Here is a 53,877-nt window from a genome sequence, read left to right as displayed (position 1 = left end):
CGTTTCGGGAATCGCCTCGAATATGCCCTTGGCTTCTTCGCGCAGGGCGCTGCTGTCGATGGCTGCGACCTGTGCCGAGGCGGCAAGCGCCGACAGGGCAAGGCTCGTTGCGGTCAGCAGGGGGACGAATTTCACGTTATGCCTCCTCAGGACATGAGTTGGGTCGCGCGCCAAGGCTATTGTGCCTCATGGTCCGGACGGGCGCCTTGATCTGTATCAGACCGCCACGCGGTTCCGCCTTGCCGGTGGCGCGCGCAGGGGCTAATTCCACCTCATGCTGCCGCAGGACCGCCTTAACCAGATCGTCGAGCGTTTCGAGTATCTCGAAGCGCGGCTGAACGCCGGGCCCGCCCCGGACGAGATTGCGGCGATCAGCCGCGAATATGCCGAGCTAAAGCCCGTCGTCGCCCAGATCGGTGAATGGCGTGCAGCACAGGACGGCATCCGCGAAGCCCAGGCAATGCTTGCCGATCCCGAGATGCGCGAACTGGCCGAGGATGAGCTGTCGCGTCTGCGCAGTCTGCTGCCGGATCTGGAGCACGCGCTGCGCATTGCGCTTTTGCCCCGCGACGCTGCTGATGCCCGCCCCGCGATCCTTGAGATCCGCCCCGGAACCGGCGGCGAAGAGGCCGCGCTGTTTGCGGCGGATCTGCTCAACATGTATCGCCGCTTTGCCGAATCGCAGGGCTGGCAGTTCCAGCTGCTTGAGCTTGCCGAATCCGATCTGGGTGGCGTACGCGAGGCCGTAGCGCGGATCGAGGGCGAAGGCGTCTTTGCCCGGCTGAAATACGAATCCGGCGTTCATCGCGTTCAGCGTGTTCCCGAAACAGAATCGGGCGGGCGTATTCATACCAGTGCTGCGACCGTCGCGGTGCTGCCCGAAGCGCAAGAGGTCGATATCGAGATTCCAGCCAATGACATTCGCATCGACACCATGAGGGCCAGCGGTGCGGGCGGCCAGCACGTCAACACGACCGATTCGGCGGTGCGCATCACCCACCTGCCGACCGGTATCGTCGTGACCAGTTCGGAAAAGTCCCAGCACCAGAACCGCGCCAACGCCATGGCCGTGCTGCGCGCCCGGCTTTACGATCTGGAACGCTCGCGCGCTGATGCTGAGCGTGCAGCTGATCGCAAGTCTCAGGTCGGATCTGGCGACCGTTCCGAACGCATCCGCACCTATAACTTTCCGCAAGGGCGGATGACCGATCATCGCATTGGCCTGACCCTTTATTCGCTGGACCGCATCATTCAGGGTGATCTGGGCGAGGTCGTCGATGCGCTGACCACCCACGATCAGGCCGCGCGCCTGGCTGCTGCGGAAGGGGTCTAAGCGCATGACCGGGGCCGAGGCACTGCGCCAAGGCGCCAGGCGCCTTGCTGCCGCTGGTGTTCCCGGCGCGGCGGATGACGCGCGCCTGCTGCTTGCCCATATTCTGGATGTGCCGCGCCATAGGTTGACCGGGGCACTGGCCGCTCCGCTGCCCTCGGAGATGTTGCGGCGTTTTGACGCAGTCATTGCCGCGCGGGCCGAGCGCCAGCCGGTCAGTCAGATCCTTGGCCGCCGCGCATTTTGGAAGCATGAGTTCCGCGTCACCCGCGATACGCTTGACCCGCGGCCCGAAACCGAAACGCTGGTCGAGGCGGCGCTGGCCGAGCCTTTCTCATCCGTTCTTGATCTTGGTACCGGGACGGGCGCCATTCTGATCTCGCTTCTGGCCGAGCGGCCGGGTGTGCGCGGGACAGGCACCGATATTTCCGCAAAGGCACTGGAAGTTGCGAAAGAAAATGCATATAAAATGAATGTTTCTGCAAATTTCCTCGAATCTGACTGGTTTATGGCGATCACGGAAACCTTTGATTTGATCGTCTCGAATCCGCCCTATATCGCGCTGGATGAAATGGGCGATCTTGTCCCCGAAGTGCAGAAATGGGAGCCGCGTCAGGCCCTGACGGATGAGGCTGACGGGCTTACCGCCTATCGCGCCATTGCCGCCGGAGCGCCCGCACACCTGTCGCCCGGCGGCCGCCTGATGGTTGAAATCGGCCCGACGCAAGGCGCTGCCGTCGCGGGGCTGATGCGTGCTGCCGGGCTGATTGATGTGCGTATCCTGCCTGATCTTGATGGTCGTGACCGGGTTGTTTGCGCTCGTAATGCGCCCTGAGCCGGCAATGATCCGCGCTTTTCATGCCAGGAGATGAAAATTTCGCTTGTAAGCCGCGGCGCGGCATGTTTATTCGCAATTGTGACGGGGGCGAGCAGCCCACGCACGGGTCAGTTATACTCAGATAACCCAGCCTACACTGGTGACGCGGGAACCAGGCCAAGCGCCGCTCCCGCGCTGGCACTCGCCTTAGAGATGACCCTAACCTCAGCCGGCTTTTGCCGGGCATAAACTGACAACAAGCTGATGAGATCATCCAAATCCCGTTCGCGTAACAAGTCGAACCGACAGCGTTCGCTGGGCAATATCGTTAACCGTGTCTTTGATTCTTCGGGACCCGAGGGCAAGGTGCGCGGCACGCCCCAGCAGATCATCGAAAAATACCTTACGCTTGCCCGTGATGCCCAGCTCTCCAATGACCGGGTGGCTGAGCAGAATTTTCTTCAGCACGCAGAGCATTACACCCGTCTTCTGGGTGAGGCACAGCGTGAGCAGGCCGAACGCCAGCAGCAACACCATCAGTCCCGTGACGATGATTACGAGGGCAATGGGAATGCCAATGGCAATGGTAACGGCCATGGTCATTCGGGGCCGTCAGAAAACGGCAACGGCCAGAACGGCCATCGCCATGAACGGCATGAGCCGCGCCATGAACGTCAGGACCGGCAAGAGCGTCAGGAACGCCATGATCGTCGTGATGACCGGCGTGACGAGCGTCGCGATGACCGGCGTGAGGATCGCCGCGCCAGCCGCGCAGAGGAATGCCCGCAGGAGGCCGTGGCAGAGCCCACTCTTCCCGGTCTGCCTCTGGCGATTGCCCCCGAAGAGCGTCGAAGCGGCCCGGTCGAAACCCCGGAAAGCGAAGCCCCTGCGGTAGCTCCGGCTCCGGCCGGAACTGCCCCTGAGGCGAGCGCCGAGCCAGAAGCCCCCGCAGCCACGCCCGGGCCGGCTGCCGAAGAGGCCGAGCCGCGCCGTCGTGGCCGTCCCGCTGGCACCGCTACGCGCAGCCGCAAGAAGGCCGTGGAAGAGGATGAAAAGGCTCCGGCCGCTAAAACCTCGACCCGTGCGCAGGGTGGCCGGTCGCGTGCCCCCAAAGTGCAGCCTGAGGATGCCTCGGGCGAGTAACGCGATCAGCGCGGCGCGGCGGCAAGACCCCGCGCCAGCGCGCAAAACCGCTCCAGCCCGATTTCTTCAGCCCGTGCTGTAGGCGAGATTCCGGCGGCGACCAGCAAGGCCTCAATATCGGGGTGCAAACCTTTCAGGGCGGCGCGCAGCATCTTGCGCCGCTGATTAAAGCCTGCTGCGACAACACGGCTGAGGACCGCCGGGTCGGCTGGATAGCGCGGCTCGGGCAGGGCGGTCAGATGCACCACTGCCGAGTGAACCTTGGGCGCGGGTACGAAAGCTTCGGGCGGCAGGGTCATGACGATCCGCGCCTCGGTTCGCCATTGCGCCAGCACCGCCAGCCGGCCATATGCCTTGCCGCCCGGCTGGGCGACGATCCGCTCGGCCACCTCTTTCTGAAACATCAGCGTCAACGATTGCCAGAAGGGCGGCCATGCCGCAGGCGTCAGCCAGCGGATCAGAAGCTCGGTCCCGACGTTATAGGGCAGGTTGGCGACAATGCGGATTGGCGGCGTCAGATGCGCCAGCGGATCGATTTCAAGCGCATCGCCATGGATCACGGTCAACCGTCCGGGATAGGCCGAGGCGATCTCGGCCAGAGCGGGCAGGGCACGTGCATCCTTTTCGATCGCGAGCACATGCCTTGCGCCCTCGGCCAGCAAGCCACGCGTCAGTCCGCCCGGACCGGGGCCGACCTCGATCACGTCGCAGCCCGCCAGATCCCCCGCAGCACGGGCGATCTTGGCGGTCAGGTTCAGGTCGAGCAGAAAGTTTTGCCCAAGCTGTTTTTTCGCCCTCAGGTCGTGGCGCGCGATCACATCGCGCAAGGGCGGCAGCCCGTCGATGGTGCTCATTTCCTGCGCCCCGCCATATCCCAGGCCATGCGCAGCGCAGCGATGACGCTGGCTGCATCGGCGATGCCCTGGCCTGCAATATCAAAGGCCGTACCATGGTCGGGCGATGTCCGCACGAAGGGCAGTCCCAGCGTCACATTGACCCCGCCCGCGAAATCCAGCGTCTTGATCGGGATCAGCGCCTGATCGTGATAGGCGCAAAGCGCCGCATCATAACGTGCGCGTGCCGAGGGATGAAACATTGTGTCGGCGGGCAGCGGGCCTCGCAGGTCCAGACCTTCTTCGCGCCGGAGCTGCTCGATCAGGGGGGCGATCCAACGCATTTCCTCGTCGCCCATAACGCCGTTTTCCCCGGCATGAGGGTTCAGCCCGGCGATTGCCAACCGTGGCTGCTTAATCCCGAAATCGCGGCGCATCGCAGCATCAGTGATGCGAATCGCCTGGGTAAGGCTTTTGGGCGTCAGGGCGGCGGGCACCTCGGAGAGGGCGATGTGGATGGTTACCGGCACCACCCGGCAGGGCGGTTCGACCGTGGTCGAGGCGAGCATCATCACCACCGGCACGTCTCCGGCCAGATGGGCCAGATACTCGGTATGGCCCGGGAAGGCAAAACCGGCGCCACGCTTCAGCGCCTCCTTGTTGATCGGCAGGGTGCAGATTCCGCCTGCCGCGCCGGACATTGCCAGACCGACGGCACGGGCGATGACTTCGATCACGGCCGGGGCATTGGCGGGGTCTGGTATTCCGGGCCGGGCCGGGGCTGGAAAATCGTGACGAAGTACGGGCAGAACCCCGGGCGGGACCTTGTCGCCAAGGTCCGAAACCTCAGACCAGTCTGTACCTTCGGGCAGATGGCGCGGGTCGCCAAGAAAGACAAAGGGCACATCCGCAGCCAACGCCTTAGGCGCGAGTTCGGGCCCTATGCCCGCCGGTTCGCCGCAGGTCAGAAGAATGGGGCGGGCTTCAGTCATATTTCAGTGTCCCAGATGCCCTTGCGGGGCCGGGGGTAAAGTGCCCCCGGCATTATGGCCGCGCTCAGGGGCGCCGGATAACGGCATTGGCGCGCAGTTCGGCCAGATAGTTCTCTGCGGCCATATTGATCTTGCGGTTGAAAACCTGGTTTCGGACCTCTTCGCGGTCAGGCAGCGCGTCGGGATCGGGCATCGCGGCATCTTCCCCTCCGGCGGCGGCGGTGGCGACCGGGGCTGGCTGCGCGCCCCCGGCAATTAGGGCCGACTGGCGCTTACAAAGCATCAGGATCTCGGCCGCGCCATCCTGACCCGAAACGACCGCTTCATTGTCGTCAAGCACTGCAAGGCGCAGCGCCTCGGTGGTCGGGATCTGGCCTTGCGACAGCGTCTGACGCTGGATCTGTTCGGGTGGCAGGCCGCGTGCATGGATGAACAGTTCTTCGCAACTATTTGAAACGGCTGCAATGCGCTGCGCATCAGCGATGCTTGCAAGGCGGAAGCGGACGTAGTCCAGCACCTGCTCTTTCGCACCGGGGCGCAAGGTGCCACGCGTATCGCGCAGATAAAACAGCACCACGGCACCCTGAACGCTGAGCGGCTGGCTGATCTGGCCCGGCTTCATCGACAGGACTATCGGTTGCAGCGAAGGGGGCAGGTTCGCCAGCGGCGTCCAGGGCAACCGCCCGCCCTGAGGCGCCGAAGGCGTCGCCGAATAGCGGCGCGCGGCCGCAGCAAAGTCAGCCTCTGAACGGACGTTTTGCACCAGCGATTCCGCAAGATCCATCGCCTGCTCTTCTTGTCCGGGCGGTGCAGGGATGATCAGCTCGGACAGAGCGATATGGGTGACGCGCGGGGTTTCGATTACGCGCTGCAGCTCTTGGTCAACCTCGGCGTCCGAGATCCTGACCTGAGGCATGACGCGTTGGCGGACCACTTCGCGCCAGACAACACCAGCGGCGACGAAGTCACGGAAAGCCTGTCTTTCGACCCCTGCCGATCCAAGGGCCTGAATAAAATCCTCGACCCCCATATTGGCGCGGCCGGCAAATTCAGCGAGCCCGGCGTCGATCTGTTCATCACTTGCAGTGATGCCCAGCTGGCGCGCGGCAAACACCCGCAGCCGGTCGTCGATCAGCGCCTGTTCGGCCGCCGCGCGATCTGCCTCGGGCGCGCGCAGCAGCTGCATAAAGCGGATGCGCTGATCAACCTCGTACCGGGTGATGGCCGAGTCGTTGATATAAATCAGCGGCTGGAATGGATTGCCCTGCGCAAATGCCGGGGAAACCCCGCTTCCTGCCAGCATCGCGGCCATGGCCGCCCCCAGAAGTATTCGCCGCATCAGCTCCCTCGCCGCATGGTTTTGCCGGACATTAGCGCAGGCAGGCGCGACGCGCCACCGTTCCCGGACCGGGCTTTTGCCGACCAAAGCCGCCAAGCCGGATGCCAAGGTCGAAACGGGTGTCGGGCCGCAACTCTTCGGATGAGGTGAAACGCCGCTCGACCGACATCTCGACTGTCATGCATTCATTGCGGAATTCCAGCCCCAACTGCGCTTTCTGGGCCCGGTCCGCAGTAAAGTCATAGCGCGTCTCGGTCGTCGCCCACCAGCCGTCGGCGATCTGCCAGCCACCGGCCATGGTAAGTTCGGACACATCATCGGGCCGGCTTTCGCTTTCATCCGAATCAAACCAGAGATACCCGGCCGAGACCTGAAGCCCGGGCCGGAACCAGCCCAGACGCAGCTCATTGCGGCTGATCGAGAAACTGTCATCGAAAAGTGCGCGGTTCGAGATGGCAAGCCCGTTCGCCCCCGAATAATGCGCCGCAAGCAGCCAGTCCGAGCGGTGGCCGCCCAAGAGCCCGCTATTTTCAAAGGCCGGATCGGCATCTGAGCGGAAAACCCGTCCCGCCGTCATCCCGACCGACCAGCCTGCCGGATCGATTCGCGTCCAGCTAAGGCCAAGGTTCGCGCGCCAGCCCGATTCGCGTGCGTCCCGGCCCGGGAAGCGGTTCAGCGAAAAGAGGTTGCCTTCGTCGAATTCGATCAGCCGGCTGTCCTCATTCGGGACATCGTCGTCGTCATCCCTGTCAGGGGACCAGATAAGCTGGGCGACGGGTTCGATCATATGGGTAACGCCGCCAGAATGGCGGGCAAGGGGCCAGCGCAGCTCGGCCGCCAGAACCGGGTCGGCGCGCATCACCCAGTCCTCATAGGCACTGTCCTGATTGATGCGGTAGAAATCGACATTGGCCTGGGTCTGGACTGTGCCGACCAGCCCGCCGGGCAGGATGGCGCTGCGCAGCCAGCCAAGCGAGACCGAACCACGGGCCATGTCGCGCCCGCTTTCGCCGTCTTCGCTGGATGACCGACGATGAGCGTGCAGGGACCATTCCAGATTTGCGATCCCGCCGATCCGCTCCGGCGTCCAGCGCCGTTTCCACAGCGCATCGGCTACCATGGTGGGGGTCGCGGCCTCGGGTTCGTCATCGCGCAGCGATTCGTAATTGCCGATCCGGGCCATGACCATCCGGTCGCGGCGGACGCGGTCAAGGGTAAGGCCGCTCCACAGCCGGTCAGCTTCGGAAATGTCGTAATCCAGCAGATAGGCGCGGTTGCTCGCCATCTGGATCTGCAGGCCCAGCATATAGCCGCGTGGCAGTTCGAACCGGGCGCCGCCAAACAGATAGCCGCGGGTGTGACCCTGTTCGATATCATCGCGCGAGATTGCGCCGTTCCATTCCATCGCGCCATTCGAGAAGGCCTGGCGATAGCGCAGTTCCAGCGTCGAGGTGCGGCTGGCCGCGATATAGGGGGTCAGCGTAATATCCGCATGATCGCCAAGCGTGATGAAATAAGGCAGCTTGATCCCGAAGCCCAACCCCGAGGTGGTGCGGAACTGCGGTCGCAGGAATCCGGTCATGCGCTCGACGCTGGGGTCGGGGGCGGTCAGCCAGGGCAGGGTCGCGACCGGCAGGCCAAGTGCGCGCAGTTGCGGGCGTTCAAAATGCAGCTTGCGGGTGCGGCGGTCATGGGTGATCGAACGGGCCCGGATCTCCCACAGCGGGATCGGGTCCTCGGCGCAGATCTGGCAACTTGAGGCGACGACATTGTCAAGCCGGGTGACATTGCCGTTTTCGCTGCGGCGCATCTCACGCGCGGCCATCTGCATTTCGCGGGCAAGAACCAGCCGTGCGCCGCGCAGAATGCCATCCTGAAGGTTGGGGTCCAGTTGCGCGCTGTCAGCGATCAGGATGGTCTCATCAGGCGTGCCAGAGCGGGCAGGCTCGGTCAGATGGATAGGCCCCTCGATCACTGCCGCGCCGGTAGCATTGTCATAGACCACGCGTGAGGCGACCAGCCGCGCGCCGCGGTACCAGATCACCACCCCGCCCGAAGCGGTCAGCTTGTTATCGGCGCTAAGCATCACCTCATCGGCGAGCAGCGTTGCCGGATCGGCCGCGGTCTCTTCGCCGCTGCCGGTGATACGGACAGAACCCGGTCTGACAGACACGACCGGGGTGTGCGATGCCTCGGTTCCATCTGCAAAGCGCCTGGCCTGATCGGGTGATTCGGTCGGGGCCAGTGCGGGTCCGGCAGGGGTTTTCTGTACCTCTTCGGTCTGACCATAGACCGGCAGAGTCTGACCATCGGGCGTCAGGCTTTGTCCCAGCGCCGCGCCGGGCAGCAGGGCCGCCAGCAAGGCCGCGCGTGCCGACGGTCTGCCACGATGTCGCTTATGCCTGCCCGCCATCAACCATCCTCCAGCCGCAAAAGCGCCCCATAGGCAAAAAGCAGCGCCGCTATGGGGGGTGCCCAGCCAGCCAAAGCCGGAGGAATGCCGCCATTGTCACCCAGAACCTGCGCGAGGTTGCGCAGGAAAAACAGGCCGATGCCGCAACCAAAGGCGCCAAGCACCAAAAGTCCCATCTTGCGCCCGCGCATATGCCGCATGGTGAACACCGCCGCAATGGCGACCATCGCCGCCATCAGCAGCGGGCGGGCCAGTTCCATTTGCAGCCATACCTTATGGCGTTGGGCTGAAAATCCTGCACGTTCAAGCCCGCGGATAAAGGCGGGCAACTGCCACACCGGAATTGCCTCGGGCCGGCCGAAACTGTCGCGGATACGGGCGGCGGTCAGATCGGTCGGCAGTTCAAGCAGGGGTGCCTTGCGGGCGATCGCCTCGGGGTTGGGCTGGGTCAGTGGCCATTCCTTGGTGTCGGTCAGCTCCCACGCGCCGCGGGTCAGCCGGGCGGTGGCGGCGTCGATACGGCGCGTCGGCCCGGATTCGGGCGAAAATACCATGAAGGTCGCGTCATAAAGGGTTGTCGCATCAGGGCTTGCGCGGCTGGCGCGGATGACGACCTGCCCCTCGGTCTCGCCGCCGTTTTCGCCATTCTGGACGGGCAGGGCCTGACGCAGCCAGACTGCGTTATCGCCGACGCTGACCGTCTGGCCGCCTCCGCTGCGCATCCGCTCGACCGCATCGTCGTAGCGTTTCGTGGTTGCTGCCACCACCGGGTTCAGAACGGCGACGGCCAGCATCCCGGCCAGAATCGCCGTGACTGCCGGGGCACAAAGCACCCGGATCGCCGACCGGCCCGAGGCGCGGATCGCCACAAGCTCTGAGCTGCGCGAAAGGCTCAGAAACAGCGCGATGCCCGCCAGCACCGTGATCAGCGGCAGGATCGAATAAAAGCTTGCGGTGATATTCAGCAGCGACAGTCCGGCCGCCCCGGACAGGCCGATGTTTTCATCCGAAAAGCGTCGGATCTGCTCGACAATGTCGATCAGAAACAGGATCGCGCCAAAGATCAATGCAATCATCACCAGCATGCGCAGAAAGCGCCGTGCGACATAGGTAGACAGGATCATGCCGCACTCTCCTTCGTCTCGCTGGTTTGTGCCGGGCTGCGCAGCCGCCTTGGGCGCGCGGCAAGCCACAGCACCACGACGCAGATCAGCGCCCCCAGCAGTGGCGAGACATAGATCAGCGGCCAGCGTGCCGCATTGCCCGCAACCTGATTCTCGGCCGCCGTGGCGAGGAACTGTACTGCAATCAATGCGATCACAGCCCAGATCACCTGCCGCCAGACGCCAAAGCGGCTGAACCCGCCCAATAGCAGCATGGCAAATCCCAGCAGCGCGGCGACGGGGGCCTGAAAGGGTTTCGACAGCCGCTCATGCGCCTCGGCCAGCGCCTTGTCGGGGGTGGCACCGGTCGCGGCCAGCAACTCTGGGTCGGGATCAAGCAACCGCAGCGTCGAATAGGCGCGCAGGTCGCGCCGACGGCTGCCTCCGGTGTCGATCAGCGTCCCGAGGTCATAGGCCAGTTCGGAAAAACGCGTCACCGACAGGCTTTGCCGCCCGTCCGAACGACGCAGGTTCTGGACCATGCCCCGCATCATGACCAGCCGTGGCCCGGCGTCGGTCCTGACCAGCAGCGCCTCGGTCGCGGTATAGGTGGCCTGGTTGTTGGGGTCGCGCGCGTCCTCAAGGAAAAAATCCATGAGCCGCCCGTCCGCGGCAATGTCGCGGATATATAGCGTGACCCCTTTGACCGGATATTGAAACGCGCCTGCGCGCAGGAATTGCGCGGTGACATTCTGTGCGATTTCGGCCTGCCGGTCGGCCAGCCGTCCGCGTGCCATCGGCACCACGGCATGAACCAGCAGCGCCACCATCAGCCCGACAAGCACACCAAAAACCAGGACCGGCCGTGCCAGCCGCCAGGGAGACATGCCGGTTGCCTGCATCGCCACAAGCTCTGATTCCGATGCCAGCCTGTTGGTGCCATAGGCGCTGGCGGCAAAGGCCGCGATGGGCAGCACAACCGATATGACAAGGGGCAGGGTCAGGGCGGTGAATTCCAGCACGACCAGAGCAGTCTGCCCATCCGAGATCAGCTGCTCGAACAAGGACACGGCCCGGTTGATCCAATAGACCGAAACCAGCACCAGCGCAAAGAACCCGAACAGGGTCATGAATTGCGACAGGATATAGCGGTCAATGCGCGGCATGGTGGCTTTCACGAGGCTCGGATTTCGACTGATTAGCCGCTGCGCCAGCATTGGGAAAGCCCTGGCTCTGGTCAAGGCGCATGTGCGTGACTAGTTTCCGCCCATAGGAACAATGCAAAGGGCAGGGCTATGACGCATCCCGTCGAAATTTCTTTCACGGCAATGAATGTCGCGGGGCTGGCAGAGCGGTCCGGCCGCATCGCTATTCTTGTGTCCGGGGCCGGGCGGCTGCCCACGGGCCTGCCGCGCCCGACGCGCGAGGCGCTGATGCGGGCATTTGCATCGGACGCGTGGAAGGCGGTCAAGCCCGGCAAGGCGCTTGAACTCGCCTTTCCCGCCGGGTTGAAGGCTGATGCGCTGCAAATCGTCCTGTTGCCGAAGGATGCCGATGTGCCGGCCGCGCGTGCGGCAGGCGCCAGCATCGGTGCGAAACTGGGCAAGGATGAGACGCTGGTTCTGGCCGACAATCACCCGGGCGCGGCCGAGGTGGCGCTGGGGCTGGCGCTGCGCGCCTATGAATTCACGGCCTATAAGTCAAAGAAATCGGGTGACGGCGCAGAGGGTGAGGACGGGGCGACCGGAACCGCGCGCGGCCGGGTGACCTTTATGCACAAGGACCCCGAAGTCCTCGCCCGCGCCTCGGCTGACGGAGCGGCGCTGGCCGAAGGGGTGTTCTTCACCCGCGATCTCGTCAATGAGCCGGCCAATGTGCTGACCACCAGCGACTTTGCCGACCGCCTGCTTGCAATGCGTGAACTGGGGCTTGAGGTCGAAGTGCTGGACGAGGACGAGCTTGAGCGGCTGGGCATGCGTGCGCTGCTGGCCGTGGGGCAGGGTTCTGAAAGCCCCTCAAAGGTCGTGGTGATGCGCTGGAATGGTGGTGGGGAAGAGCCGCCGCTGGCTTTGGTCGGCAAGGGTGTCGTCTTTGACACCGGCGGCATCTCGATCAAGCCCGCCGGCGGCATGGAGGAGATGACCATGGATATGGGCGGCGCGGGTGTTGTTGCGGGGGTCATGCGGGTGCTGGCCCTGCGCCGGGCCAGGGCGAATGTGGTCGGCCTGGTCGGTCTGGTCGAGAATATGCCCGATGGCCGCGCCCAGCGTCCAGGCGATATCGTCCGCTCGATGAAGGGCGATACGATCGAGGTCATCAACACCGATGCCGAAGGCCGCCTCGTGCTGGCGGATGTGCTTTGGTATGCGCAGGAACGCTTTCAGCCTGCGGCCATTGTCGATCTGGCGACGCTGACCGGGGCTGTCATCATCGCGCTGGGGCATGAGAATGCGGGGCTGTTCTCGAACGACGATGCTTTCGCCGCCGCCCTGCTTGTCGCCGCCAGAGCCGAGGGCGAGGGGCTGTGGCGTCTGCCGCTGGGCGATGCTTATGACAAGCAGATCGATTCCCGTCTGGCCGATATCAAGAACACCGGCGGCAGGCCTGCTGGCTCGATCACCGCGGCGCAGTTCCTTAATCGCTTTGTGCGGAAGGAAACGCCTTGGGCGCATCTTGATATTGCCGGGGTGGCTTTGCCGCCTTCGGGTACGGCGCTTGCGCCCAAGGGCGCGTCCGGCTGGGGCGTGATGACGCTGGACCGGCTGGTCCGTGATCGCTTCGAGAAGCAGGGCTGATGGGATCGGCCCTGTTCTATCATCTGACCCGCTCGGGCCCGGTGCAGCTTTTGCCGATGCTGATCGGCAAAAGCCTGCAGGCCGGATGGCGGGTCGAGCTGCGGGGCAGGGACCGCGCCCGGCAGGTGATGCTTGATGAGGCGCTGTGGCTGGGCGAGGGCTTTTTGCCCCATGGCCTTGCCGGAGGTCCGCACGACGCGCGCCAACCGGTGCTGCTGACGGTCGAAGGTCAAACGGCGGCCAACGAGGTGCGTTGCCTGATCGCGGTTGACGGGGCCGAAGTGACAAGCGCCGAATGTCAGGAGCTTGAGCGTGCCTGCATCGTCTTTGACGGTAACGACCCCGGGGCACTTGAACGCGCAAGGGCACAATGGCGTGTGCTCAAGGCCGAAGGCGTGACCGCGGAATACTGGTCCGAGGCCGGCGGCCGCTGGGAACGCAAGCAGTAAACCGGGCGGTCAGCGCTCCAGAACGAGCCGGCCGCCCTCGATGCTGACCCGGGCGAATTTGGACAGATAGGACATGCCCATCAGCGATTGCTCCAGCTCGGATCGCAGCACCACCGCCGGAACCCGGCTGTCACGGATATCGCCGATGGCGACCGAATCAAGCAGCACGGTCGCCGTCTCGACAAGGCCATTCGCCGTGCGGGCCTGACCAGCATAGGCAAGGCTTTCGGTATCGATGCCAACCCGTGCCGCGTCGCGTGGCCCAAGTGCTATCGTGCTTGCCCCGGTATCAATGACAAAGCGAATGGGAGTCCCGTTTACCTCGGCCTGCAGGTGGTAATGGCCATCGTTGCCGACGGGAACCTCGATACGGTTGCCCTCCAGCATCCGCGCCTGAGGCGAGATGGCGTTGCGGATATCGTCCCACAACCCGGCAATCGCTATCACCCCCAGAAAAATCAGTCCCCATGCCACGGCCTGCCGGGTGGCCTGTCCGGGGCGGCTGCGCAATTCGGTCACCAGATAGCCGCCGACCACGACGAGCAGCAGCGCCAGATAGGCAAAACGTCCGAAATCATCACTCATTACACCAGTCCTGACCCCTTGAGGCCGTCGATCACGAACTGGATCGACAAGGCGGCAAGTAACATGCCGAAAAGTCGCGTGACCACCATGGTTCCCGTCCGGCCCAGCACCTTACCGATCGGCCCGGCCATCGAGAAAAGGATTGCCGCGATGCCCAGAACTGCAAGCATGACCAGATGGATCATCAGCGTATGGGCCGGGCTCGGGTTCTGTCCGACCAGCAGCACCATGCTCGCCAGCGCCCCCGGTCCGGCAAGCAGCGGTGTGGCCAGGGGAAAGACCGAGGGGTCGTCGTCATCATCACGCGCCTGACCCTCGCGCCGTTCGGTGCGCCGCTCAAACAGCATGTCGAGCGCGGTCAGGAACAGCAAAAGCCCGCCCGCGATGCGGAACGCGGATAACGAGATGCCGATGCCGGCCAGGATCGCCTCGCCCGCAAGGCCAAAAAGCGTCAGCAGAATGGCGGCGATCACAAGTGCCCTTCGGCCGATTCGGCGCCGCCTCTGGGACGACATGCCGCGGGTCAGGGCGATGAACAGGGGCGCAAGGCCCACCGGGTCAATCACGACAAAAAGCGTGACGAAGGCGCTGATGATCTGGGTAATTTCCATGAAAGTCAGTATTGCGCAGAAGCGCGGATGGGGGAAGCGGGCACAGGCACCCGACCGGCTTTGCACCGCGCAATCACGCGTTTGGGGCTTTCGATCAAGGCGATCCCGCCCTATATCGGGACAGATAGATGCACCGCAAGGTCCATAGGGGCCTGCCACGGAGGTAAATAGATGCACGCACCTTCACCCATGGCGCTATTGCTCATCGCAATCGTCGTTCTGGTTCTTTTCGGGCGCGGCAAGGTCTCGTCACTGATGGGCGAGGTCGGCAAGGGGATCACCGCCTTTAAGAAAGGCGTCAAGGAAGGCGCTGAGGATATCGACGCGGCTGCCCGCGGCGAAACCAAAGAGCTTGAGCAGGTCAACACCGCCGACGATATCGAGCGCGCCCGCGCCGAACTGGCCGCCGAACGCGCCAAACTGGAAGCCGAGCGCGCCCGCATTGCTGCTGACAGCACGCTGCGCGATGTGACGCCAAACGATACGAACAAGCTCTGATCTTCCGGCTCAAAGGTCATGTTCGATATCGGCTGGAGCGAGCTTTTGCTGATCGGCGTTGTGGCGCTGATCGTCATCGGCCCTGAGGATCTGCCCAAGCTGTTTCATACGCTGGGCAGGCTGACCGCGCGTGCCCGTTCGATGGCGCGCGAGTTCAGCAGCGCGATGGAGGATGCGGCCAAATCCTCTGGCCTTGATGATGCTGCAAAGACCTTGAAAGAGGTCAAGGGGCTTGGATCTAAGCGCGCCCTTGGGCTTGATGCGCTGGAGCGCGCGACCGAGCGGTTCGAGAAATGGGACCCGCTGACCCCCACCAGGGCAGATGCCGCGCAGAAAGGGCCAACGCCCGATCCCGCCGCGCCCCGGCCGCCCGATCCCGCTGTCGAAGGAAATGACGCTTTGCCGCCCGCGCCGGGCGTCTCGGCCCCGTTGCCCACAGAGGCGACAGACAGTGATTCCGCCACCAGTGGCCGCCGCCTGCATGCCGTGCGCCGTTCGGATCGGGCCTGACCAGACTGACAACAGGAGAGCCGTTCCGTGGCGATGAAATCTGCCAAGTCAGAAGATATCGACGATACCTCCGCCCCGCTGATCGAGCATCTGGCCGAACTGCGCACCCGGCTGATCTGGTCGGTGCTGGCCTTTGTCGTGGCGATGGTGCTGTGCTATTTCGTCTGGAACCCGATCTTTGATTTCCTGACCCAGCCGATCTGTTACGCCCTTGAAAAGCGCAGCCAGACTTGTGGCCTGATCCTGCTGAAACTGCAGGAAGGCTTTTTTGTCGCCATGCGCATCGCCTTTTTTGGCGGCTTTGTGCTGGCCTTCCCGGTGGTGGGCTACCAGCTTTGGCGCTTTGTCGCTCCGGGCCTGTACCGCAGCGAAAAGAATGCTCTGCTGCCGTTTCTGGTCGCTTCGCCGATCATGTTCATCTGTGGCGCGGCCTTTGCCTATTACATCATCCTGCCTTGGGCCTTTGACTTCTTCCTGGGCTTCCAGCAGGGGCCGTTGGCCCTGCCGGATGACCCTGCCGGGGCGGCGGGTGCTGCGGCCCAGGCCACGGCCTCGGCCGAGCAGCCCTGGGCTGGTATTGTCTTCCAAGGTTCGGTCGAGGAATATCTGACCCTGACCACCAAGTTCATTCTTGCCTTTGGTCTGTCTTTCCAGCTGCCTGTGGCACTGACGCTGATGGGTAAGGCGGGGCTCGTGTCCTCGGAAGGGCTGGCGAGCGTAAGGCGTTATGCCATCGTGGTGATTCTGGTGTTGGCCGCCATGGTCACGCCTCCCGATGTCATCAGCCAGATCGTGCTCTTTTCGGTGATCTACGGGCTTTACGAGATTTCGATCTTCCTTGTTCGCCGGATCGAGCGCAAACGTGAACTTGAAGAGTAGGAAGTCAATGTCTGACGAAATCATGCTGCGCATCGCCGAGGCGCTGGAACGCGTCTCGCCGCCGCCGGCCCCCGAGCCCAGCTTTGCCGAAGCGACCGCCTATGTCTGGCATCCCGACCCTGACCGGCTTGAGCCGGTCGAAGAAGTGAGCCGAGTCGAACTCGTACAGCTGATCGGCATTGACCGGGCGCGCGACGTGCTGCTGGCCAATACGCTGCAATTTGCCCGCGGGCATGCCGCGAACAACGCGCTGCTCTGGGGATCGCGCGGGATGGGGAAAAGCTCGCTCGTCAAAGCGGTCCATGCCGAGGCGGTGCGTCAGGGCCTGCCGCTGGTGCTGGTCGAGATCGCACGTGAGGATCTGGGGTCTGTCGGGCGGCTGCTGGCGATTCTGGGCCGTGCCAAGCACCGGCGCTTTGTTCTGTTCTCGGACGATCTGTCCTTTAGTCACGACGATACGCAGTACAAATCGCTTAAGGCGGTGCTGGACGGCGGCATCTCGGGGCGCCCGACGAACGTGATTCTTTACGCGACTTCGAACCGGCGGCACCTGATGCCGCGCGATATGATCGACAATGAACGCTCGACGGCCATCCACCCCGGCGAGGCGGTCGAAGAAAAGGTCTCTCTATCAGATCGTTTCGGGTTGTGGCTGGGCTTTCACCCCTGTTCGCAGGACGAATATCTTGCCATGGTTCGCGGTTATTGCGACGCCTATGGGCTGCAGATTGCAGAAGAGCAGCTGCGTGCCGAGGCTATCGAATGGCAGGCGACGCGTGGCGGGCGTTCTGGCCGCGTGGCCTGGCAGTTCTTTACCGACCTTGCTGGTCGCCACGGCATCTCGCTGTAAGGGCAAAACGTTTAATTCCAGCAACAATCCCGACGTCCCACTCCGGCTGGGGGTAGGGGCGTCGATTGTTTTTGTACCTTTGGACCGGGCAGATTTCGACGAGCCGGACCCGCTTTCCCATCGCGTGACAGATCGCGGCAAAAACTTCCAAAAACCTGCTTTCGGCCCCTTGACGCCCCCCGCTAGGCACCGTAAATCGCACGCACCCGTGGCGGAGTAGCTCAGCTGGTTAGAGCAGAGGAATCATAATCCTTGTGTCGGGGGTTCAAATCCCTCCTCCGCTACCAAAATCCCTCATCTGATTGATAAGATTGATCAAAGACGATCTGCCCACATTGCAGTGAGGCGGATTTCCACTCTGTTCTGATCGCCTTGCCTTAGCCGATAAGAGCGGCCTCTGAGGCCCGCCTTCAATGTGCTCTGCGTTCTGGTGTCATGGTTGATCCAGTTGCCAAAGCTGGGCAGAATAGCGCCACAGCAGAAGAGCAGGACATGAAACAGAGCCATTCTTTTGGCGCCGTCATGTTTTTTGTCGTGATGATGTTGGTTGGCGCCTATTTCATTCATGCAGCCATTTACGGCCCCTCGGGGGTCCTGCAGCGTATGCAGATCATGGCCGAAACGCGTGAGCTTGTTGCCGAGCGGGACAGGTTGCAAGCTGAGGTGGACCGGCTGCGTAACCTGACCAGAAGGTTATCGGATCATTACCTCGACCTGGACCTGCTTGATGAGCGGGCCAGGGCCATGCTGGGCGTTCTGAGGCCGGATGAGGTGGTGATCAGATAGGCGGTGTGCGGTCAAGCCTACGAGGCGGCGAGGTCACCCCCGCCGCCCTTTGGTTACCTGCTGAGCGCGTCGTATTGCTGTTCCCAGCTTGGCCGGGCTACGGGAACGCTGTCCTGGTCTGTCAGGCTGACTGCGCCCCGATCATCAAATATATCTGCAGCCGCCTTGAGCGCCCGTCGCTCGTCAAAGATGGCTTGTTTTACTTCGCTGTTGCTTGGTTTGCGGATCATCTGAGGTCCTCCAAACAGACTGCGCAGGATTGCGCCGTGACTCGAGGTTAACACGATCAGGCGAATTTTTCACGATAAAATCGCTAGATATTATAGAAAGAAAAATTTCTGATATTTCAGACGGTTTCCGGCATCCTCTGGAAGCGCCCCCCAGAGAATGGCCGGATTCCGGAGTAGAGGGCTGTTTGCTTTGGACCAACGGATAGCAGCAGAAGCTTGGCGGCCGCGCGAATGGATGGCGTCGTGCCGATGCGCTTGGTGTACTGGTACATCAAGCCGATTTCATCCGGCGTCAGTGTTCGATCTCGCGGCTCGAACTTGGCGATGGTCGAGGGGCGCACCAGATCGGCTGGGTTCTCAACCTTCTGGCCGCGTTCCATAGCCCAACGGAAGACCTGCATCACAATTTCGCGGCAAAGCGCGGCCGTTGCCGGTGCCCCGCGTTCCACAATCGCATCAGTCAGCGCCCGTAAATCTTCATGGATGATTTCTGTGAGCTTCTGGCTACCGAACTTCGGCTTAAGCCCGCGCTCGAAGGTAGCTCGACACATATCGCGGGTAACGTCAGCCATTTGATAGCCGCGTGTCCACTTTTCGCCTCACGCACCAAAGTTTTCAGCGTCCTTAACGCGGGCTTTGTCCGGCGCCTTCTCTTTGGCTGGAGATTTCTCTGCGGCGATCAGCTTCTTGGCCTCGCCCAGTCCGTTCGTGTGCTTCCGCTAGCGTGATGCCTCCCACACCATAGCGCCCGAAGGTGATTGTCTCCTGCCTGCCGTGGATCGGGTAGTTGTAGCGGAAGGAGATCGAACTCGCAGGGGTGACCGCCACATAGAGGCCGTCACGGTCATTCACTTTGTAGAGCTTGTCCTTTGGCTTGAGGTTGCGCAGTTTGGTATCAGCCAGCATGGCCGGATTGGGTTTCCTCTCAAAAGTACCATGCTCAAAAAGCCGCGCATTTTCCATAAAAATCATTATATAACAATTTGTTATATGAATTCAATACCATGATCACCCCATGAGGAGCAGCATGGGATCGAGGGCTGAGCATGGGGCATCAGGTTCAAATCGTACCATCTGTCATGCCATGGAAACCGGGTGCTTGGCGATGCAAAAACTTGCCAGACAGTGCCAGGCCAAGAACGAAAAAAGCCCGCAGCTACGCGGGCTTAGAGGTGTTTTAGTGTATCTTTGATGCCGGACTATGCCGGATGCGGGATCATTCCCACTCAATCGTTCCCGGCGGTTTCGAGGTGATGTCATAGGTGCAGCGGTTGATGCCCTTGACCTCGTTGATGATCCGCGTGGCGGTCTCACCCAGGAACTCGTGGGTGAAGGGATAATAATCCGCCGTCATGCCATCAACCGAGGTCACCGCGCGCAGCGCGCAGGCATAATCATAGGTCCGCCCGTCGCCCATCACCCCCACGGTCCGCACCGGCAGGATCGCAACGAATGCTTGCCAGATCTCGTCATAGAGCCCGTGCTTGCGGATCTGGTCGATAAAAACCGCGTCGGCTTTACGCAGGATCTCAAGCTTTTCGCGCGTGATCTCGCCTGGGCAGCGAATGGCAAGCCCGGGGCCGGGGAAGGGGTGGCGGCCGATGAACTGATCAGGCAGGCCAAGTTCGCGGCCAAGGGCTCGAACCTCATCCTTGAAAAGCTCGCGCAGGGGTTCGACCAGTTTCAGGCCCATCTTTTCGGGAAGGCCGCCGACGTTGTGGTGGCTCTTGATCGTGACCGAAGGTCCGCCCGAGAAGCTGACCGATTCGATCACATCGGGATAGAGCGTGCCCTGAGCCAGAAACTCGGCGCCCTCGATCTGGCGCGCGTATTTCTGGAACACGTCGATAAAGAGCTTGCCGATGGTCTTGCGCTTGACCTCGGGGTCACTGACACCTTCAAGCGCAGACAGGAACAGTTCGCTCTCATCGGCATGGATCAGCGGGATGTTGTAATTGTCGCGGAACATTTTCACGACTTCTTCGGCCTCGTTCAGCCGCAAAAGCCCGTGATCGACAAAGACGCAGGTCAGCTGGTCGCCGATCGCCTCATGGATCAGCACCGCTGCGACTGAACTGTCGACGCCGCCGGAAAGGCCGCAGATGACCTTGCGGTCGCCGACCTGCTCGCGGATCTTGCGGATCGCTTCTTGCCGGTACGAGGCCATCGTCCAGTCGCCGGTAAAGCCCGCCATGCGGACAAAGTTTTCCAGCATCTGCCGCCCGTTCGGGGTGTGGTGCACTTCGGGGTGGAACTGGACGGCAAAGAATTTGCGCGATTGATCCGCAATCATCGCGTAAGGCGCGTTGGGCGAGGTGCCTATCACCTCAAAGCCAGGCGCGATCTGCGTCACGCGGTCACCGTGGCTCATCCAGACCTCTTCACGGCCCGAAGAGAACAGGCCCGCAAAGATCCCGTCGTCGCGATGCCCTTCGGCCGGGGTGATAAAGGCGCGGCCGTATTCGGCGTGGTGGCCCGATTCGACGCGCCCGCCAAGCTGCTCCATCATCACCTGCTGGCCGTAGCAGATGCCAAAGACGGGCACGCCCGTATCGAACAGGCTTTGCGGTGCACGGGGTGAATTGGCCTCGGTGACCGAGGAGGGGCCGCCCGACAGGATTACCGCCTGCGGGGCGAAATTTTTCAGGAAGGCGTCATCGACCGCGTTGAACGGGTGAATTTCGCAATAGATGTTCAGCTCGCGCAAGCGGCGCGCAATCAGCTGCGTGACCTGGGAGCCGAAATCGATGATGAGAAGGCGCTGATGCTGGGTCATGGCCAGCCTTTAGGCCGCGTCATGGCGCTGCGCAAGAGGCAGGCTTGACCGCAAGCGGGTCAGAGCCCGCCATGCCCCCTCAGCGCCAGAGATTGCCCAGCGTTTCGACCGGGTCCGGCTGCGACCAGATCTCGGCCCCAAGCGCGATGAAATCGGTGACGGGGGCAAGCTGGCCGATCAGCGCAGGGGTCAGCGCGCCCTCGGCAACAACCGGGATCTCGATCATCTCGGACCACCATTGAAAGAGGTCCAGCGGCGCCAGTTCCCCATGTCCAAGCGCGGTGGCGCCGCAGGGGCCAAAGCTGACATAATCCGCGCCCGCCTCGGCCGCGTTCATGCCGTCATGGCGCGACGCCCCGCAAAAGGTGCCGACGATTGCGTCCTGACCAAGCTCTTTGCGGGCGTGACGAACACCACGCGCACCATTGGTCAGATGCACACCGTCAAGGCCGTGGCGCTGCGCAAGCAGGACGTGATCTTCGATCACCACGGCGACATCGCGGGCATGGGCAATCTCGCGGGCAAGATCGGCGATGCGGCCCAGCTCTTCTTCGGTGCCCGCGCCGGGGATGCGCAGGCAGGCGACCGGAAAGCGGTCCATGACCTCGGCCAGCAGCGGCCCCAGCGTCGAGGCGGCCGCGCCGACCGGGGTGATCAGGTAGAGTTGCGGCGTATTGGGCTGGTCTGTCATGGCGCTGTCATCCCTCAGTTTCGACAGCAGATAGCGCAGCCCTGCGCGCCTTGCCAGTAGTTGCGCAGAAGGTTATGGCCGCGACCATGGAACCGGTGATCATTCTCGTGCGCCCGCAGATGGGCGAAAACATCGGCGCAGCAGCGCGCGCCATGCTGAATTTCGGCCTGACGGACATGCGCCTTGTCGCGCCACGCGACGGCTGGCCGAACCCGCGTGCCGTGGCCATGGCCTCGGGCGCGGCGGGGCGGGTGCTTGACCGCGCACGGGTCTTTGCGACGCTGGCCGAGGCGATGGAGGATGTGGATTACGCCTATGCCACCACCGCACGCGGGCGCGAACTGACCAAGCCCGTGCTGACGCCGGCAGATGCAATGGCCGATGCCCGCAGTCGCGTGGGGCAGGGCGGCCGGGTCGCGGTGATCTTTGGCCCGGAACGTGCGGGGCTGGAAAATGAGGATGTGGCGCGGGCCAATGCCATCATCACCGTGCCGGTGAACCCCGAGTTCGCCTCGCTCAATCTTGCGCAGGCGGTGCTGCTGACCGGCTATGAATGGGGGCGCGACAGCCTGCCGCCTGAACCAGCGCCCCATGGCCGGCGGCCGGATGGCGAGGTTTCCGCGACGCGGCTTGAGATCGAGAAGCTGGCGGACCACTGGGAGGAACGTCTGGGTGACGCCGGTTTCTTCTTTCCGCCCGAAAAGGCACCAGCGATGAAGCTGACATTGCGCAACATGTGGTCGCGCCTGCCGCTGACCCGTGCCGACACCCGTATCTTTCACGGTATGCTGCGGCAATTGATCCGCCGCGGCTGATTGATTTCCGGGCGCGCGCGGGTCAAGGTCGCGCCCGATCGAGAAGGAAGCTGACATGGCAAGACGTCCCGTCTTTCAGGAAGTCACCGAGACGACCCCGCGCAGCACGCCGCCGGCGGGCGGTATGATCGACGCCGGCCCCCGGGGCGCGCGCGGTGCGATCCGCGCCTGGCTGATCGTGCTTTTCATACTGGTCGCGGCAATGATCGCGCTGGGGGGGGCGACGCGGCTGACAGGTTCGGGTCTGTCGATCACCGAATGGAAGCCGGTGACGGGTGCGCTGCCACCCATGGATCAGGCCGCATGGCAGGCCGAGTTCGACAAATATCAGCAGATCCCCCAGTTCCGGATCGAAAACCCCGATATGGATCTGGCGGGATTCAAACACATTTATTGGTGGGAATGGTCGCACCGGTTGTTGGGGCGGCTGGTGGGCCTGATCTGGGCGACCGGTTTTCTGATCTTTCTGGCGACGCAGCGCATTCCGGCGGGCTGGACACCGCGCCTGCTGTTGCTTGGTGTTCTGGGGGGCGCGCAAGGTGCGATCGGCTGGTGGATGGTGCATTCGGGCCTGTCGGGCAACGTGGTGCGCGTCGCGTCATACCGGCTGGCGGTGCATCTGGGCCTGGCCTTTGCCATCCTTGGCCTGATCGCTTGGCTGGTGCTGTCCCTTTCGCGCAGCGAGGCCGCGTTGCTCAGGGCTCGCCGTGCGGGCGAGGCCAAGCTTTTTTCCATGACCACCGGGCTGATGCATCTGGCTTTTGTCCAGATCCTTCTGGGTGCTCTGGTTGCCGGTATCGATGCGGGCCGCATGTACACCGGCTGGCCGACCATGGGTGGCGAATGGATCCCCGCCGAGATCTGGAATCCGACGCTTGGCTGGCGCAACTTTTTTGAAAATCCGGCGCTGGTGCAATTCATCCACCGTATGGTCGCCTATCTGCTGACGGTGTTTGCCGTGGTGGTGTTCCTGCGGGCCCGCCGTTCGCCCCATCCGACAACCCGCGGCGCCTACGGGGTGATGATCGTCGCGCTGGCGGTACAGGTGCTTCTGGGCATCATGAATGTCATGCATGCCTCGCCCCTGCCTTTGGCGCTGGCGCATCAGATCGGTGCCGTGGCACTGTTCACGCTGATCCTGCGCGCGCGCCACCATGCGCGCTATCCTTATGAAACTTCGGTCCGGGGGACTGTCCGATGAGCGCTTTTGACGATCTTCTCGCATTTCAGCGCCAGATTGAGGCGCTGTCCTCGGTCGCCGAGCGCCTTGGCTGGGACCAGGAAACAGTCATGCCTCGCGGCGCGGTCGAGCAGCGCGCCGAGGAAATGGCGGCGATGGAGGCCGTTCTGCACGAGCGCCGCACCGACCCGCGCATCGGCGAATGGCTGGATCGGGCCGAGGCTGAGGACGATGAGGATGCCCGCATCCTTGAACTGATCGGACGCGACTATCGCCGCGCCTCGCGCATTCCGTCACGTCTGGCGACCGAGCTGGCGCGGCAGACTTCGCTTGCGCAGGGGATCTGGGCCGACGCCCGGGCCAAGGACGCGCCAGAAGATTTCCTGCCGGTTCTGAACGACATCCTGATGCTCAAGCGCGAAGAGGCGGCTGCGCTTGCCGATGGCGGTGATCTGTATGATGCGCTGCTGGACGATTACGAACCCGGCACCACACAGGCCGAGATCGCGGCGCTTTTCGACGCCATGCGCCCGCGTCTTGTCGCGCTGCGCGAGGATGTGCTGGGCGCGGCCCATCAGCCCGAACCGCTGACCGGGCACTTTCCGCTTAAGACCCAGATGAGGCTGGCGCGGACCTGTGCAACTGCCTTTGGTTATGATTGGACCTGCGGGCGGCTGGATATCGCCGTGCATCCTTTTAGCTCGGGGCGCTGGCAGGACAGCCGTATTACGACACGCGTCGTTGAATCCGACCCGTTCAACTGTCTGTATTCGACCATCCACGAGGTCGGCCATTCCAGTTATGAGCTGGGCATTGACAGCGATCACGCCTTTACCCCGCTGGGGCGCGGCGTCTCGATGGGCGTGCATGAAAGCCAAAGCCGGATCTATGAGAACCAGCTGGGCCGCAGCCGTGCGTTTGCCGGCTGGCTCTATCAGCGCATGTCGGATGCCTTTGGCGGGTTGTCGGTGTCCGACGCCGATGCCTTTTATGAGACCGCGAACCGCGTCACCCCCGGTTTTATCCGGACCGAGGCAGATGAGATCCAGTACAACCTGCACATCATGCTGCGCTTTGATCTTGAGCGTGACCTGATTTCGGGCCGGCTGGATGTCGAAGATCTGGTCGAGGCCTGGAACGCCCGTTTCCTTAATGATTTCGGGGTGGCGGTGGACCGTCCTGCAAACGGCGTCTTGCAGGACGTGCATTGGGCTGTCGGGCTGTTCGGCTATTTCCCGACCTATGCGTTGGGCAACGTCTATGCCGGGTGCCTGCATGCCGCGCTGCGTGCGGCGGTACCGGATCTGGACGAGGCCTTGGCGCGCGGCGAGGCCGACCCCGCCGTCGAGTGGCTGCGCGAGAACTTGCAGCGCCATGGCGGCCTTTATCCGCCGCGCGAGCTGCTGCAGCGCGCCACCGGTGCCGAGATCAGCGAAAAGCCGTTGCTGGACTATCTTGAGGACAAGTTCTCGGCGATCTACCGGCTTTGATCGCAGATGCGGGGGCGAGGGGGCTTCAGGCCTGTTTCGCCGTCCTCTCTTTTGCCTCTCGTGGCGTCAGGCGGATGTGGATGCCGTTTTTACCCCGCAGGGTCAGGCGCATGATCGGGACCGGCCGCTCTTGCCCCGGCTCCAGCCGATAGGCGCGTAACAGTGCCGACAGGATCAACGGCCCTTCGATCATGGCAAAACCTGCGCCGGGACAGGCGCGTGGCCCGGCCGAAAAGGGGATAAAGGCGTCACGCAGACAGGTCTTGCCGTTCTCGGTCTCCCAGCGTGCGGGGTTGAAACCGTCCGGGTCGTCCCACAACCGTTCATGGCGATGCAGGTGCCAGGGCGACAGCACCAGCTGCGCCCCTTTCGGAGCTTTGCGGTCGCGCAGCGTCTCGGGCCGGCGGCATTGGCGCACTGTCATGGCGACCGGGGGATAAAGCCGCAGCGTCTCGCGAAATACGGCGCGGGCAAGCGGCAGACTACGGATGGCAGAGAAATCGGGGGCAAGGTTCTGGCGCGCTTCTTCGGCCAGACGCTCTTGCCAGTCCGGGTGCTCGGCCAGAAGGTAAAGCGCCCAGGCCAGAGCCGAGGCGCTGGTTTCATGCCCGGCCAGGAAAAAGGTTGCGACCTCGTCGATCATTTCGGCCTGCGAAAAGATGCGGCCGGTCTGCGAATCGGGCGTGGTCATGATCTTGGTCGCCAGATCATCCGGGGCAGTGCCTGCGTCGATCTGTTCCGCGCGGGCCGAGACAAGCTGACGGATCAGGCCACGGATGCGACGCGCCGTTTCGCGCACCTGACGGCTGTGGAACCGTGCCCAACGGGGCAGGGCGATCAGCCCGCCCAGATTGACCATGGGCTGAGCATCCTGATGTTCGCGAAAGGCCTGGAAAACCTGCGCTGCGATCTGATCTTCGATCGGGATCGAAAACAGCGTGCGAAAGATCACATCGGCGGCGATATGGCTGGTCTGGGGCTCGATGTCGATATCTGCCCCGTCGGCCAGGGGGGCAAGGCGTGCGACGCCGGCCTGGGTCGCGTCCCACATCGCCGGGAATGTCTCGCGCAGGCGGCCGCCCTCAAAGGCAGGGTCGATGATGCGGCGCTGGTGCAGCCATGTCTCGCCATTCGAAATGAAGGTCGAATTGCCAAGCAGCGGTTGCAGACCAGCGGCCATACGCGGAGATTTCGGAAAATCCATCGGCCGCTTGCGTAGGATCAGGTCGATCAGCGCGGGGTCGTTGCAGGTAAAGCTGTGGATGAAGGGACCGCGGAACTCGGCCATCCATCCGCGATAAAGACGGTCAGATTGCGCGGACAGGATGTCGCGGCGAAAATCCCGGATAAAGCGCCAGACCGAGCCTCGGCCTTGTCGCCCCTTTGGTTTTGGTGGAATCATGTCTTGGTCCAGCGATTGACGGCGCGCGCGATGCGGCCGGGCGAATGCCCGCGCCCGGCAAATCGCTGTGCAAGCGTCAGCGGCCCCGCGGTGATGGCAAAATAGTCGTAATCTCCGGGCCGGTCGAAGGAGCAGAGATACTGAAAGTGCAGCCGGAACCAGCGACCGCGCAGCTCGCGCCGCTTTTCCGGCGACAGGGTCTGGGCAAAGGCTGCGGAAAGGATCAGCGGGTGGCGGCGGTCGGCCGGCTCGACCCCCGAGACCGAAACCGGATCGCAAAGCCCGAAGGAACAGGCATCGCCCGGAGCGGTCACGTCGATCCAGTCCAGCTCATCCCGTGCCGAAAGATAGCGCAGATCGGCGCGCAACCGGTTCGCACGCGGCAGGAACGAAGCCATGGGCACGACATGGCCAAGCGACAGATAAGAAAGCTGCGGCCCCCCCTTTGGCACCCGGCCCGAGCGGATCAGGTCCGCCAGAACCGAGATGCCAAGATAGGCCCCCGAGCTATGGCCGATGACCAGAACTTCGTCCCAGTCATCGGCCAGAACCTCGGCGATGCGGTCGGCGAACCGGGCAATGCGCTTTTCCAGTGCCGGGGGGTAAGCCCCCTGATTTTGCGCTGTAAACGCATAGTCATGCATCAGATACCAGGCAAAGATCTTGCCATCAAAGCGCCGCCATAGATGCAGGCCGCCCCAGGTCAGCGCCAGCGCCACCGGCAGACCCAGCCACCAGCCAAGGGTCGTCAGGTGCCCAAGCCCCCAACCGACCAGCACCCCGGCAAGGACCGAAACCAGCAGTTGCACGAGCAGCACCACAACCGGATAAAGCGCGGCGATGACCGGCCCGCGCCGCAGCCGCATCAGCCTGAATAGCGCGCCCGAGCCGATATAGGCCCAGGCGGTGCGGAGAAGCTGGCCATAAGTGGTCAGGATGCCCTGACCCATCGAGCCCTGCACGATATCAGCCCAGACAAGGACCTCGAATTCGGTTTCGATCCGCTGGTCACCGAACTGGCCGGTGACGCCCCAGCCAAAATTCTTACGGTCGCGGCGTGCGCCGAAACCAAGCTCATAACCTGAAATGCGCGCCTGTTCCGTGCCTTCGCGCTTGTACAGCTCGCGATAGCGGCGGGGCGGGATCGGGTCATAGCCCGGGATGTAAAGCACGCGACGGCGCAAGGGTCGGGTCATGAACTAAACTTTTGCTTGTGTTCGCAGAATATCCCATTCCCTACGGGCGGCAAGTCAACTGACGCCCCAGCGCGCCTCAAGTTTTTCTATGGCGGCGATGCGCGCCTCGGTCGGCGGATGGGACAACAGCCATGCGGGCGCGGTGCCAGTATCGGTCCCGGTCAGCCTGCGCAGCTTGCGAAACAGGTTCTTTTGCGGCTCGGTGCCGAGGCCAGCCTTGACCATCAGGGCGCTGGCAAAGGCATCGGCCTCGAACTCGTCTTTGCGCGACAGGCGGGCGACAATGGCACTGGTAACAAGGTTGGCGATCCAGACCCCGATGATGGGCACGATCCGACCCAGAATACCGGCCAGCATCATTCGCACCACGTTCTGACCGGCAAAATCAATCATGCGTCGCCGGGTGTGGCCGTGGGCGACATGGCCCAGTTCATGCGCGACGACCGAGGCAAGCTCTGCCTCGGTGACCTCTCCGCGATCCAGTCGGTCCAGAAAACCGCGGGTCAGAAAGATGCGCCCGTCTGGTGCGGCCAAACCGTTGACGATGCTGACTTCATAGACATGGGCCTGAATGCGGGGCAGATCCATCGCCCGCCCAAGCCGCTCAAGCAAAGGCAACAGCCGGGGATCGGTCAGCGGGGTGGACTGGGCGTTCAGCATCGCCCTTAGCCGCCATGTGGAAAAGAACCACATCGCAAGGGCGTACAGCAGAATCAGCAGGATCGGCAAAAACTTCAGCATGGCACCAGTATGAAGCGCCCTGCCGGATCAGCCAAGAAGGCGCATCGCCTCAGTCAGCCCCTCAAGGGTCAGGGGTTGCATGCGGTCCTCAAATATCTCGCGGATCATGGTGATCGAGCGGGTATAGTCCCAATCCGCCCGCTTCACCGGGTTCAGCCAGACATGATCGGGCCAGGTTTCACGCAGCCGTTTCAGCCAGACTTCGCCCGATTCGGGGTTCCAGTGCTCATTCGCGCCGCCTGGGATGGCGATTTCATAGGGCGACATCGAGGCATCACCGACGAAAATCACCTTATAATCGCGACCAAAGCGGTTGATGACCTCCCATGTCGGGGTGGTCTCGGTCCAGCGTCGGCGATTATCCTTCCACAGTGCCTCATAGATGCAGTTGTGAAAGTAGAAATGTTCAAGATGCTTGAACTCGGCCCGGGCGGCCGAGAACAGCTCATCGACAAGCCGCGTGTGATCATCCATTGAGCCGCCGACATCCAGAAACAGCAGTACCTTGACAGCATTGTGACGTTCGGGCCGGGTCTGGACGTCGATATAGCCGTGCTCGGCGCTGGCACGGATGGTGCCGGGCAAGTCCAGCTCTTCGGTGGCGCCGTGGCGGGCCCATTGCCGCAGCCGTTTCAACGCCACCTTGATGTTACGGGTGCCAAGCTCGACCGAATCGTCAAAGTCGCGAAACTCGCGCTTATCCCAAACCTTGACCGCGCGGCGGTGGCGGCTTTCGTGCTGGCCGATACGCACCCCTTCGGGGTTGTAGCCATAGGCGCCAAAGGGTGAGGTTCCGGCGGTACCGATCCATTTACTACCGCCTTGATGGCGCTCGCGCTGTTCGGCCAGGCGTTCGCGCAGGCGCTTCATCAACTCTTCAAAGGAACCGGCACCTTCGACGGCGGCGCGCTCTTCGGGGGTCAGCAGCTTTTCGGCCAGCTTTTCCAGCCATTCATGGGGGATCGAGACCTCATTCACCAGCGCCTCGACCGGGATTTCCTCAAGACCCGAGAAGGCCTCGGAAAAGGCGCGGTCGAATCGGTCAATATGCGCCTCGTTCTTGACGAGCGTGGCGCGGGCAAGGTGATAGAATCCTTCGGGCGACCAGTCCGACAGCCCTGCCTGCAACCCGGCCAGCAGGTCCAGGTATTCCCGCAGGCTGGCTGGCACCCCGTGCCTGCGCAGACTGTCGAGAAAGGGCCGAAACATCACGTCATCCGGGAAATCAGCACGGTCAGGAACACACCCAGCACGGTCAGTGCCAGGGCGTGGGCGGCGGCATATTGCAGCTTGTCGGCGCGGCTGCCACCGGCTTTCACGGCGCGCATCCAGCCGATCGCTGCGCCAATAATGAATGCGGCGATCACGATCATGGATCAGGGCATAGCCCGCGCCAGCGACACTGTCGAGAGGCACGCCCCCTTGAACGCCTGCCGGGGGCAGGTTACTTTTGGTTCAACTTGATATCGGAGGGCGTGACCATGACGCCCAGGCGTCCTGCGGGTGCGGACGCGTTCCCGAGAAAAACGGTCGAGCCTTTCGCCACCCGCCCGGCCGAGGACGGGCCGCTTTATGCGGCTTTGGATCTTGGCACGAACAGCTGCCGGATGCTGATTGCCCGCCCTGCGGGCAGTCAGTTTCAGGTGGTTGACAGCTTCTCGAAGCCGGTCCAGCTGGGCCAGGGCCTCGAGGCGTCAGGCAGGCTGTCGCGCTCATCCATGGCGCGGACGGTTCATGCCTTGCAGGTGTGCCGGCGCAAGCTTGAGGCGCATAAGGTCACGCGCATGCGTCTTGTCGCGACCGAGGCCTGTCGAAGGGCCCGCAACAGCCGCGATTTTCTACGCATGATCCGGCGTGAAACCGGGTTGCCGGTCGAGATCATTGATGCCGAGGAAGAGGCGAGGCTTGCGGTGATTTCATGCGCGCCGCTTGTCTGTCTGCGGACCGAACAATTGCTGGTCGTCGATATCGGGGGCGGCTCGACTGAACTGGTCTGGATCGACCTTGAGGATGTCGAGCCGAAAGAGCGGCCCCGTGCGATCATGCAGCTGGGCAACGGGTTTCGGGACTCGCGGCCCGGGGGCGCGCGGGTTGTTGACTGGATCAGCGTGCCCCTTGGCGTGGCGACGCTGCGTGACCAGTTCGAGGATGTCGAGGATGATCAGGGTCGTTTCGCGCTGATGTCCTGGCATTTCGAAGAGATGCTGGCGGATTTCGCGCCCTATTCGCTGGCCTCGACCATGGAGGACGGCTTCCAGATCATCGGCACTTCGGGCACGGTCACTACGGTTGCTGCCAGCCATCTGGGCTTGCGTCGCTATGACCGGACCAAGGTGGATGGGCTGATCATGACCTCGGCACAGATCGACAGGGTGATCCGGGACTATCTGTCCCTGGGGCCGGACGGCCGCCGCGCCGATCCCCGAATCGGGCGCGAGCGGCATGCGCTGATCATGTCCGGGGCGGCGATCTTGCAGACGCTGATGCGGGTCTGGCCAACGACGCGTTTGTCGGTCGCTGATCGCGGCCTGCGCGAAGGATTGCTATACGCGCAGATGGTCAAGGATGGGGTGCTGGCCCCGGATGGTTTGAACGGGGTAGCATAAGATGGCACAGGACAAAAAACCGGGGGAAGGGCGCAAAAGCTCGGGCCGCGGGCAGCGTGAATTGCGGGTGCGGGTGAAATCCGCCAAGGGGCGCAAGCTTTCCAGCACGCTTTGGCTTGAGCGGCAGCTGAACGACCCTTATGTCGCCCGCGCCAAGCGCGAGGGCTATCGTGGCCGCGCTGCCTATAAGATCATCGAGCTTGACGACAAGTTCGGCTTTCTTGTCCCCGGCGCGCGGGTGGTCGATCTGGGCTGTGCGCCCGGAGGCTGGTGTCAGGTCGCGGTTTCACGGGTGAACGCCCTTGGCGACCGGTCCGGCAAAAAGGTGGGCCGGGTGCTTGGAGTCGATCTGCAAGAGGTCGATCCCATCCCGGGCGCCGAGATTCACCAACTGGACTTTCTGTCGGATGGCGCGGACGATCTGGTCAAGGCTTGGCTGGGCGGTCGGGCCGATGTGGTGATGTCGGACATGGCGGCTGCCTCATCGGGACACAAGGCGACCGATCACCTGCGCATCGTTGCGCTGGTAGAGGCGGCAGCGCAGTTGGCTTTTGACGTGCTCGAACCCGGTGGCACCTTTGTCGCCAAAGTTCTGGCTGGCGGGGCCGAGGCTGAAATGCAGGTCATGCTCAAGCGTAATTTCAGCAAGGTCGCGAATGTAAAGCCGCCTGCAAGCCGTTCGGATTCCTCGGAAAAATTTGTTGTTGCGCAAGGTTTCCGTGGGCGGGACGAAACCGAGCGTGCCAATGACGAGGATGAGGGCGATGCGCTGAGCGATCAGGGCTGAGCCGTATGCGGCGATCGCCAGAGGACAGCGCATAGGCTGACGGTGGGCTGGTCTCTCTGCATTTCCTTGGAAAACAAGGCGACGACCGTATGTGGCGGCGCCTGATTTCCACGCTTGGCTCATCTTGTGCGCTGACGGTTGCGCTGGAAACCGTGACCGGTGTTTCTTCAGCGCGCTTTTGGTGCATCATCTCACGATAGTTTTCGAACCTGCATCCGATGGCAGCGGTCAAGCTGCGGATGAAATGTCCCAACCCGCTATAGCCGTGCCGGATAGCGATTTCGACGCCACGCTTGCCGCAAGCAGCTGCTGCCAAGCTCTGTCAGAGCGCAGTCTGGTTGCCCCGGAATTTCAGATATCGCCTGATCGGGATGCATCCCTGAGCGGGAGAGATGCTTCTCGGCCGGCACGTGCGCGCTGGCTGTCCCGGTGATAGTGGCTTTGCGATGGGTCAGGCTCGCATCGGGTCGTAATAGTGTCGTAGTGATTGGTTCCGACCAAGATGAGGCCGTGATATCCCCCGAATCGTTGCTCGCGCCCAGAGCAATTAGCGCCTTCGTCAAGAGCTCTGGTGTAAGCATACAGCAGTTGAAAATGGCCGGTAGCGTCAGGTCCCGGCAATAACCGGGTGGAATCGGTGTACCGTGCCCTCAACATCGGCTGACGGTCTGGCGGTAAAGACGGTGTCGGTGGGGATGAGGGCGGTACGGCCGGGCAGCAGCACACGATCATGGCGCGGAAAGATCAAAGCCCGCCGGTGAGGCAGGCTGGACAAGCTGCTGTATGACGGTTAAGTGGCTGGCATGAAAAAATTTATTCTCCTTGTCCTTGCGACTGTCGTCCTGTCATCCTGTAACAGCCATGGCTGCAGCAGGTGGTACAGTTGGTGCATGATTCAGTGAGTAGTTTCCGGGAATAAGGAGGCCCCGCGGCCGCCCCTGGTCCCGAGCCCCCTGATCGGGTGCAACGTACGATAGTCGCCACGCATACTTGGATTAGGCGGCGCGCTGTGTACCCGTGTCGGGCCGCCCCAATGCAGACCAGCAAGAGGAATAAGGCGCAAGCTATCCCTGGCGCATGCGGGCAGCAGAGAGAGAGTGGGCCGGTTCGCCAAGCCCACCCGCCTGAGGCGTGATCCGGCGGGTGCGGATGGTTCGGTGGTGGCGGTCGGTCCTACCGTGACTGGGGGTCAGGTGGCTGCCCGGCGAGCGGAGGGAGGCGCGGATCGTGTTCCCCCGGGTCCATGATCGTTCCTAGGTTGATGCCGGCGGCGTGCAGCCTTGCCACGACCGGATCGTGCGGTTCAGTGAAACGCCAAGCTGGCTTGCCATGAGCAACCTGCAACAATTTCATCCAGAGATCCCGTTTCTGTCACGCGTGTCGTTGTGCGAACGATATTTCTGAAAAGTTGCGAAAAGGTTAATAAATATCGCAAAGGTTGAAATGGCACTGCTCAGATATTGCTTTCGATCCGGCGCCAGTCCCGCATCCGTCCCCGGAAAAAGCTGCGCTGCGACTTGGCATATTGACGGGTGGCGATAATGGCGAGCCGAGTTGCCTCTTCGAGGCTGAGCTGGCCTTGCAGGTGGGCGACAAGCTCGGGCGCGCCGATGGCTTTGGCCCAGAGCGCGCCGGGATTCCAGTCGGGCAGGACCGCACGGACCTCATCAAGCACACCTTGCGCGATCATCTGATGAAAGCGTCGGGCAATACGTTCGGCCAGCCGGTCGCGGTCTGCCTGCAGGACCAAAAGATGCGCTGCCTCGGGCGAGATCAGCGGCGGTGGCGTCTCGGCCTGCCACAAGGCAATGCCGCGACCTGTCGCCTGCAAGACCTCCCATGCGCGCTGGACCCGCACCGGGTTTTGCAGGTCGATCCGGGCGCGGGTCGCCGGATCAAGCTCACTGACCAACTGCGCCAGCCCGCCTGGTTCGCGCAGGATCTGGTCGGCCTGAGCGCGGATCCGGGGCGGGGTCGGGGGAATCGCGGCCAGACCCCGGGTCAGTGTGCTGAGATAAAGTCCGGTACCCCCGACGATGATCAGCCGGGTCTGACGGGCTTTGATCAGCTCTGCGACCTCGGCCAGCCATTCTCCGACCGAATAGGCGCGATCAGGGGTTATGTGACCGTAAAGCACATGGCGCGCGCGGGCCTCATCCTCGGGCGAGGGGCGGGCGGTCAGCAGGTTCCAGCATGACCAGACCTGCAGCGCATCGGCATTGACGACGATGCCGCCCTGCTGTTCTGCAATTGTCAGTGCGAGCGCGGATTTGCCGCTGGCGGTAGGGCCTGCGATCAGCACATGACGCCCGGGATCGAGCTCATTCAGGATGGGATGACGCTCAGTCATAGCGACTTTGGAAGGCGGCGGTTGAACATGGGCCCTGTTTGCGACATTTTGCGCGCTGATGAAACAGCCGCGAAAAGGTGAACCCATGTCGGATAGCGCGTCCAAGACTCCCGGAAAATACTCGCGCGTCATGCTGAAAATTTCGGGGGAGGCGCTGATGGGTGATCAAGGCTACGGTCTGCACCCACCGACTGTCGCCCGCATCGCGCAAGAGGTCAAATCCGTCCACGACATGGGCGTCGAGATCTGCATGGTCATCGGCGGCGGCAATATCTTCCGCGGACTGCAAGGCAGTGCACAGGGAATGGAGCGCGCGACCGCTGACTATATGGGCATGCTTGCCACGGTGATGAACGCGCTGGCGATGCAAGCCGCGATGGAGGCTCTGCGCATCCATACCCGCGTCATCTCGGCCATCCGTATGGACGAGGTCTGCGAGCCCTATATCCGTCGCCGCGCCATCCGCCATCTTGAGAAAAAACGGGTCTGCATTTTCGCCGCTGGTACGGGCAACCCGTATTTCACCACCGATACCGCAGCGACTTTGCGCGCCAATGAGATGAACTGCGAGGCGATTTTCAAAGGCACCAAGGTTGACGGCGTCTATGACAAGGACCCGCAGAAATTCGCCGATGCTCAGCGCTATGATAACGTCACTTATGACGAAGTCCTGCAAAAGCATCTGGGGGTCATGGATGCCTCGGCCATTGCACTGGCGCGGGACAACGACTTGCCGATCATTGTTTTTTCGCTGGATGAGCCCGGCGGCTTCCGCGGAATTCTGGCGGGCAGCGGCACCTATACGCGCGTTCACGGCTGAAATTGCTGCATAGGCTTTGCTATGTGGGCGTCGCTCGGTTAAAAGCTGCGAAAACCACAACACAGAGGCCATGACCGAGCATGTCCGACGACATAGAGATCGACACCGACGACCTGGAACGCCGCATGAAAGGCGCGATGGAGTCCCTGCGCCATGAATTTTCCTCGCTGCGCACTGGCCGTGCTTCGGCCACCATGGTCGAACCGATCATGGTGGATGCCTATGGCTCACTCACACCGATCAACCAGATCGGTACGGTGAACGTGCCCGAACCGCGGCTGGTGACCATCAATATCTGGGACAAGGCCCTGGTCGGCAAAGCTGAAAAGGCTATCCGCGAATCGGGTCTGGGCATTAACCCCCAGCTCAACGGCACCATCATCATGCTGCCGATCCCCGAACTTAACGAGGAACGCCGCCGGGAGCTGACACGCGTGGCCGCGCAATATGCCGAAAACGCCCGTGTTGCCATCCGCAACGTGCGCCGCGACGGGATGGACCAGATCAAAAAGGCCAAAGCCTCGGGCATGTCCGAGGATGACCAGAAGTTCTGGGAAACCGCCGTGCAAGAGCTGACCGACAAGATGATTGCGGCCGTGGATCAGGCGCTTGAGGCCAAACAGGCCGAAATCATGCAGGTCTGACGCATATGGCCGAGAGTGCAGCCAGCCTTGCAAAGCCCTCAGGGCAGGGACAGCGGCCCCGTCATGTCGCCATCATCATGGACGGCAATGGTCGCTGGGCCAAGAACCGGGGCTGGCCGCGTCTGGTCGGGCATCGGCGCGGGGCCGAGCGCGTCAAACAGATCGTCCGCGCCTGTCCCGATCTCGGGGTCAACTGGCTGACGGTCTATGCTTTTTCGACCGAAAACTGGAAGCGTTCGACCGAAGAGGTGTTGGGCCTGATGGGCATTTTCGCCCGCTATATTGAGCGTGAGGCTGATGCGCTGTCCGCAGAGGGTGTGCGTATGCGCTTTATTGGCGGGCGTGAACGGCTTGAGCCCAAACTGCAGCGTCTGATGGCGGGGATCGAGGCGCGCACCGCCGTCAATACCCGTTTGAATCTGACGGTTGCGATCAATTACGGTGGCCGGGACGAACTGACCCGCGCGTCGGCACGTCTGGCCGAGCGTATCGCCCGGGGTGAGGTCTCGAATCCGACCGAGGCCGACTTTGCCGATTGTCTGGATACTGCCGGTCATCCCGATCCGGATCTGGTGATTCGCACCAGTGGTGAGACCCGGACCTCGAACTTCCTGCCTTTTCAGGCGGCTTATTCGGAATATGAATTCACTTCGACGCTTTGGCCGGATTTCACCCCCGCACATCTGGCAGAGATACTGGATCGCTACGGGATGCGCGAGCGGCGCTTTGGCGGGGCATGAACAGCGGCGATCCACAACCGAGCCGTTTGCGTGGCGCCCTGAGGCGCGGCCGCGACAAAAGGGCCGATCTCTGGCCACGCGTGCTTTCGGGCGCGGCGCTGGCGGTTGTGGGGCTGGTGCTGCTGATCTCGACCGGGATCTGGATTCGTTTCGGTGCGGCTTTGGTGGTCGGGCTGATGATGTGGGAACTTGCCCGCCTGACCGGCTGGCGTCACCCCGAGTTTCATAGCCCGCGCCATCCGGTGCTGATCGGGATCCTTTCGGGTCTCGTGATGCTTGCGATGCTGGTGCTGCCAGGTGACTGGCCGCTGACACTTGTGCTGGTGCCGATGATTGCCGGCTGGCACGGTACGCATGAGCATGAGCGCCCGGCCTATCTGATGTTCACGCTTGCAATTTTCGGCGCTGGCTATGCACTGGTCGTGATCCGCGAGGTGATGGGTCTGCCGACACTGGCATGGATCGTCGGAACCGTGGTCCTTTCCGACGTGCTGGGTTATTTTGTCGGCCGCCGCATTGGCGGCCCCCGCTTTTGGCCTGCGATCAGCCCCAAAAAGACCTGGAGCGGTACCGTCGCCGGCTGGCTTGGCGCCTTTGTGCTGGCGTTGATCCTGATGATCGTGGGGCAGGCGTCGTGGCCGGTGGTGATTCTTGGGCCGCTGCTTGCGGTTGCCGGGCAGTTCGGCGATATCGCTGAAAGCTGGCTCAAGCGTCGTGTGGGGGTCAAGGACAGCTCGGACCTGATCCCGGGCCATGGCGGCTTTATGGACCGGTTCGATGCCATGTCGGGCAGCCTGCTCGTGGCGCTTTTGCTGTTGATTGCCAATCTGTTGCCAGTGATCGGAGGCTGAAGGATGCGCAGCATATCGGTGCTGGGCGCGACCGGGTCGGTCGGTGAAAGCGCATTCGATCTGCTTATGCGGGCCGGAGGCGCGCAGAGCTTTCGCACCATTGCCCTGACCGGCGGCGCCAATATCGCCCGTTTGGCCGAGATGGCGCGGGCACTGAAGGCCGAGATTGCCGTGACCGCGTGGCCCGAGCGGTTGGATGAGCTGCGTTCCGCCCTTGCCGGTAGCGGGATCGAGGCGGCGGCGGGTGCAGCTGCCGTGGCCGAGGCTGCCGCTCGTCCGGCGGACTGGACGCTTTCGGCTATCGTGGGTGCGGCGGGTCTGCCGCCCGGCCTTGCAGTGCTGGACCGGGGCGGCACCCTTGCGCTGGCGAATAAGGAAACGCTGGTCGCTGCGGGTCCGCTTGTGATGGCGCGGGCACAGGACAGGCGCGCGCAGATCCTGCCTGTTGATTCTGAACATTCCGCGATTTTTCAGGCGCTTCAGGGAGAAAACCTTGAAACTGTCAGGCATGTGACGATCACTGCCTCGGGCGGGGCGTTCCGGGACTGGCCGTTTGAGCGTCTGGCGCAGGCAACCGTGGCCGAGGCGAGTTGCCATCCGAATTGGTCAATGGGCCAGCGCATCACTATCGACAGCGCAAGTATGTTCAATAAGGCGCTGGAAGTCATTGAAGCTCATGAATTCTTTGGGCTGGGCATTGATCGCTTGCGCGTGCTCGTGCATCCGCAATCCATCGTGCATGCCATGGTGACGCATCGCGACGGCGGTTCGATTGCGCATATGGGTGCGCCGGACATGCGCCATGCAATCGGTTACGCGCTGAACTGGCCTGCACGCGCGGCCTTGCCGGTGCCTGCGTTGGATCTGGCCGCAGTCGGCAGCCTGACTTTTGCCGAGCCTGATGAGGCCCGCTGGCCCGCTTTGCGTCTGGCGCGCGAGGCGATTTCGGCGGGCGGCGCGGCGGGGGCGGTTCTGAATGCCGCAAAAGAGCAGGCGCTGGACGATTTCATTGCAGGCCGCATCCGCTTTACCGAAATGGCTCCGGCGGTTGAACATGCGCTGGCACTTGCCGCCCGCGAATCCGGCTTTTCCCAAAGCCCGCGCGACCTGGAAGAAGTGCTGCATTGGGACGGTTTCGCGCGCCGTGCCGCTGCGCAATGGCAGGGGGCAGCATGAGCGTGCTTTTGGACATGCTGGGCGGTTTTCTATGGACGGCGGCCTCTTTTATCGTGGCGCTGTCGATCATCGTGACTGTGCATGAATACGGCCATTATATCGTCGCGCGTCTTTCGGGTATCCGGGCCGAGGTCTTTTCATTGGGTTTCGGTCCAAGGCTGATTTCCCGCCGCGACAAACGGGGGACGCTGTGGCAGATCGCGGCGATTCCCTTGGGTGGCTATGTGCGCTTTCTGGGTGATGCTGACGCTGCGAGCGCCGGATCGGTGCCCGTTGATCCTGCCCGGACCCGTCAAAGCCTGACCGGAGCACCGCTTTGGGCGCGATTTGCCACTGTGGCTGCGGGGCCGGTGTTTAACTTTATTCTGGCAGTTTTGGTTTTTGCTGGAATGGCGATCTGGCAGGGGCTGCCGGTCGATGAGGTGCGGGTCGGCCGCCTGCATCCGACCCCGCCCGGGGTCGAGATGCAATTGCAGACCGGCGACCGGGTGGTTGCAGTGGATGGTGCGCCCGTCTCTGACTGGCGCGATCTTGGCCGGTTGGCTGCAGAGCTGCCGGCGCGTGAAAGTCATGACTGGACGGTCGAACGGGACGGGACCCGGATCACTGTACCAGGTCCTGATCCGATGCCGCCGCTGATTGCGGGGGTTGCTCCGCGAAGCGCGGCTGTGGCGGCGGGGCTGAAACCGGGCGATGTGATTCTGGCGATCGACGGTGCGCCCGTATTCCGGTTTGACGAATTGCGCGAACATGTTGCCAAGGCTGGCGGGCGTCCGGTGCTGCTGAAGGTCTGGCGCGAGGGCGCGGGCGTTGCGGACTATACCCTTGCCGCGCGTGAGCAGGACTTGCCGACCGAGGATGGGTATACCCGGCGCTGGCTGATCGGCGTCACTGGCGCCGGCACTTATTTTGATCCCGCGACCCGACCCGCTGGTCTGGGTGAGGCTGCCGGCATCGGTGTCAGCCGGACCTGGGATATCATTGCCTCGTCGGTTTCGGGGCTGTGGGCGATGATTACTGGTCAGATCGGCAGCTGTAATCTGGGTGGCGCGATCTCGATTGCCGAGACGACGGCGCAGGCTGCCTCGGCGGGGGGCGGAAACTTCATCTGGTGGATCGCGGTGCTGTCGGCAGCCATCGGTTTTCTGAACCTGATGCCGGTCCCTATGCTCGATGGCGGGCATCTGATGTTCTATCTTTATGAGGCGGTCACAAGGCGGCGGCCGTCGGACCGGGTGATGGACATTCTGTCCGCTCTGGGCCTTGCTGCGGTCCTGTCGCTGATGGTGCTGGGCCTCACCAACGATCTTTTCTGCCCCTGATCGGCCCTGACCTTTTGACAGTAGCGCATGCTTCGCTGTATCCATCGTGGCAAATCCGGTGGGGTCAACCTGCCAGGCAACGCATTTTTCGCGAGGGGCGGCGATGACGGACAGGAAACTCGGCAAGGGCGCGCTGGCGCTGATCTCGGCGCTGGCGGTGGCTGTGCCGGTAGGAATGGCGGCAACCCCAGCCGCAGCCTATGTCTTCAGCAATGTGCGCATCGAAGGAAACCAGCGAATCGAGCCACAGACGATCCTGTCTTATCTGGATCTTCCGCGCGGCCAGGACGTATCCGCCGGGACCCTGAACGACGCTCTCCAACGGCTGCAGAGCTCGGGCCTGTTTGAAAGCGTCGAGCTGGTGCCCTCGGGCGGGACGCTGGTCGTCAGGGTCGCCGAATATCCGACCATCAACACAATCGCATTCGAAGGCAACAAGCGTCTCAAGGATGCGAATTTGTCCGAGATCGTCAAATCGCAGTCACGCCGCGTCTATTCGCCAGCCCAGGCCGAGGCAGACGCTGCCGCGATCAGCCAAGTCTATGCCTCGCAGGGGCGTCTGGCCGCCCGGGTCGATCCGCGCATCATCCGCCGCAGCGGCAATCGCGTCGATCTGGTCTTTGAGATCCGCGAAGGCGATGTGACCGAGATCGAGCGTATCGGCTTTGTCGGCAACCGCGCATTCTCGGACCGCCGGCTGCGCAACGTTCTGCAAACCAAGCAGGCGGGCATGTTGCGCACCTTTATCCGCCGCGACACCTTTGCCCCCGACCGTGTGCCGGTCGATGAAAAGCTGCTGACCGACTTTTACCGCTCGCGCGGCTATGCCGATTTCCGCGTTCAGGCCGTTGCCCCCGAACTCGCACGCGAACGGGATGCCTTCTACATCACCTTCCAGATCTATGAAGGCCCGCGTTATACTTTTGGCAATATCACCACGATCAGCGAAGTCCCCGGCGTGGATGCGGCCGAGTTCCAGCAGCAGAACCGTGTTCGTCGGGGCGAGGTCTATAACCCCACGATCATCGAAACCACGATTCGCCGCATGGAGGCGCTGGCGCTGCGCAAGGGGCTGAACTTTGTCAGCATCGAGCCGCGCGTCACCCGCAATGAGCGCAACCAGACGCTGGACCTGACCTTTGCCCTGACACGCGGCCCGCGCGTCTTTGTCGAGCGTATCGACATCGAGGGCAACACCACCACGCTGGACGAGGTGATCCGCCGTCAGTTCTCTACGGTCGAAGGCGACCCCTTTAACCCGCGTGAGATCCGCAACTCGGCTGAACGGCTGCGCGCGCTTGGCTATTTCTCGGACGTTCAGGCCGAAAGCCGTCCCGGCTCGTCGCCCGAACAGGTCGTCGTTGACGTGAACGTAGAAGAACAGCCGACCGGCAGTCTGAACTTTGGTGTCAGCTACGGCGTGAATTCGGGCGTTGGCTTCAACGCTTCGCTGTCCGAAAAGAACTTCCTTGGCCGTGGTCAGCAGGTCGATCTGTCATTTGCGACCGGCTCGGGGACGAAAAGCTCGGGCCTGACCTTTGTCGAGCCGTATTTCCTTGGCCGCAACCTTAAGGCGCGGGCCCAGCTGTGGTACAACACCACTGACCGGCTGAATTCGGACTATAATACCCGAACCGTCGGTCTGCTGACGGGGATCGAGTTCCCGATTTCGGAAAACGGCAGGCTTGAGCTGCGTTACAAGCTTAGCAAGGATACGCTGTTCGACGTTGAACCGCCTCATGTCGATCCCGAAAGCGGCGAGGTCGTCGGCTCATCGCCCATTCTCTTCAGCGAGCAGGGCGGCTTCTTCACCTCGGCGCTTGGTTATACCTACAGCTATGACAGCCGCATCGCCGGTCTTGATCCGCTGACCAGCTATCGGCTGCGGTTCAGTCAGGATTTTGCCGGTGTGGGCGGGGATGTGAAATCCGTCACCAGCACACTTTATGCCGGGATCGAAAGCCGGGCCTGGCGTCCCAGCGTGACCATGCTGGCCGAGTTCGAGGCGGGGGCCGTCCATATGCTGGACGATCAGAACAGCCGGTTCATGAGCCGCTTTACCGGGAACAGCAAGATCCGCGGGTTTGAGCCGAACGGCTTTGGTCCGCGCGACCTTGAGGCACCGAACCAGGACGCGCTGGGGGGCAACTATTTCTGGGCGCTGCGCACCGAGCTGCAATTCCCGCTGGGTCTGCCCGAAGAATACGGCATCACCGGCGGTCTTTTCGCCGATGCCGGCTCGGTCTGGGGGCTCGACAACCGTATCGGTGCGAATGAAACCGAGGTGGATGACAGCATGAAGATCCGCGCTTCGGTCGGGGCCTCGATCTTCTGGACGACGCCTATTGGTCCGCTGCGCTTTAACTTTGCCAAGGCGCTGAAGAAAGAGGACTATGACGAAGAACAGTCCTTTGACCTGACCATTTCGACCAAGTTCTGATGGTGGACAAACAGGGCATCGCGGCATCGGTTGCCACCGCCGTTCTGGCGGTGGGCTCTGCCGCGCTGGCCCAGCCTCTGCCGACGATGAACGATGGAACCGAACGGCCGGTGATGCCGATCGTCGTCGAAGCTCCGCTGCCGAATGGTCAGGCTGTGCTGCCAGTCCTGACCATTGATCAGGACATGCTATACGCGCGCTCGCAATGGGGACAGCGCGTGCAGGAAGAGATCGAACAGCGCCGACGCGAAATTGCGGCCGAGAATGATCGGCTGGCCGAGCAATTCGCCTCGGAAGAGCAAGAGCTGACCGCTTTGCGCCGGACGCTGCCGCCTGATGAGTTTCGCAAGCGCGCTGATGAGTTCGATAAGCGTGTTGTTGAGGTTCGCCGCGAACGGGATACCGAAGTGCGCGCGTTGCAGATTGAGGCCGAAGAAGAGCGGCGAGCTTTCTTGGACACTGCGCTGCCGATCCTTGCGTCGCTGATGCGCGAAAGGGGTGCGGTGGTGGTTCTGGAGCACCGCGCAATCTTTGTCGCTTCGCAATCCATCGACGTGACCGACGACCTTATCGCTCGGATAGACCGTGAAATCGGCGCTGGTCCTGTCCAGCCTGATGCGGAAGAGAAACCCGATGCTGCGCCCGCTGCGTCGACAACCAATGCTCAGCCCGATCAGCCGACCGAGCCGGCTGCCGAGCAATCGGGGCAGTAATTCCGGCCGCCCCAGGCAGCCGGATCAAAAAGAGCGGGCCTGGCCGACCTGACGGTCGAGATTGCCGATCCGTTCGGTCAGCAGTGCAAAGAAGGCATCGGACTGCACGTCGCGGATGAAGGTTGCGTTTGGCGTACGACCGCTGACCCGCCACCAGTCGGCGACGGTCATGCCTTGGGTGAATTCACCCTGCGTCTCGATCTCGACATTGATGAAGCGGCCGCTGAACAGATCGGGTTTCAGCAGCCATGCGATGGTACAGGGATCGTGCAGCGGTGCGCCTTCGCTGCCGTATTTTTCACGGTCGAACCGTTCAAAGAAGTCGGTCCAGCTGGCGACCGCCTGGCCGACGCGGCCCATTGCGCGCATGGTTTCCACCCAAGGGCGGCTGGTCAGCACGCGATGGGTGACGTCAAGCGGCATGACCGTCAGGGGCGCACCGCTGGCGAACACGATCTTGGCGGCCTCGGGGTCGACATAGATGTTGAATTCGGCGGTGGGAGTGACGTTGCCGACCTCAAAATAGGCGCCGCCCATCAGCACGATTTCCTGCACGCGCGGGATGATATCGGGCGCGCGCTGGAAAGCGGCGGCGATATTCGTCAGGGGACCGATCGGAACCAGCGTGACGGTGCCTGGCTCTTCGCGGCGCAGGGTCTCGATCAGGAAATCGACAGCATGGCCGGGGGCAAGCGGCATGGTCGGCTCGGGCAGGGTAACGCCGTCAAGACCGGTCTTGCCATGGACATGTTCGGCCGTGACCAGCTTGCGCTGCAAAGGCGCGTCGCTGCCGGCATAGACTGGCAGATCCGGCCGGCCTGCAAGTTCGCAGAGCATACGTGCATTCCGCTCGGTATGATGCAACGGGACGTTGCCTGCGACGACGCTGAGACCCAGAACCTCAAGCTCGGGACTGGCCAAGGCCAGCAGGATGGCGACGGCGTCGTCCTGTCCGGGATCGGTGTCGATGATGATCTTGCGCGCCATGATTACCCCTTTGATCGTTTCCCCGGCAGGGAAGCCCGGCCGGGCGCAGGATGCAAGCCCCTAGTCCCCTGCCGGCTGCAGATGGGTGATGCCCGCCGCCGCCGCCCGGGCAAGGGCAGGGTCCAGCGACATGACCACATATTCACCGCGTCGCCACAGCTCGGCCATGTCGTCATAATGGCGCGAGAAGGGGTGCCCCGACTGCCCGGTTGAGATGATAAAGACCGAGCTGTCCGGGTCGGCAAGGTCATATACGCCGCGATAAGTCGCGCCGGTCACGTTCAGCCAGGGGTTGCGGCCGGTGCCAAGAAAGCCCGCCTGCGCAATCGTCGCCTCTCCGCCCGAGGTCGGCTGGATCAGGTTCACGATATAGGAAATGCCACGCATATCCCCCAGCGCCGGATGAACGTGGCGGACGCGGTGCAGGTCCCCCCAGCGCCAGCTTGCCAGATCCGGGCCGAAACGGGCGACCAGATCCAGCAGGGCTGCGTCAAGCGCCTGCCGGGCGATTTGCGTGCAGGTTTCGACCGGTGCGGACTGGCGGATATCGCACCAGACGGCCGCGCCGTCGATATTGCGAAACACCCGGTCGATGAATTCGGGAAAAAGCTCGTTCAGGTCGTCGGCAAGCGGGCCAAGATCATCCCGGACCAGCCGGTCCTGCAAGGCGCGCATCCACGCAACATAGATCAGCGGCTCGGGCAGATGCTCGCTCATCGCGCCGTCCCAATTTGCAAGAAGGGCGAGGGCGTCCTGACGCAGCCGTTCGGGCGTGCCCTGGGCTGCGGGCTCTTCGGTGAACCACAGCTCGGCGCCCACCAGCGGTAAAAGCGCGCGGGCAACCGGACTGACGATATCGTTCTGGGCGGCGATGAAACTGTCGCGGGAATGCACCTCGCGCGAGTTGATGAGAAGACGCAGCCGGTCCAGCCGGAAACGGTCGGCCCAGTCATAGCCCAGGCCCGTCATGCCTGGCAGTGCCGCACCCGTGGCGGCAACGATGCCGCTTTCGGGGGCAAGATCGGTCAGCTCTGCAGGGGCAGGCGCAATGCCCTGCCACCGGTTCTGAACGATCCAGCCGGGTGCGGGCATCCGCCCCCCCGTCTGATGGGCCGAGGGGCGCTGCGGCACGGCGCCGACAAGGACTTGCCCCACACCATTACCATCGGCAAGCGTAACGGTCAGCGCCGGAGCTACCATATTGCGCAAAGTGGTTGCGGCTGCCTGCCGGTCCTGCGCCTGCATCAGCCCGATCAGCGCGGTCATGCTGCGATCTTCGCCAAAGGCTCCGGTCCAGGACAGGACAGCGACGTGGCCGGGCGGCAGGATGGTTCCGATACCAAGATGCGAGGCGGGGATTACCGGCCCATTCTCGGTCTCGCGCATGGTAATGGTTTGCGGCTCGGCGCCGCGGACACGCAGGATCTCGCGGCGGGTCGAAAATGCGGTCCAGCCCTGTGGGCCCCGATAACGGTTGGGATCGCCGGGCTGAACCTCTTCGATAAAGATGTCCTGATCGTCGATCTGTGCCGGGGTAACCCCCCATGCGAGGCGGGTGTTACGCCCGGAAAGAACAGCCGGAATGCCGGGGATGGTGCCGCCGATCACCCCGCCTGAACCAAGCTCAAGCCGCGCCAGGTACCAAAGCCCCGGTGCGGTCAGCGGAAACTGAGGATCATTGGCAAGCAGCGCCCCCCCGGCCGCCGTGCGCCGTGCTGCCGCTGCAAACCCATTGGCCGATGCCCCAAGCGAGGGCGACAGATAGCCTGCAAGCGCCGTCGTCCAGTCCGGCGTATCGGTCCCGCGTTTCGGGGCGGTAAAGCGCGTGCCGGGGAAAAGCGAGGCATAATCCGGCATGGGCGGCTCGCCCGGCATGGCGACCATATCCTGTCCACGCTCGGGTGCGGCGAGCGACAGCCTTGCACGCAGTACCTCGCGGCGGACCTGTACGGTCGAAGACGCCGCGAGCAGCTTGAGGATCGCCAGCGAATCTGCGGGCTCCCAATAGGCGATATCGTCGGGGAACAAAAAGAATTCGGGTGCTCCGCGACCACGTGCGCCAAGATTGATCTGCTGGATCCAGGCATTCACGCCGTCGGAATAGGCGCGCAGGACTTCGGTCACCTCGGGGTCCTGGGCCTGAAGCGAGGCGCGGGCATTGCGATAGATCCCGAGCCGGCGTGCCAGATCGTCAGCGGGCAGGGCGCCCATACCATAGATCTCGGCCAGCCTGCCTTGGGCGGCGCGGCGCAGCACGGTCATCTGGAACAGCCGGTCCTGAGCATGGGCAAGCCCAAGCGCAAAAAAGACGTCGCGGTCGCTTTTGCCAAAGATATGCGGCACGTCCTCGGTCGTGCGCACGATTTCGACCGGGGCCGAGATACCCTGCACGACATAGGTGCCATCGTAGTCGGGCAGCGACCGGATGGCGAAATACCAGGCCAGCACCACGAAGGCGAGCGTCAGCAGGATCATCCCGACGGTCAGGCGCACAAGCCAGCGGAAAAGTGTCACCATGAAGAGGCGCAGCCCGAACTTGGGCGCGAGAGGTTGACCCCCGCGCCGGGTGATGAAATTCATCGGGGTGAATAGGACAGGGCGCGGGCCGGATCAACGCGCCTTTCGATGCGAGGGAGAAAATTGATGGCAAAGGTGGCGTTTCTGGGGTTGGGGGTGATGGGCTTTCCCATGGCCGGGCATCTTGCAGCGGCGGGCCATGATGTGACGGTCTGGAACCGCAGCCCCGCCAAGGCCGAGGCCTGGGTCGCGCGCCACAAGGGCAGCCGCGCTGTCTCGGCCAAAGAAGCTGCCGAAGGGGCTGAATTCGTCATGGCCTGCGTCGGTAATGACGACGACCTGCGTCAGGTTTGTCTTGGCGAAGCCGGGGCCTTTGCAGGTATGAGCAAGGGTGCGATCTTTGTCGATCACACGACGGTTTCGGCGGCGGTCACGCGTGAGCTTGCGGCCCATGCCGCTGAGGCGGGGCTGGGCTTCGTCGACGCTCCGGTTTCGGGCGGTCAGGCCGGGGCCGAGAACGGCCAGCTTTCGGTCATGTGCGGCGGTAGCGAGGATGACTATGGCCGGGCCGAGCCGGTGATTGCCGCCTATGCCAAGATCTGTAAGCTTATGGGCCCCTCGGGCGCGGGCCAGCTCACCAAAATGTGCAACCAGATCGCCATCGCAGGGCTGGTGCAGGCGCTGTCGGAATCGCTGCATTTTGCTGAAAAGGCCGGGCTGTCGATCCCCGGGGTGGTCGAGGTGATCAGTCAGGGTGCTGCGGGCAGCTGGCAGATGCAGAACCGGTATCAGACCATGGCCGAGAACCGCTTTGACTTTGGATTTGCTGTGGACTGGATGCGCAAGGATCTGGGCATCTGTCTTGCCACTGCCGATGAGACCGGCGCGACCCTGCCGGTGACAGCTCTGGTCGACCAGTTCTACAAGGAAGTGCAGAACATGGGCGGCGGGCGCTGGGACACTTCTTCGCTGATTGCGCGGCTGCGTAAATGATGCGGCTTGCCAAGGACGGCGTGAACGCGCTATCAGCCTGCGCGGGGGCGGTTAGCTCAGTTGGTAGAGCGTCTCGTTTACACCGAGAATGTCGGGGGTTCGAGTCCCTCACCGCCCACCATTTCCCTTTGTATTCAATGCCTTGCCTCTGCGATGAGGTATCGGCATGACCGGTGCGCTGTCCCGCCTGCGTATTGTCGAAATCGCGGGCATCGGTCCGACGCCCTTTGCCGCAATGTGGTTTGCCGACCATGGCGCGCAGGTCGTGCGGATCGCGCGGCCCGGTTCGCCGCAGATTTTTCCGCTAAGCCGGGACGTCCTAGACCGCGGGCGCGACTGGCTGGAGCTGGACCTGAAATCCGCCCAAGGCCGAGATCTGGCGCGCGATCTGATTCTGCGCGCCGATGCTGTGATCGAGGGCATGCGCCCCGGCGTCATGGAGCGGCTGGGCCTGGGGCCAGAGGATTTCTCTGCAAACCCACGCCTTGTCTATGGCCGCATGACCGGCTGGGGGCAAAGCGGGCCGCTGGCACACACCGCTGGTCACGACCTGACCTATCTGGCGATCACCGGCGCGCTTGCTGCTATCGGGCCCAGGAACCATCCGGTCCCGCCGCTGAACCTGATCGGGGATTTTGCTGCGGGCTCAATGTATCTGGTGGCCGGTATGCTGGCCGCGATTCTTGCCGCGCGTGAGACGGGCAAGGGGCAGGTCGTCGATGCCGCGATCACCGATGGCGTCGCGCATCTGATGGCGATGATCACCGGGCTAAGGGTAAACGGTCTTTGGCAGGTCGAACGGCAGGCGAATCTTTTGGACGGTGGCGCACCTTACTACACCTGCTATCGCTGCGCCTGCGGTGGTTTTCTGGCCGTTGGCGCCATAGAGCCACAGTTCTGGGCCGAGCTGATCCGGCGCCTGGGTCTGGCCGGGGTTGATCTGCCAGACCGCGCTGATCCTGCAAATTGGGTGGCGCTGCGCGAGATACTGGCGGCACGCATCGCCTCCCGCAGCCGTGATGACTGGGCAGCCGAGCTTGAGGGAACAGATGCCTGCGCAGCACCCGTCCTGACGATGGATGAGGCTCCGCATCATCCGCACAACCGCGCGCGCGGGGTTCATATCGGCAACGATCCGCGTCCCGCGCCGCTTTTGTCGCGCAATCCGGGACAACCGGGCGAGGGCCGGCAGCTGACAGTCGGTCAGGCGCGTAATCTGTGGCGCTGAGCAGCCATTTCTGTTGACTTGGCCGGGCGAATCCGCGATATACCCGCGACCGGCCGGGCTTACGTCCGTTGCCGGTATTGCATTTTAAAATCTCACCCAGAACAAAGGGTGCGCTGTCCGAAGGCGGGGTTCAACCCCGGCAATACCTGAAATATGGGGCCGAAGGACGCGGCAGAGCAAGGAAAGACGGAATGTTCGCAGTTCTCAAGACGGGCGGCAAGCAGTACCGGGTTCAGGCCGGTGATGTGCTGCGCGTCGAAAAACTGAACGCCGAAGCCGGCGACAAAATCCAATTCAACGACGTGCTGATGATCGGCGCGACCGTGGGTGCGCCGCTGGTGAAAGGCGCCGCCGTTCAGGCCGAGGTCATCGACACGATCAAAGCCGACAAGGTCATCACCTATGTCAAGCGCCGCCGGAAACATTCCTCGCAGCGCACCCGTGGCCATCGCCAGCAGCTGACGCTGGTCCGCATCACCGAGCTGCTTGAAAAAGGCGGCGACAAGACCAACGTCAAGCCGGCCGTCGGCGCGCGCACCAAACTGGAAGCCGCTGCCAAACCGGCGAAAGCCAAGAAGTCGGAAGCCGTAGCTTCGGCCGAAGACGCTAACTGAGGCAAAAGGAGACTGAACCATGGCACATAAAAAAGCAGGCGGTTCGTCCCGCAACGGCCGCGATTCGGCTGGCCGTCGTCTCGGTGTGAAACTTTATGGCGGTCAGCAGGCCGTTGCCGGTAACATCATCGTGCGTCAGCGTGGCACCACCTGGTGGCCGGGCCAGAATGTCGGCATGGGCCGCGACCATACTCTGTTCGCCCTGACCGACGGCCAGGTAACCTTCAAGAAGGGCCTCAAGGGCCGCACTTACATTTCCGTGCTTCCTGCCAACGTAGAGGCCGCCGAGTAAGCCAAGTTTAACACTTGCATGCTAAAAGGGGATCGGCCGATGCCGGTCCCCTTCGCTTTTTCGGGGTTCGTACCCATATCAGTGCAAGTAATTAGGGGGAGAACAGTGACATGAATGAGTTGATTTCCTCGGATGCGCGGCAGATCGAGATCGTGACCGAGCGCTTTGTCCTGCGGCCGCTTCGGGCCTCGGATGCGGGGCTCATCGCGCATTATACCGCCGACCGACGCGTAGCCGGGGGAACCCGTTCCATCCCGCACCCCTTGCCGCCCGGTGCCTCTGAATCCTATGTCCGCCGTGCCATGTCGGATGACCGGGACGAGGATGTCTGGGCTATCGACGGTTCGGCAAATAAGCTTGCCGAAGTCCTTGGCGTGGTTTCACTGACCCGCATTGATCAAGAGCAATCCGAGCTTGGCTTCTGGATCGGTGCTGGTTTTTGGAACACCGGCTTTGCGACCGAGGCGGTCTCGGCTCTGGTTGAGGCTAATCCGCATCGTTCGCGCACGCTCTTTGCCGAGGCATTTCAGGACAACCCCGGCTCGGCCCGGGTACTGACCAACTGTGGTTTTGAATATCTCGGCGATGCGGAAAGCTGGTCGGTGGCGCGTAATGCGCTGGTGCCGACCTGGACCTATCTGCGCAAAATGGTCTGAGCAGGCCACCGATTTCTGATTTTAGGGGAGGGGCCTTGTGACGGACCTTCCCCTTTTTGCTTCGGGAGTGGTGTCCGGCTGATCATTTTGCGAGGGGCGCAGAACAAAAAGAGAAGAGGCGCGGGATGCCCGGCCTCTTCGTCGCTCCATCTCAGATAAGTCAGCGCCGCAGCGTAACCGAATTGGTGGCGCCGGTAATCACGACTTCGCGGAGCGATGGCAGGACTGCGTTCGGAATGGTCAGCGCGACCGTGGCTGTATCGCTCGCCGGGTTCGGCGGATTGACGGCGGCAAATGTGCCAGGCTGTGGCGGCTTGCCGACCAGACGCAGGCGCAGCACGCCGTTTTCATCCGGGCGGATACGGCCCTTGGGCATCGGCACCTCGGTCACCAGGGCGACGTCCCACCAGCCTTTGCTTGCGCCCAGTCCGGTCACGACCAGCATGCGGCCTTCGTAGATAGGCTCCCATTTCGCGCCGGTGACCCGGGCCAGTGGGATGCGTCCATCCTGAACCGAGGTCGGATAGCCCCCCTCGGGCTCAAGGGTTTGCGGCTCGGAAGAACTGCCAAACCAACGCATCGGGTTCCAGCTGCTGTCCCCCATGCGGCCGCAGCCAGCCAGCACGAGCATTGTACAGGCAAGGATGCCTAATGTTCTTGACCGCATGAACGCTGTCCCCGCTTTTCCAAGTCTTTGGGGCAGTGATAGGGCAAGTCGCGCGAGGGCGAAAGCCTCTTTGACCTCGTCCGGTCATCGCGCTATCCATGGCCGCCCACGCGAGAGGATGCCCCGATGGCCACGCCAGCCTTTGAAGAGATCGCCGAGACTTTCGATTTCCTTGACGACTGGGAGGATCGCTATCGTCACGTTATCGAACTGGGTAAGGCGATGCCGCCGATGGACGCATCATTGCAGGTCCCGGCCACCAAGGTAGAAGGCTGCGCCAGCCAGGTCTGGATCATGCCGCGGATCGAGGGCGGACGTTTCGATTTTCAGGGCGATAGCGACGCATTGATCGTGCGCGGACTGATCGCGATTCTGCACGCGCTTTACTCCGGGGTTCCGGTCGGTGAGGTCGCCGGCATCAACGCTACCGCCGAGCTGGCCCGCCTGGGGCTCGAAGAGCATCTTTCCGCGCAGCGTTCGAACGGGTTGCGCGCTATGGTCGAGCGTATCCGCAATCTTGCCGCGGCTGCCTGAAGGTTAGCCGCCGCGACGGTGTGCAATCCAGCCGCCGCCCAGAACCCGGGTGCTGTCGGTCGCGTAAAAAACGCAAGCCTGACCCGGGCTTACCCCTTCTTCGGGGGCGAGCAGCTCGATCTCTGCGCGGCGGTCTCCGGTCACGCGCAGGATCGCAGGCCGGGGCGGCCGGGTTGAGCGGATGCGGGCGCTGATCGCGATTTCGCCGGTGAAAGGCTCATCGCCCAGCCAGTTCACCTCGGTCACCGGCACGATTTTCGTCGCCAGAGCTTCTTTGGGGCCGACAACGACGCGCCGGGTTTCAGGCGCAAGCCGGACCACGTATAGCGGATCACCCAGCCCGCCGATGCCCAGCCCGCGCCGCTGACCGATGGTGTAATGGATGACACCCCGATGGGTACCCAGCACATTGCCGTCCATATCGACGATCTCGCCAGGATCGGCCGCGCCGGGACGCAGCTTTTCGATCACGCTGGCATAGTTGCCATTCGGTACAAAGCAGATGTCCTGGCTATCCGGTTTGTCGGCTACCGCCAGCCCGTATCGGGCGGCCAGCGCCCGGGTCTCGGCCTTGCTCGCAAGTCCCCCCAGCGGAAAGCGCAAAAAATCAAGCTGTTCTTGCGTGGTCGAGAACAGGAAATAGCTCTGGTCGCGGTTTGGATCAGCGGCCATATGCAGCTCGGCTCCATGCGGCCCTTCGAGGCGGCGGATATAATGGCCCGTCGCCATGCAATCGGCATCAAGATCACGCGCGGTCTCAAGCAGGTCACGGAACTTGACGCGTTCATTACAGCGGATGCAGGGAACCGGTGTTGCGCCGGCAAGATAGGCGTCAGCAAACTCCTCGATTACCGATTCACGAAACTTGTTTTCGTAATCCAGAACGTAATGCGGAAAACCGATACGCTCGGCCACACGGCGGGCGTCATGGATATCCTGCCCGGCGCAGCAGGCACCTTTTTTCGCCAGCGCCGCGCCATGATCGTAAAGCTGCAGCGTCACACCGATCACATCATAGCCCTGCGCAGCAAGCATCGCCGCGACCACCGAACTGTCGACCCCCCCCGACATTGCCACAACCACGCGCGTTTGCGCCGGAGGCTTGGCGAAGCCCAGCGAATTCACGGTTGAAACGGGCGCAGCACTGCGCAGCAAGGGGTCTGACACTGTCATGGATCGTCCTTTCGCGAGGCGCGCAGATTCCGGCCCCGGATTTCGTTATATTTATAGGGAAATTATTGCCATTCTCAAGGGTGGCGCGGGCAAAACCGGGGATGGTTTCACTTCGGATTAAGAAAATCATGGAAGAACTGTTTGGAAAGACGGGGAATTTACGGATGTTTCTTAAAAAGGCCTCTGGCCCGCGGACTGTGACCCTGCCCGATGGCAGCATACTGACCCTGGCTGATCTGCCGCTGCCGCAGACGCGCTGGGTCGCCAGCCGCAAGGCGGTTGTGGTCGCTGCCGTACAATATGGTTTGATCACGCGCGACGAGGCGCTGCGCTGCTATAGCCTGACTGAGGAAGAGCTGGAGGCCTGGATCGGTGCCGTCACACGGCATGGTCGGAATGCGCTGAAAATCACGCAGCTGCAAAAATTCAGACAAGAAAGATAAAGACAAATTTGATAAATCAGCAGGTAACCTGATATTAACCTTTTACGTCCAAGCTTAATCGGTTCGTTGGTTAAACAGGGGAAAGACATGCGAATCCTTCTTGTGGAGGATGATCCCACCACCGCGCGCAGCATCGAGTTGATGTTGACAAATGCGAGTTATAATGTCTATCGCACCGACATGGGGGAGGAGGGCATCGACCTTGCCAAGCTCTATGATTACGATCTGATCCTGCTGGATCTGGACCTGCCGGACATGAACGGCATGGAGGTATTGCGGCAGATCCGCATGTCGCGTGTCGACACCCCCATCCTTATCCTTACCGGATCGGACGATACCGAAAGCAAGCTGCGGGGTTTCGGGTTCGGTGCTGACGACTATATGACCAAACCTTTCAACCGCGATGAGCTTGTGGCCCGTATTCAGGCCATTATCCGTCGCTCCAAGGGACATAGCCAATCGGTCATTTGCACTGGCGAGATGGTGGTGAACCTGGATGCGCGTTCGGTTGAGGTTGGCGGGCGTCCGGTCAATCTGACCGGCAAGGAATATCAGATCCTCGAACTGCTGAGCCTGCGCAAGGGTACGACACTCACGAAAGAGATGTTTCTCAACCATGTCTTTATCGCCCTAACTATTTGATATTACTATAACGGCTCGCAGAGTTTCAATCGGCCTTTCCGGTTTCTGCCTTTGTTCGTCGTGCGTTCTGCGCTTCTCTGGCCTTCGCCCGCATGTCCGCTTTCCGGCTGTAGTGGCGCGCCATTTGCTCGCTCGAATGTCCGGTGATCGCCATCACATGCTCAATCGTCATTCCCGGCAGGCTTGCGATTTCAGCCGCTGTGGACCTGTCACGGTTTGGTGCCGCTC

Annotated in this window: 53 protein-coding genes, 2 tRNA genes and 3 pseudogenes (1 of these 58 only partly in view); 34 read left to right on the top strand and 24 right to left on the bottom strand. The window is 62.6% G+C overall.

Annotated features, from left to right (window positions below; genetic code table 11):
- A protein-coding gene (locus PARACOCCUSGL_RS0112060) for a cytochrome-c peroxidase (RefSeq protein WP_010396836.1) crosses the window boundary here: on the bottom strand, nt 1-135 show its start. 945 nt of this gene lie to the left of the window's left edge; only the first 135 of its 1,080 coding nucleotides appear in the window; the start codon lies at nt 133-135; its stop codon lies off the left edge, out of view.
- A 139-nt stretch (nt 136-274) separates the two neighbouring features.
- On the opposite strand from PARACOCCUSGL_RS0112060, the gene prfA reads away from it, so the two are divergent.
- The 3 genes from prfA to PARACOCCUSGL_RS21490 all read left to right on the top strand — a co-directional run bounded on the left by prfA (nt 275) and on the right by PARACOCCUSGL_RS21490 (nt 3,290).
- A complete protein-coding gene (prfA, locus tag PARACOCCUSGL_RS0112055) occupies nt 275-1,333 on the top strand; it encodes a peptide chain release factor 1 (RefSeq protein WP_010396835.1) in 1,059 nt (352 codons plus the stop codon).
- Between the two features lie 4 nt (nt 1,334-1,337).
- Nucleotides 1,338-2,165, top strand: coding sequence for a peptide chain release factor N(5)-glutamine methyltransferase (gene prmC, locus PARACOCCUSGL_RS0112050; protein ID WP_010396833.1), 828 nt, complete (start codon nt 1,338-1,340; stop codon nt 2,163-2,165).
- A 246-nt stretch (nt 2,166-2,411) separates the two neighbouring features.
- Nucleotides 2,412-3,290: a DUF4167 domain-containing protein gene (locus PARACOCCUSGL_RS21490; RefSeq protein WP_040602027.1), complete on the top strand. Its 879-nt coding sequence runs from the start codon at nt 2,412-2,414 to the stop codon at nt 3,288-3,290.
- Nucleotides 3,291-3,295: 5 nt separating this feature from the next.
- On the opposite strand, the gene rsmA is transcribed toward PARACOCCUSGL_RS21490, so the two are convergent.
- The 6 genes from rsmA to lptF all read right to left on the bottom strand — a co-directional run bounded on the left by rsmA (nt 3,296) and on the right by lptF (nt 11,136).
- A complete protein-coding gene (gene rsmA / locus PARACOCCUSGL_RS0112035; protein WP_010396830.1) occupies nt 3,296-4,144 on the bottom strand; it encodes a 16S rRNA (adenine(1518)-N(6)/adenine(1519)-N(6))-dimethyltransferase RsmA in 849 nt (282 codons plus the stop codon).
- A complete protein-coding gene (gene pdxA, locus PARACOCCUSGL_RS0112030) occupies nt 4,141-5,115 on the bottom strand; it encodes a 4-hydroxythreonine-4-phosphate dehydrogenase PdxA (protein WP_010396827.1) in 975 nt (324 codons plus the stop codon). The genes rsmA and pdxA overlap by 4 nt, the downstream gene beginning before the upstream one ends.
- A 64-nt stretch (nt 5,116-5,179) precedes the next feature.
- A complete protein-coding gene (locus PARACOCCUSGL_RS0112025; RefSeq protein WP_227493430.1) occupies nt 5,180-6,541 on the bottom strand; it encodes a peptidylprolyl isomerase in 1,362 nt (453 codons plus the stop codon).
- On the bottom strand, nt 6,486-8,867 hold the full coding sequence (locus PARACOCCUSGL_RS0112020; RefSeq protein WP_010396822.1) for an LPS-assembly protein LptD: 2,382 nt from the start codon (nt 8,865-8,867) through the stop codon (nt 6,486-6,488). Before PARACOCCUSGL_RS0112020 ends, PARACOCCUSGL_RS0112025 begins: the two co-directional genes overlap by 56 nt.
- A complete protein-coding gene (lptG, locus tag PARACOCCUSGL_RS0112015) occupies nt 8,867-9,991 on the bottom strand; it encodes an LPS export ABC transporter permease LptG (RefSeq protein WP_010396820.1) in 1,125 nt (374 codons plus the stop codon). The genes PARACOCCUSGL_RS0112020 and lptG overlap by 1 nt, the downstream gene beginning before the upstream one ends.
- The gene (lptF, locus tag PARACOCCUSGL_RS0112010) at nt 9,988-11,136 is read right to left on the bottom strand and encodes an LPS export ABC transporter permease LptF (protein ID WP_010396818.1); all 1,149 of its coding nucleotides are present in this window, start codon (nt 11,134-11,136) and stop codon (nt 9,988-9,990) included. Before lptF ends, lptG begins: the two co-directional genes overlap by 4 nt.
- A gap of 129 nt (nt 11,137-11,265) precedes the next feature.
- On the opposite strand from lptF, the gene PARACOCCUSGL_RS0112005 reads away from it, so the two are divergent.
- Together PARACOCCUSGL_RS0112005 and PARACOCCUSGL_RS0112000 are read left to right on the top strand one after the other, a co-directional pair.
- Nucleotides 11,266-12,765 (top strand): leucyl aminopeptidase, encoded by a 1,500-nt coding sequence (locus PARACOCCUSGL_RS0112005; protein ID WP_010396814.1) that lies wholly within the window; start codon nt 11,266-11,268, stop codon nt 12,763-12,765.
- Nucleotides 12,765-13,214, top strand: coding sequence for a DNA polymerase III subunit chi (locus tag PARACOCCUSGL_RS0112000; protein WP_010396811.1), 450 nt, complete (start codon nt 12,765-12,767; stop codon nt 13,212-13,214). The genes PARACOCCUSGL_RS0112005 and PARACOCCUSGL_RS0112000 overlap by 1 nt, the downstream gene beginning before the upstream one ends.
- Before the next feature lie 9 nt (nt 13,215-13,223).
- On the opposite strand, the gene PARACOCCUSGL_RS0111995 is transcribed toward PARACOCCUSGL_RS0112000, so the two are convergent.
- Nucleotides 13,224-13,799 (bottom strand): TIGR02281 family clan AA aspartic protease, encoded by a 576-nt coding sequence (locus PARACOCCUSGL_RS0111995; RefSeq protein WP_010396803.1) that lies wholly within the window; start codon nt 13,797-13,799, stop codon nt 13,224-13,226.
- Nucleotides 13,799-14,410 (bottom strand): MarC family protein, encoded by a 612-nt coding sequence (locus PARACOCCUSGL_RS0111990; protein ID WP_010396801.1) that lies wholly within the window; start codon nt 14,408-14,410, stop codon nt 13,799-13,801. The genes PARACOCCUSGL_RS0111995 and PARACOCCUSGL_RS0111990 overlap by 1 nt, the downstream gene beginning before the upstream one ends.
- A 171-nt stretch (nt 14,411-14,581) precedes the next feature.
- Between PARACOCCUSGL_RS0111990 and PARACOCCUSGL_RS0111985 the strand changes: the two genes are divergently transcribed.
- From PARACOCCUSGL_RS0111985 to PARACOCCUSGL_RS0111960, 6 genes are all read left to right on the top strand, one after another.
- Nucleotides 14,582-14,908, top strand: coding sequence for a twin-arginine translocase TatA/TatE family subunit (locus PARACOCCUSGL_RS0111985; RefSeq protein ID WP_010396798.1), 327 nt, complete (start codon nt 14,582-14,584; stop codon nt 14,906-14,908).
- Nucleotides 14,909-14,926: 18 nt separating this feature from the next.
- Nucleotides 14,927-15,418 carry a Sec-independent protein translocase protein TatB gene (gene tatB / locus PARACOCCUSGL_RS0111980; protein ID WP_010396795.1) on the top strand — a complete coding sequence of 164 codons (492 nt, stop codon included), beginning with the start codon at nt 14,927-14,929 and terminating at the stop codon, nt 15,416-15,418.
- A 33-nt stretch (nt 15,419-15,451) separates the two neighbouring features.
- Nucleotides 15,452-16,297, top strand: a complete 846-nt coding sequence (gene tatC, locus PARACOCCUSGL_RS0111975; protein ID WP_010396793.1) for a twin-arginine translocase subunit TatC — start codon at nt 15,452-15,454, stop codon at nt 16,295-16,297.
- A 7-nt stretch (nt 16,298-16,304) separates the two neighbouring features.
- Entirely contained in the window at nt 16,305-17,147 is an 843-nt protein-coding gene (locus PARACOCCUSGL_RS0111970; protein ID WP_010396791.1) for an ATP-binding protein, read from the top strand.
- A gap of 210 nt (nt 17,148-17,357) precedes the next feature.
- Nucleotides 17,358-17,434, top strand: a tRNA-Met gene (locus PARACOCCUSGL_RS0111965).
- Between the two features lie 205 nt (nt 17,435-17,639).
- Nucleotides 17,640-17,933 (top strand): septum formation initiator family protein, encoded by a 294-nt coding sequence (locus PARACOCCUSGL_RS0111960; protein ID WP_010396789.1) that lies wholly within the window; start codon nt 17,640-17,642, stop codon nt 17,931-17,933.
- A gap of 53 nt (nt 17,934-17,986) precedes the next feature.
- Here the strand turns inward: PARACOCCUSGL_RS0111960 and PARACOCCUSGL_RS22040 are convergent, their stop codons facing one another.
- The 4 genes and pseudogenes from PARACOCCUSGL_RS22040 to PARACOCCUSGL_RS0111935 form a co-directional block, all read right to left on the bottom strand.
- A complete protein-coding gene (locus PARACOCCUSGL_RS22040; RefSeq protein ID WP_010396787.1) occupies nt 17,987-18,163 on the bottom strand; it encodes a hypothetical protein in 177 nt (58 codons plus the stop codon).
- A gap of 197 nt (nt 18,164-18,360) precedes the next feature.
- Nucleotides 18,361-19,069, bottom strand: a pseudogene (locus PARACOCCUSGL_RS20570) (tyrosine-type recombinase/integrase); the annotation flags it as partial.
- Between the two features lie 310 nt (nt 19,070-19,379).
- Nucleotides 19,380-20,939, bottom strand: coding sequence for a glutamine-hydrolyzing GMP synthase (gene guaA / locus PARACOCCUSGL_RS0111940; protein WP_010396780.1), 1,560 nt, complete (start codon nt 20,937-20,939; stop codon nt 19,380-19,382).
- A 79-nt stretch (nt 20,940-21,018) separates the two neighbouring features.
- Entirely contained in the window at nt 21,019-21,630 is a 612-nt protein-coding gene (locus PARACOCCUSGL_RS0111935) for a thiamine phosphate synthase (protein WP_010396778.1), read from the bottom strand.
- 74 nt (nt 21,631-21,704) lie between these two features.
- On the opposite strand from PARACOCCUSGL_RS0111935, the gene PARACOCCUSGL_RS0111930 reads away from it, so the two are divergent.
- Genes PARACOCCUSGL_RS0111930 through PARACOCCUSGL_RS0111920 form a run of 3 tightly spaced genes read left to right on the top strand, consistent with a single transcriptional unit; the run spans nt 21,705 to nt 25,115 of the window.
- Nucleotides 21,705-22,445 carry an RNA methyltransferase gene (locus tag PARACOCCUSGL_RS0111930; RefSeq protein WP_010396776.1) on the top strand — a complete coding sequence of 247 codons (741 nt, stop codon included), beginning with the start codon at nt 21,705-21,707 and terminating at the stop codon, nt 22,443-22,445.
- Between the two features lie 55 nt (nt 22,446-22,500).
- Entirely contained in the window at nt 22,501-23,646 is a 1,146-nt protein-coding gene (gene ctaA / locus PARACOCCUSGL_RS0111925; RefSeq protein ID WP_010396773.1) for a heme A synthase, read from the top strand.
- On the top strand, nt 23,643-25,115 hold the full coding sequence (locus PARACOCCUSGL_RS0111920; RefSeq protein WP_010396771.1) for a carboxypeptidase M32: 1,473 nt from the start codon (nt 23,643-23,645) through the stop codon (nt 25,113-25,115). The genes ctaA and PARACOCCUSGL_RS0111920 overlap by 4 nt, the downstream gene beginning before the upstream one ends.
- Before the next feature lie 25 nt (nt 25,116-25,140).
- On the opposite strand, the gene PARACOCCUSGL_RS0111915 is transcribed toward PARACOCCUSGL_RS0111920, so the two are convergent.
- The 5 genes from PARACOCCUSGL_RS0111915 to PARACOCCUSGL_RS22170 are packed head-to-tail and all read right to left on the bottom strand — an operon-like array spanning nt 25,141 to nt 29,827.
- Nucleotides 25,141-26,517, bottom strand: a complete 1,377-nt coding sequence (locus PARACOCCUSGL_RS0111915; RefSeq protein ID WP_029372136.1) for a cytochrome P450 — start codon at nt 26,515-26,517, stop codon at nt 25,141-25,143.
- On the bottom strand, nt 26,514-27,713 hold the full coding sequence (locus PARACOCCUSGL_RS0111910; protein ID WP_010396761.1) for a hypothetical protein: 1,200 nt from the start codon (nt 27,711-27,713) through the stop codon (nt 26,514-26,516). Before PARACOCCUSGL_RS0111910 ends, PARACOCCUSGL_RS0111915 begins: the two co-directional genes overlap by 4 nt.
- A gap of 54 nt (nt 27,714-27,767) precedes the next feature.
- Complete coding sequence (locus tag PARACOCCUSGL_RS0111905; protein WP_010396760.1) at nt 27,768-28,454, bottom strand: M48 family metallopeptidase; 687 nt, start codon at nt 28,452-28,454, stop codon at nt 27,768-27,770.
- Nucleotides 28,455-28,481: 27 nt separating this feature from the next.
- Nucleotides 28,482-29,663 carry a VWA domain-containing protein gene (locus PARACOCCUSGL_RS0111900; protein ID WP_010396758.1) on the bottom strand — a complete coding sequence of 394 codons (1,182 nt, stop codon included), beginning with the start codon at nt 29,661-29,663 and terminating at the stop codon, nt 28,482-28,484.
- Nucleotides 29,663-29,827 (bottom strand): hypothetical protein, encoded by a 165-nt coding sequence (locus tag PARACOCCUSGL_RS22170; RefSeq protein ID WP_010396755.1) that lies wholly within the window; start codon nt 29,825-29,827, stop codon nt 29,663-29,665. The genes PARACOCCUSGL_RS0111900 and PARACOCCUSGL_RS22170 overlap by 1 nt, the downstream gene beginning before the upstream one ends.
- A 108-nt stretch (nt 29,828-29,935) precedes the next feature.
- Between PARACOCCUSGL_RS22170 and PARACOCCUSGL_RS0111890 the strand changes: the two genes are divergently transcribed.
- From PARACOCCUSGL_RS0111890 to PARACOCCUSGL_RS22705, 3 genes are all read left to right on the top strand, one after another.
- Entirely contained in the window at nt 29,936-31,060 is a 1,125-nt protein-coding gene (locus tag PARACOCCUSGL_RS0111890; protein ID WP_010396753.1) for a Ppx/GppA phosphatase family protein, read from the top strand.
- A gap of 1 nt (nt 31,061) precedes the next feature.
- Nucleotides 31,062-31,847, top strand: coding sequence for an RlmE family RNA methyltransferase (locus PARACOCCUSGL_RS0111885; RefSeq protein ID WP_010396751.1), 786 nt, complete (start codon nt 31,062-31,064; stop codon nt 31,845-31,847).
- Between the two features lie 803 nt (nt 31,848-32,650).
- Nucleotides 32,651-32,749, top strand: a complete 99-nt coding sequence (locus tag PARACOCCUSGL_RS22705) for a lipoprotein (RefSeq protein ID WP_158004474.1) — start codon at nt 32,651-32,653, stop codon at nt 32,747-32,749.
- Nucleotides 32,750-33,300: 551 nt separating this feature from the next.
- Here PARACOCCUSGL_RS22705 and miaA read toward each other — a convergent pair.
- On the bottom strand, nt 33,301-34,197 hold the full coding sequence (gene miaA / locus PARACOCCUSGL_RS0111880) for a tRNA (adenosine(37)-N6)-dimethylallyltransferase MiaA (RefSeq protein WP_029372134.1): 897 nt from the start codon (nt 34,195-34,197) through the stop codon (nt 33,301-33,303).
- A gap of 85 nt (nt 34,198-34,282) precedes the next feature.
- On the opposite strand from miaA, the gene pyrH reads away from it, so the two are divergent.
- From pyrH to PARACOCCUSGL_RS0111840, 8 genes are all read left to right on the top strand, one after another.
- Entirely contained in the window at nt 34,283-35,017 is a 735-nt protein-coding gene (gene pyrH / locus PARACOCCUSGL_RS0111875; RefSeq protein ID WP_010396746.1) for a UMP kinase, read from the top strand.
- Between the two features lie 80 nt (nt 35,018-35,097).
- Complete coding sequence (gene frr / locus PARACOCCUSGL_RS0111870; RefSeq protein WP_010396745.1) at nt 35,098-35,661, top strand: ribosome recycling factor; 564 nt, start codon at nt 35,098-35,100, stop codon at nt 35,659-35,661.
- A 5-nt stretch (nt 35,662-35,666) separates the two neighbouring features.
- Nucleotides 35,667-36,401 (top strand): polyprenyl diphosphate synthase, encoded by a 735-nt coding sequence (uppS, locus tag PARACOCCUSGL_RS0111865; protein WP_010396744.1) that lies wholly within the window; start codon nt 35,667-35,669, stop codon nt 36,399-36,401.
- On the top strand, nt 36,398-37,252 hold the full coding sequence (locus tag PARACOCCUSGL_RS0111860; RefSeq protein WP_010396742.1) for a phosphatidate cytidylyltransferase: 855 nt from the start codon (nt 36,398-36,400) through the stop codon (nt 37,250-37,252). The genes uppS and PARACOCCUSGL_RS0111860 overlap by 4 nt, the downstream gene beginning before the upstream one ends.
- Before the next feature lie 3 nt (nt 37,253-37,255).
- Nucleotides 37,256-38,428, top strand: coding sequence for a 1-deoxy-D-xylulose-5-phosphate reductoisomerase (gene dxr / locus PARACOCCUSGL_RS0111855; protein ID WP_010396740.1), 1,173 nt, complete (start codon nt 37,256-37,258; stop codon nt 38,426-38,428).
- A complete protein-coding gene (rseP, locus tag PARACOCCUSGL_RS0111850) occupies nt 38,425-39,750 on the top strand; it encodes an RIP metalloprotease RseP (protein WP_010396732.1) in 1,326 nt (441 codons plus the stop codon). Before dxr ends, rseP begins: the two co-directional genes overlap by 4 nt.
- Nucleotides 39,751-39,853: 103 nt before the next feature.
- Nucleotides 39,854-42,190, top strand: coding sequence for an outer membrane protein assembly factor BamA (gene bamA, locus PARACOCCUSGL_RS0111845; RefSeq protein WP_010396730.1), 2,337 nt, complete (start codon nt 39,854-39,856; stop codon nt 42,188-42,190).
- Nucleotides 42,190-42,903 carry an OmpH family outer membrane protein gene (locus tag PARACOCCUSGL_RS0111840; RefSeq protein ID WP_010396728.1) on the top strand — a complete coding sequence of 238 codons (714 nt, stop codon included), beginning with the start codon at nt 42,190-42,192 and terminating at the stop codon, nt 42,901-42,903. The genes bamA and PARACOCCUSGL_RS0111840 overlap by 1 nt, the downstream gene beginning before the upstream one ends.
- A 24-nt stretch (nt 42,904-42,927) precedes the next feature.
- On the opposite strand, the gene PARACOCCUSGL_RS0111835 is transcribed toward PARACOCCUSGL_RS0111840, so the two are convergent.
- Both PARACOCCUSGL_RS0111835 and PARACOCCUSGL_RS0111830 read right to left on the bottom strand, forming a co-directional pair.
- A complete protein-coding gene (locus PARACOCCUSGL_RS0111835; protein ID WP_010396726.1) occupies nt 42,928-43,890 on the bottom strand; it encodes a nucleoside hydrolase in 963 nt (320 codons plus the stop codon).
- Nucleotides 43,891-43,950: 60 nt separating this feature from the next.
- Nucleotides 43,951-46,407 carry a penicillin acylase family protein gene (locus tag PARACOCCUSGL_RS0111830; protein WP_029372129.1) on the bottom strand — a complete coding sequence of 819 codons (2,457 nt, stop codon included), beginning with the start codon at nt 46,405-46,407 and terminating at the stop codon, nt 43,951-43,953.
- 108 nt (nt 46,408-46,515) lie between these two features.
- Between PARACOCCUSGL_RS0111830 and PARACOCCUSGL_RS0111825 the strand changes: the two genes are divergently transcribed.
- The 6 genes from PARACOCCUSGL_RS0111825 to PARACOCCUSGL_RS0111800 all read left to right on the top strand — a co-directional run bounded on the left by PARACOCCUSGL_RS0111825 (nt 46,516) and on the right by PARACOCCUSGL_RS0111800 (nt 50,190).
- Complete coding sequence (locus tag PARACOCCUSGL_RS0111825; RefSeq protein ID WP_336245884.1) at nt 46,516-47,400, top strand: NAD(P)-dependent oxidoreductase; 885 nt, start codon at nt 46,516-46,518, stop codon at nt 47,398-47,400.
- A 45-nt stretch (nt 47,401-47,445) separates the two neighbouring features.
- A tRNA-Val gene (locus PARACOCCUSGL_RS0111820) sits at nt 47,446-47,521 on the top strand.
- Between the two features lie 45 nt (nt 47,522-47,566).
- Nucleotides 47,567-48,628, top strand: coding sequence for a CaiB/BaiF CoA-transferase family protein (locus PARACOCCUSGL_RS0111815; RefSeq protein ID WP_010396715.1), 1,062 nt, complete (start codon nt 47,567-47,569; stop codon nt 48,626-48,628).
- Nucleotides 48,629-48,819: 191 nt separating this feature from the next.
- Nucleotides 48,820-49,242: a 50S ribosomal protein L21 gene (gene rplU, locus PARACOCCUSGL_RS0111810; protein ID WP_010396713.1), complete on the top strand. Its 423-nt coding sequence runs from the start codon at nt 48,820-48,822 to the stop codon at nt 49,240-49,242.
- 19 nt (nt 49,243-49,261) lie between these two features.
- Complete coding sequence (gene rpmA / locus PARACOCCUSGL_RS0111805) at nt 49,262-49,534, top strand: 50S ribosomal protein L27 (protein ID WP_010396711.1); 273 nt, start codon at nt 49,262-49,264, stop codon at nt 49,532-49,534.
- Nucleotides 49,535-49,644: 110 nt separating this feature from the next.
- Nucleotides 49,645-50,190, top strand: a complete 546-nt coding sequence (locus tag PARACOCCUSGL_RS0111800) for a GNAT family N-acetyltransferase (protein ID WP_010396709.1) — start codon at nt 49,645-49,647, stop codon at nt 50,188-50,190.
- A gap of 160 nt (nt 50,191-50,350) precedes the next feature.
- Here PARACOCCUSGL_RS0111800 and PARACOCCUSGL_RS20565 read toward each other — a convergent pair whose 3' ends face one another.
- A complete protein-coding gene (locus PARACOCCUSGL_RS20565) occupies nt 50,351-50,857 on the bottom strand; it encodes a hypothetical protein (RefSeq protein WP_138918340.1) in 507 nt (168 codons plus the stop codon).
- A 126-nt stretch (nt 50,858-50,983) separates the two neighbouring features.
- Between PARACOCCUSGL_RS20565 and PARACOCCUSGL_RS0111790 the strand changes: the two genes are divergently transcribed.
- Complete coding sequence (locus PARACOCCUSGL_RS0111790; RefSeq protein ID WP_010396705.1) at nt 50,984-51,391, top strand: SufE family protein; 408 nt, start codon at nt 50,984-50,986, stop codon at nt 51,389-51,391.
- 3 nt (nt 51,392-51,394) lie between these two features.
- Here the strand turns inward: PARACOCCUSGL_RS0111790 and mnmA are convergent, their stop codons facing one another.
- The gene (gene mnmA / locus PARACOCCUSGL_RS0111785; RefSeq protein ID WP_010396703.1) at nt 51,395-52,564 is read right to left on the bottom strand and encodes a tRNA 2-thiouridine(34) synthase MnmA; all 1,170 of its coding nucleotides are present in this window, start codon (nt 52,562-52,564) and stop codon (nt 51,395-51,397) included.
- 128 nt (nt 52,565-52,692) lie between these two features.
- Between mnmA and PARACOCCUSGL_RS0111780 the strand changes: the two genes are divergently transcribed.
- Entirely contained in the window at nt 52,693-53,007 is a 315-nt protein-coding gene (locus tag PARACOCCUSGL_RS0111780; protein WP_010396701.1) for a DUF1153 domain-containing protein, read from the top strand.
- 87 nt (nt 53,008-53,094) lie between these two features.
- Nucleotides 53,095-53,631: pseudogene (locus PARACOCCUSGL_RS20560) on the top strand (response regulator); the annotation flags it as partial.
- A 43-nt stretch (nt 53,632-53,674) separates the two neighbouring features.
- Here the strand turns inward: PARACOCCUSGL_RS20560 and PARACOCCUSGL_RS20555 are convergent.
- Nucleotides 53,675-53,877: pseudogene (locus tag PARACOCCUSGL_RS20555) on the bottom strand (hypothetical protein); the annotation flags it as partial.

Source organism: Paracoccus sp. TRP, assembly GCF_000185925.1.
Taxonomy (GTDB): Bacteria; Pseudomonadota; Alphaproteobacteria; order Rhodobacterales; family Rhodobacteraceae; genus Paracoccus; species Paracoccus kondratievae.
The sequence above is the reverse complement of the archived record's forward strand: the minus strand, read 5'-3'. Positions and strand labels throughout refer to the sequence as shown.

What these genes read in the sequence shown, in the direction of transcription:
- PARACOCCUSGL_RS0111935 (WP_010396778.1), bottom strand. Translation starts at nt 21,630, where the DNA reads ATGACAGACCAGCCCAATACGCCGCAACTCTACCTGATCACCCCGGTC.
- PARACOCCUSGL_RS0111790 (WP_010396705.1), top strand. Translation starts at nt 50,984, where the DNA reads ATGGCCACGCCAGCCTTTGAAGAGATCGCCGAGACTTTCGATTTCCTT.
- PARACOCCUSGL_RS0111900 (WP_010396758.1), bottom strand. Translation starts at nt 29,663, where the DNA reads ATGTTTCGGCCCTTTCTCGACAGTCTGCGCAGGCACGGGGTGCCAGCC.
- guaA (WP_010396780.1), bottom strand. Translation starts at nt 20,939, where the DNA reads ATGACCCAGCATCAGCGCCTTCTCATCATCGATTTCGGCTCCCAGGTC.
- PARACOCCUSGL_RS0111780 (WP_010396701.1), top strand. Translation starts at nt 52,693, where the DNA reads ATGGAAGAACTGTTTGGAAAGACGGGGAATTTACGGATGTTTCTTAAA.
- PARACOCCUSGL_RS0112020 (WP_010396822.1), bottom strand. Translation starts at nt 8,867, where the DNA reads ATGGCGGGCAGGCATAAGCGACATCGTGGCAGACCGTCGGCACGCGCG.
- PARACOCCUSGL_RS0111835 (WP_010396726.1), bottom strand. Translation starts at nt 43,890, where the DNA reads ATGGCGCGCAAGATCATCATCGACACCGATCCCGGACAGGACGACGCC.
- tatC (WP_010396793.1), top strand. Translation starts at nt 15,452, where the DNA reads ATGAAATCTGCCAAGTCAGAAGATATCGACGATACCTCCGCCCCGCTG.
- PARACOCCUSGL_RS0111905 (WP_010396760.1), bottom strand. Translation starts at nt 28,454, where the DNA reads ATGCTGAAGTTTTTGCCGATCCTGCTGATTCTGCTGTACGCCCTTGCG.
- rsmA (WP_010396830.1), bottom strand. Translation starts at nt 4,144, where the DNA reads ATGAGCACCATCGACGGGCTGCCGCCCTTGCGCGATGTGATCGCGCGC.
- PARACOCCUSGL_RS0111985 (WP_010396798.1), top strand. Translation starts at nt 14,582, where the DNA reads ATGCACGCACCTTCACCCATGGCGCTATTGCTCATCGCAATCGTCGTT.
- PARACOCCUSGL_RS0111910 (WP_010396761.1), bottom strand. Translation starts at nt 27,713, where the DNA reads ATGACCCGACCCTTGCGCCGTCGCGTGCTTTACATCCCGGGCTATGAC.
- pdxA (WP_010396827.1), bottom strand. Translation starts at nt 5,115, where the DNA reads ATGACTGAAGCCCGCCCCATTCTTCTGACCTGCGGCGAACCGGCGGGC.
- prmC (WP_010396833.1), top strand. Translation starts at nt 1,338, where the DNA reads ATGACCGGGGCCGAGGCACTGCGCCAAGGCGCCAGGCGCCTTGCTGCC.
- PARACOCCUSGL_RS0111830 (WP_029372129.1), bottom strand. Translation starts at nt 46,407, where the DNA reads ATGGTGACACTTTTCCGCTGGCTTGTGCGCCTGACCGTCGGGATGATC.
- frr (WP_010396745.1), top strand. Translation starts at nt 35,098, where the DNA reads ATGTCCGACGACATAGAGATCGACACCGACGACCTGGAACGCCGCATG.
- pyrH (WP_010396746.1), top strand. Translation starts at nt 34,283, where the DNA reads ATGTCGGATAGCGCGTCCAAGACTCCCGGAAAATACTCGCGCGTCATG.
- PARACOCCUSGL_RS0111815 (WP_010396715.1), top strand. Translation starts at nt 47,567, where the DNA reads ATGACCGGTGCGCTGTCCCGCCTGCGTATTGTCGAAATCGCGGGCATC.
- prfA (WP_010396835.1), top strand. Translation starts at nt 275, where the DNA reads ATGCTGCCGCAGGACCGCCTTAACCAGATCGTCGAGCGTTTCGAGTAT.
- rpmA (WP_010396711.1), top strand. Translation starts at nt 49,262, where the DNA reads ATGGCACATAAAAAAGCAGGCGGTTCGTCCCGCAACGGCCGCGATTCG.
- PARACOCCUSGL_RS0111915 (WP_029372136.1), bottom strand. Translation starts at nt 26,517, where the DNA reads ATGATTCCACCAAAACCAAAGGGGCGACAAGGCCGAGGCTCGGTCTGG.
- ctaA (WP_010396773.1), top strand. Translation starts at nt 22,501, where the DNA reads ATGGCAAGACGTCCCGTCTTTCAGGAAGTCACCGAGACGACCCCGCGC.
- PARACOCCUSGL_RS0111800 (WP_010396709.1), top strand. Translation starts at nt 49,645, where the DNA reads ATGAATGAGTTGATTTCCTCGGATGCGCGGCAGATCGAGATCGTGACC.
- lptG (WP_010396820.1), bottom strand. Translation starts at nt 9,991, where the DNA reads ATGATCCTGTCTACCTATGTCGCACGGCGCTTTCTGCGCATGCTGGTG.
- tatB (WP_010396795.1), top strand. Translation starts at nt 14,927, where the DNA reads ATGTTCGATATCGGCTGGAGCGAGCTTTTGCTGATCGGCGTTGTGGCG.
- PARACOCCUSGL_RS0111840 (WP_010396728.1), top strand. Translation starts at nt 42,190, where the DNA reads ATGGTGGACAAACAGGGCATCGCGGCATCGGTTGCCACCGCCGTTCTG.
- PARACOCCUSGL_RS0112000 (WP_010396811.1), top strand. Translation starts at nt 12,765, where the DNA reads ATGGGATCGGCCCTGTTCTATCATCTGACCCGCTCGGGCCCGGTGCAG.
- PARACOCCUSGL_RS0111970 (WP_010396791.1), top strand. Translation starts at nt 16,305, where the DNA reads ATGTCTGACGAAATCATGCTGCGCATCGCCGAGGCGCTGGAACGCGTC.
- PARACOCCUSGL_RS0111960 (WP_010396789.1), top strand. Translation starts at nt 17,640, where the DNA reads ATGAAACAGAGCCATTCTTTTGGCGCCGTCATGTTTTTTGTCGTGATG.
- miaA (WP_029372134.1), bottom strand. Translation starts at nt 34,197, where the DNA reads ATGACTGAGCGTCATCCCATCCTGAATGAGCTCGATCCCGGGCGTCAT.
- PARACOCCUSGL_RS21490 (WP_040602027.1), top strand. Translation starts at nt 2,412, where the DNA reads ATGAGATCATCCAAATCCCGTTCGCGTAACAAGTCGAACCGACAGCGT.
- PARACOCCUSGL_RS0111825 (WP_336245884.1), top strand. Translation starts at nt 46,516, where the DNA reads ATGCGAGGGAGAAAATTGATGGCAAAGGTGGCGTTTCTGGGGTTGGGG.
- PARACOCCUSGL_RS22170 (WP_010396755.1), bottom strand. Translation starts at nt 29,827, where the DNA reads ATGATCGTGATCGCCGCATTCATTATTGGCGCAGCGATCGGCTGGATG.
- rplU (WP_010396713.1), top strand. Translation starts at nt 48,820, where the DNA reads ATGTTCGCAGTTCTCAAGACGGGCGGCAAGCAGTACCGGGTTCAGGCC.
- lptF (WP_010396818.1), bottom strand. Translation starts at nt 11,136, where the DNA reads ATGCCGCGCATTGACCGCTATATCCTGTCGCAATTCATGACCCTGTTC.
- bamA (WP_010396730.1), top strand. Translation starts at nt 39,854, where the DNA reads ATGACGGACAGGAAACTCGGCAAGGGCGCGCTGGCGCTGATCTCGGCG.
- PARACOCCUSGL_RS0111995 (WP_010396803.1), bottom strand. Translation starts at nt 13,799, where the DNA reads ATGAGTGATGATTTCGGACGTTTTGCCTATCTGGCGCTGCTGCTCGTC.
- PARACOCCUSGL_RS0111860 (WP_010396742.1), top strand. Translation starts at nt 36,398, where the DNA reads ATGAACAGCGGCGATCCACAACCGAGCCGTTTGCGTGGCGCCCTGAGG.
- mnmA (WP_010396703.1), bottom strand. Translation starts at nt 52,564, where the DNA reads ATGACAGTGTCAGACCCCTTGCTGCGCAGTGCTGCGCCCGTTTCAACC.
- PARACOCCUSGL_RS0111885 (WP_010396751.1), top strand. Translation starts at nt 31,062, where the DNA reads ATGGCACAGGACAAAAAACCGGGGGAAGGGCGCAAAAGCTCGGGCCGC.
- PARACOCCUSGL_RS20565 (WP_138918340.1), bottom strand. Translation starts at nt 50,857, where the DNA reads ATGCGGTCAAGAACATTAGGCATCCTTGCCTGTACAATGCTCGTGCTG.
- dxr (WP_010396740.1), top strand. Translation starts at nt 37,256, where the DNA reads ATGCGCAGCATATCGGTGCTGGGCGCGACCGGGTCGGTCGGTGAAAGC.
- PARACOCCUSGL_RS0111890 (WP_010396753.1), top strand. Translation starts at nt 29,936, where the DNA reads ATGACGCCCAGGCGTCCTGCGGGTGCGGACGCGTTCCCGAGAAAAACG.
- PARACOCCUSGL_RS0111920 (WP_010396771.1), top strand. Translation starts at nt 23,643, where the DNA reads ATGAGCGCTTTTGACGATCTTCTCGCATTTCAGCGCCAGATTGAGGCG.
- uppS (WP_010396744.1), top strand. Translation starts at nt 35,667, where the DNA reads ATGGCCGAGAGTGCAGCCAGCCTTGCAAAGCCCTCAGGGCAGGGACAG.
- PARACOCCUSGL_RS22705 (WP_158004474.1), top strand. Translation starts at nt 32,651, where the DNA reads ATGAAAAAATTTATTCTCCTTGTCCTTGCGACTGTCGTCCTGTCATCC.
- rseP (WP_010396732.1), top strand. Translation starts at nt 38,425, where the DNA reads ATGAGCGTGCTTTTGGACATGCTGGGCGGTTTTCTATGGACGGCGGCC.
- PARACOCCUSGL_RS0112005 (WP_010396814.1), top strand. Translation starts at nt 11,266, where the DNA reads ATGACGCATCCCGTCGAAATTTCTTTCACGGCAATGAATGTCGCGGGG.
- PARACOCCUSGL_RS22040 (WP_010396787.1), bottom strand. Translation starts at nt 18,163, where the DNA reads ATGATCCGCAAACCAAGCAACAGCGAAGTAAAACAAGCCATCTTTGAC.
- PARACOCCUSGL_RS0111990 (WP_010396801.1), bottom strand. Translation starts at nt 14,410, where the DNA reads ATGGAAATTACCCAGATCATCAGCGCCTTCGTCACGCTTTTTGTCGTG.
- PARACOCCUSGL_RS0111930 (WP_010396776.1), top strand. Translation starts at nt 21,705, where the DNA reads ATGGCCGCGACCATGGAACCGGTGATCATTCTCGTGCGCCCGCAGATG.